At 40.2% G+C, this 51,930-nt stretch carries 35 protein-coding genes, 1 rRNA gene and 1 pseudogene; 11 read left to right on the forward strand and 26 right to left on the reverse strand.

The features are described 5' to 3' along the window. Positions 1–443: 443 nt before the first annotated feature. The 5 genes and pseudogenes from FXW07_RS18345 to FXW07_RS18360 form a co-directional block, all read right to left on the reverse strand. Entirely contained in the window at positions 444–6,299 is a 5,856-nt protein-coding gene (locus tag FXW07_RS18345) for a tetratricopeptide repeat protein (protein ID WP_229397057.1), read from the reverse strand. Between the two features lie 378 nt (positions 6,300–6,677). Continuing rightward, the gene (locus FXW07_RS19440) at positions 6,678–6,806 is read right to left on the reverse strand and encodes a hypothetical protein (protein ID WP_255679160.1); all 129 of its coding nucleotides are present in this window, start codon (positions 6,804–6,806) and stop codon (positions 6,678–6,680) included. A 211-nt stretch (positions 6,807–7,017) separates the two neighbouring features. Then, on the reverse strand, positions 7,018–7,548 hold the full coding sequence (locus FXW07_RS18350) for an O-acetyl-ADP-ribose deacetylase (RefSeq protein ID WP_229397058.1): 531 nt from the start codon (positions 7,546–7,548) through the stop codon (positions 7,018–7,020). A gap of 736 nt (positions 7,549–8,284) precedes the next feature. Continuing rightward, positions 8,285–8,528: pseudogene (locus FXW07_RS18355) on the reverse strand (DUF4277 domain-containing protein); the annotation flags it as partial. Between the two features lie 68 nt (positions 8,529–8,596). After that, the gene (locus tag FXW07_RS18360) at positions 8,597–9,094 is read right to left on the reverse strand and encodes a hypothetical protein (protein ID WP_229397059.1); all 498 of its coding nucleotides are present in this window, start codon (positions 9,092–9,094) and stop codon (positions 8,597–8,599) included. Positions 9,095–9,814: 720 nt separating this feature from the next. On the opposite strand from FXW07_RS18360, the gene FXW07_RS18365 reads away from it, so the two are divergent. Both FXW07_RS18365 and FXW07_RS18370 read left to right on the forward strand, forming a co-directional pair. Continuing rightward, positions 9,815–10,501 (forward strand): DUF169 domain-containing protein, encoded by a 687-nt coding sequence (locus tag FXW07_RS18365; RefSeq protein ID WP_229397060.1) that lies wholly within the window; start codon positions 9,815–9,817, stop codon positions 10,499–10,501. Positions 10,502–10,947: 446 nt separating this feature from the next. Continuing rightward, positions 10,948–11,340 carry a hypothetical protein gene (locus FXW07_RS18370; protein ID WP_156150985.1) on the forward strand — a complete coding sequence of 131 codons (393 nt, stop codon included), beginning with the start codon at positions 10,948–10,950 and terminating at the stop codon, positions 11,338–11,340. Between the two features lie 342 nt (positions 11,341–11,682). Here the strand turns inward: FXW07_RS18370 and FXW07_RS18375 are convergent, their stop codons facing one another. The 4 genes from FXW07_RS18375 to FXW07_RS18390 all read right to left on the reverse strand — a co-directional run bounded on the left by FXW07_RS18375 (position 11,683) and on the right by FXW07_RS18390 (position 15,078). Further along, positions 11,683–12,309 carry a LysE family translocator gene (locus FXW07_RS18375; RefSeq protein ID WP_229397061.1) on the reverse strand — a complete coding sequence of 209 codons (627 nt, stop codon included), beginning with the start codon at positions 12,307–12,309 and terminating at the stop codon, positions 11,683–11,685. Positions 12,310–12,537: 228 nt separating this feature from the next. After that, on the reverse strand, positions 12,538–13,290 hold the full coding sequence (locus FXW07_RS18380) for an ABC transporter permease (RefSeq protein WP_229397062.1): 753 nt from the start codon (positions 13,288–13,290) through the stop codon (positions 12,538–12,540). Beyond that, a complete protein-coding gene (locus tag FXW07_RS18385) occupies positions 13,287–14,087 on the reverse strand; it encodes an ATP-binding cassette domain-containing protein (RefSeq protein WP_229397063.1) in 801 nt (266 codons plus the stop codon). Before FXW07_RS18385 ends, FXW07_RS18380 begins: the two co-directional genes overlap by 4 nt. Before the next feature lie 253 nt (positions 14,088–14,340). Further along, positions 14,341–15,078, reverse strand: coding sequence for a SprT family zinc-dependent metalloprotease (locus tag FXW07_RS18390; RefSeq protein ID WP_229397064.1), 738 nt, complete (start codon positions 15,076–15,078; stop codon positions 14,341–14,343). Positions 15,079–15,847: 769 nt separating this feature from the next. On the opposite strand from FXW07_RS18390, the gene FXW07_RS18395 reads away from it, so the two are divergent. Next, entirely contained in the window at positions 15,848–17,365 is a 1,518-nt protein-coding gene (locus FXW07_RS18395) for a pentapeptide repeat-containing protein (RefSeq protein ID WP_229397065.1), read from the forward strand. Between the two features lie 808 nt (positions 17,366–18,173). Here FXW07_RS18395 and FXW07_RS18400 read toward each other — a convergent pair. From FXW07_RS18400 to cobD, 9 genes are all read right to left on the reverse strand, one after another. Next, positions 18,174–23,096: a PKD domain-containing protein gene (locus FXW07_RS18400; RefSeq protein ID WP_276573356.1), complete on the reverse strand. Its 4,923-nt coding sequence runs from the start codon at positions 23,094–23,096 to the stop codon at positions 18,174–18,176. Positions 23,097–23,700: 604 nt separating this feature from the next. Beyond that, complete coding sequence (locus FXW07_RS18405) at positions 23,701–24,075, reverse strand: hypothetical protein (RefSeq protein WP_346655680.1); 375 nt, start codon at positions 24,073–24,075, stop codon at positions 23,701–23,703. 178 nt (positions 24,076–24,253) lie between these two features. Beyond that, positions 24,254–25,216, reverse strand: coding sequence for a SufD family Fe-S cluster assembly protein (locus FXW07_RS18410; RefSeq protein ID WP_229397067.1), 963 nt, complete (start codon positions 25,214–25,216; stop codon positions 24,254–24,256). 3 nt (positions 25,217–25,219) lie between these two features. Then, positions 25,220–25,960: an ABC transporter ATP-binding protein gene (locus FXW07_RS18415; protein ID WP_229397068.1), complete on the reverse strand. Its 741-nt coding sequence runs from the start codon at positions 25,958–25,960 to the stop codon at positions 25,220–25,222. Positions 25,961–25,973: 13 nt separating this feature from the next. Then, positions 25,974–26,585: an NTP transferase domain-containing protein gene (locus FXW07_RS18420; RefSeq protein ID WP_229397069.1), complete on the reverse strand. Its 612-nt coding sequence runs from the start codon at positions 26,583–26,585 to the stop codon at positions 25,974–25,976. Beyond that, positions 26,570–27,412 (reverse strand): adenosylcobinamide-GDP ribazoletransferase, encoded by an 843-nt coding sequence (cobS, locus tag FXW07_RS18425; RefSeq protein WP_229397070.1) that lies wholly within the window; start codon positions 27,410–27,412, stop codon positions 26,570–26,572. The genes FXW07_RS18420 and cobS overlap by 16 nt, the downstream gene beginning before the upstream one ends. 34 nt (positions 27,413–27,446) lie before the next feature. Then, complete coding sequence (cobZ, locus tag FXW07_RS18430; RefSeq protein ID WP_229397071.1) at positions 27,447–27,989, reverse strand: alpha-ribazole phosphatase CobZ; 543 nt, start codon at positions 27,987–27,989, stop codon at positions 27,447–27,449. Between the two features lie 363 nt (positions 27,990–28,352). Further along, entirely contained in the window at positions 28,353–29,339 is a 987-nt protein-coding gene (locus tag FXW07_RS18435) for a cobalamin biosynthesis protein (protein WP_229397072.1), read from the reverse strand. After that, positions 29,336–30,826, reverse strand: a complete 1,491-nt coding sequence (gene cobD, locus FXW07_RS18440; protein WP_229397073.1) for a threonine-phosphate decarboxylase CobD — start codon at positions 30,824–30,826, stop codon at positions 29,336–29,338. The genes FXW07_RS18435 and cobD overlap by 4 nt, the downstream gene beginning before the upstream one ends. A gap of 352 nt (positions 30,827–31,178) precedes the next feature. On the opposite strand from cobD, the gene hisS reads away from it, so the two are divergent. The 3 genes from hisS (at position 31,179) to FXW07_RS18455 (ending at position 34,777) form a co-directional block, all read left to right on the forward strand. Next, positions 31,179–32,414, forward strand: a complete 1,236-nt coding sequence (hisS, locus tag FXW07_RS18445) for a histidine--tRNA ligase (RefSeq protein ID WP_229397074.1) — start codon at positions 31,179–31,181, stop codon at positions 32,412–32,414. Between the two features lie 1,174 nt (positions 32,415–33,588). Further along, a complete protein-coding gene (locus FXW07_RS18450; RefSeq protein ID WP_229397075.1) occupies positions 33,589–33,831 on the forward strand; it encodes a hypothetical protein in 243 nt (80 codons plus the stop codon). Between the two features lie 139 nt (positions 33,832–33,970). Then, on the forward strand, positions 33,971–34,777 hold the full coding sequence (locus FXW07_RS18455) for an HD domain-containing protein (protein ID WP_229397076.1): 807 nt from the start codon (positions 33,971–33,973) through the stop codon (positions 34,775–34,777). A gap of 118 nt (positions 34,778–34,895) precedes the next feature. On the opposite strand, the gene FXW07_RS18460 is transcribed toward FXW07_RS18455, so the two are convergent. The 3 genes from FXW07_RS18460 to FXW07_RS18470 all read right to left on the reverse strand — a co-directional run bounded on the left by FXW07_RS18460 (position 34,896) and on the right by FXW07_RS18470 (position 36,712). Then, positions 34,896–35,129, reverse strand: a complete 234-nt coding sequence (locus FXW07_RS18460; protein ID WP_229397077.1) for a hypothetical protein — start codon at positions 35,127–35,129, stop codon at positions 34,896–34,898. Beyond that, on the reverse strand, positions 35,101–35,307 hold the full coding sequence (locus tag FXW07_RS18465) for a hypothetical protein (protein WP_048119752.1): 207 nt from the start codon (positions 35,305–35,307) through the stop codon (positions 35,101–35,103). Before FXW07_RS18465 ends, FXW07_RS18460 begins: the two co-directional genes overlap by 29 nt. A 655-nt stretch (positions 35,308–35,962) precedes the next feature. Continuing rightward, positions 35,963–36,712 carry a Nif3-like dinuclear metal center hexameric protein gene (locus FXW07_RS18470; RefSeq protein ID WP_229397078.1) on the reverse strand — a complete coding sequence of 250 codons (750 nt, stop codon included), beginning with the start codon at positions 36,710–36,712 and terminating at the stop codon, positions 35,963–35,965. Between the two features lie 557 nt (positions 36,713–37,269). Here FXW07_RS18470 and FXW07_RS18475 point away from each other — a divergent pair. The 3 genes from FXW07_RS18475 to engB all read left to right on the forward strand — a co-directional run bounded on the left by FXW07_RS18475 (position 37,270) and on the right by engB (position 41,170). Next, a complete protein-coding gene (locus FXW07_RS18475; RefSeq protein WP_229397079.1) occupies positions 37,270–38,865 on the forward strand; it encodes a BatD family protein in 1,596 nt (531 codons plus the stop codon). 435 nt (positions 38,866–39,300) lie between these two features. After that, positions 39,301–40,278, forward strand: a complete 978-nt coding sequence (locus FXW07_RS18480) for a DHHA1 domain-containing protein (protein WP_229397080.1) — start codon at positions 39,301–39,303, stop codon at positions 40,276–40,278. A 262-nt stretch (positions 40,279–40,540) separates the two neighbouring features. Beyond that, positions 40,541–41,170 (forward strand): GTP-binding protein EngB, encoded by a 630-nt coding sequence (gene engB, locus FXW07_RS18485; protein WP_048154686.1) that lies wholly within the window; start codon positions 40,541–40,543, stop codon positions 41,168–41,170. Between the two features lie 418 nt (positions 41,171–41,588). Here the strand turns inward: engB and FXW07_RS18490 are convergent, their stop codons facing one another. The 3 genes from FXW07_RS18490 to glgP form a co-directional block, all read right to left on the reverse strand. After that, the gene (locus FXW07_RS18490; RefSeq protein WP_229397081.1) at positions 41,589–41,843 is read right to left on the reverse strand and encodes a KEOPS complex subunit Pcc1; all 255 of its coding nucleotides are present in this window, start codon (positions 41,841–41,843) and stop codon (positions 41,589–41,591) included. Positions 41,844–41,876: 33 nt separating this feature from the next. After that, the gene (locus FXW07_RS18495; protein ID WP_229397082.1) at positions 41,877–43,217 is read right to left on the reverse strand and encodes a DHH family phosphoesterase; all 1,341 of its coding nucleotides are present in this window, start codon (positions 43,215–43,217) and stop codon (positions 41,877–41,879) included. A gap of 573 nt (positions 43,218–43,790) precedes the next feature. Beyond that, positions 43,791–45,467, reverse strand: a complete 1,677-nt coding sequence (glgP, locus tag FXW07_RS18500) for an alpha-glucan family phosphorylase (RefSeq protein ID WP_229397083.1) — start codon at positions 45,465–45,467, stop codon at positions 43,791–43,793. An 828-nt stretch (positions 45,468–46,295) separates the two neighbouring features. Between glgP and mtaA the strand changes: the two genes are divergently transcribed. Then, a complete protein-coding gene (gene mtaA, locus FXW07_RS18505; RefSeq protein ID WP_048154692.1) occupies positions 46,296–47,315 on the forward strand; it encodes a methylcobamide:CoM methyltransferase MtaA in 1,020 nt (339 codons plus the stop codon). Positions 47,316–47,701: 386 nt separating this feature from the next. Here mtaA and mtaB read toward each other — a convergent pair whose 3' ends face one another. Continuing rightward, positions 47,702–49,087, reverse strand: coding sequence for a methanol--corrinoid protein co-methyltransferase MtaB (mtaB, locus tag FXW07_RS18510; RefSeq protein ID WP_229397084.1), 1,386 nt, complete (start codon positions 49,085–49,087; stop codon positions 47,702–47,704). 12 nt (positions 49,088–49,099) lie between these two features. After that, positions 49,100–49,867 carry a methanol--corrinoid protein MtaC gene (gene mtaC / locus FXW07_RS18515; protein ID WP_229397085.1) on the reverse strand — a complete coding sequence of 256 codons (768 nt, stop codon included), beginning with the start codon at positions 49,865–49,867 and terminating at the stop codon, positions 49,100–49,102. Between the two features lie 1,244 nt (positions 49,868–51,111). Between mtaC and FXW07_RS18520 the strand changes: the two genes are divergently transcribed. Further along, positions 51,112–51,930, forward strand: a 16S ribosomal RNA gene (locus FXW07_RS18520); the annotation flags it as partial.

The following is a 51,930-nucleotide window of genomic DNA, read 5'->3' on the forward strand; positions in this document are numbered from 1 at the left end:
CGAATTATTTCCGTGAACGTCAATACAAATTAAGTTTCCGGAAAGGACATTCCATTTGAAAAAAAAAAACTGCTGCCTGATACAGAAAAGGTTATAGAATGCTTGAGCCGTATGAAGGGAAACTTTCACGTACGGTTCTTAGAAGAGGGAGAGCGAGTAATCGCTCTTTCTTATTCAACGTCGACATTTCATTTTTGGTAATTTTTGTTGATGGCGATTTTAAAATGAGGAACCCTTATTGTGTGCAGTTGTGGTTTACATATGATCCAAACATAATCTCTCATACTAAACTTTGAAAAATGATTCGGTGTTTATATGTGTTGTGGGAGGTTAGCCACACGTTAACCGGTTTTAAATCTAATGTGTATTCTAAGAAAAAGAAGTAGGTAAAAGCCCTCTTCTACCTTTTCCAGACCCTCTCTCAAAAACCTATCCCAAAAACCTTAGTAGAGATCTTCACCGGAATCCTCTTTGTTTTCGATGCATTTTAAGGCTTCAAGTTTCCTTTTCGCATCTGCCATTTCGGGATAGAGACGAAGGATTTCACTGAAGGTGTTTATGGCTTCGGTATACCTTCCCAGTTTTCCAAGGATAACTCCCCTGTAATTCATAGCCTGCACATCGTGAGGTTTTATCCTGAGCAGCCTGTCAAAGGTTCTAAGGGCGTCTTCGTACTCTTCCATTTTTGCAAGAGAAATCCCTAGATATTTCAGGGACTGCTCGTGCCAGGGATTAATGGCAAGAGCTTCACCAAAAGCCCGGCAGGCAGTTTCATACAGTTTCTGTTTGAAACAGACAACACCTACACTATAAATTACCTGAATGTTTTCAGGGTCTTTTTCCAGAGCAAGGTCAAAGGCTTTCAGGGCTTCTCTGTACATTTCAAGCTTACAGAAAGCGATTCCTTTGTAGTTCAGGACGTCGATATTTTCAGGGGAAATGTCAAGGATGCGGTCAAAATATCCAATTGATTCCTGGGGCCGGTTAAGCTTGATAAGAGTTGTGGCTGCGTTATACAGAGCTTCTTCATTCTTCGGATTGAAAAGAGCGGCTTTTTCAAAGGCTTTCAGGGCCGCTTCCGGACTTTCGAGTTCCATCAGGCAGAGCCCGAGGTAGTTCAGGCTTTCAGGGTCTTCGGGCGAGGATTCCAGCAGAATTCCAAAGGCTTCGGCGGCAGCTTCGTACTCACCCAGGTTGAAAAGTACAAGCCCGCTATAATAGAGTGCTTCCCTATGCGCCGGGTCCTGCTGCAGAATTATATCAAAAGCTTCAAGGGCTTTTTCATACTCCTGAAGCTCCATTCTAGCAATCCCGAGCCTGTAACAGGCTTCAACAGAGTCCGGGAAATCAGGGGCAGACAGGAGCACCTTTTCGAGGTCCTGAGCTGCTTCTTCAAAGTGCTGTAGTTTGAAACTGGCTACTGATCGGCTGTAAAGAGCATTTACGTTGTCAGGTTTCAGGGTTAGAGCAGAACTGAAAGCCTGATCCGCTTCCTCATACATATTCAATCTTAGAAGGGAAAGCCCAAGCTGCTCCCAGGCAGCTTCCAGGGTTTGATCGATTTCCACGGCTTTTTCAAAAGCTTCAACGGCTTGCCCATCCTGATCAAGCCCCCTTAGAGCAAGCCCTGCTACATACCAGAGGTCGGCAGCATCAGGTTTTACTTCGAGGATTTTTTCAAAAATGTCAAGAGCAGCTTCATAGTCTTCCAGTTTGATCTGTGAGAGCCCCATTTTCGTCCAGGCATCTTCGGTTTCAGTGTCATTTAGTTTTTCTTCTAATCTGAATTTCTCATTTAACCCGGGGCTTTCGGTCTGATTTTCTCTCTGAATTTCATCCAGATTTAATTCGTCAATTTCTTCAGGAGTTTCCGTCTGATCTTCCAGAATTGCCTGTTCGAAGGACTCAAGGGCTTCAGCATAGTACTCATGAGAAAATAGAATGAGCCCTCTTCTGTACCAGGCTTTTTCAAAGCCAGGATCAAAGGATAAAAGTTCTGAAAATATCTCAAGGGCTTCCTCAGGCCTGCCGAGCTCCTGAAACACAACTCCCTTGCCGTAAAGGGCTTCTTTTGAAGCTGATTCGCCTGCTGTAAGTTTTCTAAGCGGCAGGAGGGCTTCTTCATACCTTCCAAGCTCTATAAGGGAGAATGCAAACTTTTCAAGGAGTTCTTCAAAAGCCTCTGTGTTCTCAAACGCCGGGAATTCTCCTGCGTTTTCCTCTCCTGCGCTTTCCTCATAGTTTTCTTCTTCAAACTCTCCAGTGTCTTTAGTATTAAAGTTCTCAGTTACAAGTTCGAGAAGATCATAAACTGTAGAAACCACTTCTTCTGTTTTTCCAAGTTCGAAAAGGGCCAGGGCTTTTCTGTACAGAATTTCGAGATCCTGTGCCCCGGAATTAAGGATCGCATTAAAGACTTCCACGGCTTTTTCATATTCTCTGTTTTCAAAGTAAGCGATTCCTGCGTAATAAGAAATTTCGGGTTGCTGGCAGCCGAGGGCAAGAGCGTTTTCAAAGGAGCTGACAGCTTCTTCAAAGTTTCCCAGCCTGAAAAAGGCAATACCCCTGTAGTAATGCAGATCTTCTTTTTTCTGGCAATATTCCAGCGCTGTCTTAAACGCTTCAACGGCCTCCGGATATTCCTCAAGCTCGAAGTGAGTATAAGCTTTTTGCTCAAGGGCATAAGTACAGTCAGGCTTCAATTTAAGGACAGAGTCAAACATAGTCGAAGCCCTCTTTATTTCTCCAAGGGCTTTTAAAGCAACTCCTTTTCTGAAAAGGACAGTTTTTCGCTCCGGATTAATCTCCAGAACCTGATCAAAGAGTCCAATGGCTTCTTCATAAAACCCCTGCTTGAAACAGGCCGTGCTCAGGTGTGCAAGAGCTTCAGTATTGAACGGATTTCTTTTGAAGACTTCCCGGAAACCTGAAGCCGATTCTTCATATCTCCCCGACCGCAGTAAAGCGAGACTTCTCATGTAAAGGGTCTCAAGGTTTTCAGGATCTATTTTCAGGGAAGCTTCAAAAACCCTTACAGCTTCCTCAAAGTCTCCAAGCTCGAAACAGGAAAGCCCCAACTGGTGACAGGTATCCTGATAAGCAGGGTCAAGCTCAAGGACTTTTTCAAAGTCTTTTGCCGCTTCCTCATGCTGCTTCAGTTTTGAATGGGATATTCCTTTCAAATACCAGGCCTCTACAAACATGGGGTTATTTTTTGTAAGCCTTGAAAAAACCTCAAGCGCTTTTTCGTAAGCTTCCAGCTTGATAAGCGCAAGCCCTTTCCAGTAGAACGAAGAGTACTTTTCTTCAGAATTATTTTGTTTAGAGTTATTTTGTTCAGAGATACTTTGTTCATTGAAGTCTTGTTTAGAGTTATTTTGTTCAGAGATACTTTGTTCAATGAAGTTTTGTTTAGAGTTATTTTGTTCAGAGTTGTTTCGTTCAGATGAGTTTTTTTCAGGGCAGTATACAAAAGAGCCTTTATCTGAGTCCTCACTTATTTCTTCAAATAGAGAAAGGGCTTTAGTGTACTCCCCGGATTCGAAACTGGCTAATCCTAACTCAAACTTTACTTCTTTGTTTCCAGGGTCAAGTTCCAGTATTCTGGAAAGGGTTTTAACTCCGGATTCGTACTTCCTTAACTGCAGGAAACAAATAGCTTTTTTATGGAGTGCGGAAAGGTTCTCTTGATTTCTTTCAAGTACAGCTTCAAGAGCCTCCAGGGCAGCTTTGTATTGTTCGGTTTCAAACAGACAGAGAGCTCTATACTCAAGGGCTTCTTTCATTTCAGAATTAAGGCGAATTGCAGACTCAAAGGCACATGCTGCTTCCTCTAACATGTTTATCCTATACAGGCTAAGGCCTCTGTAGTACCAGAGAATATCAGAATCCGGCTTTTCTTCGAGAGCGCTCTCAAAGGTTTCCAGGGCAGGGATGTACCTTTCAAGCTGCATTTGCGCAAGTCCTTTGTAAGTGCGGGCGTTCTCGTAATTTGGATTCTCGTCCTTGTAATCCGGATTTTTGTTTTTGTAATCCGAACTCTTGTCTTTGTAATCAGGACTCTTTATCTCATCACATGCCGATTTATCTATATCATTACTATCGAGATTTTTTAGCTCCTCATAATCAGAGTTATCTATCTCTTTATAACTTAGATTTTTTACAATTACTTCATCAAAAGCTCTTATAGCCTCTTCAAAGCGTTCAAGTTTTAGCAGGGCAATTCCTTTTCTATACCAGGCTTCCCTTGAGTCCGGATTTTCACTAAGCATCTGATCAAAAGCCTGAAGAGCAGTCTCATAATTTCCGATTTCCATTGCAAATTTTCCTTTCCTGCACTGGATTTCCGGGTCTTTGGGATCTTTAGCAGAGAGTTTTTCAAAGGTTTCCAGGGCTTCTTCCTGCTTTCCGAGCTTCGCCTGGGCAGTCGCAAGGCTGTATAAAAGTTCGGGATAATCGGGATTAAGGGACAGGATTTTTTCAAAGCATTTCAGAGCAGTTTCCGTTTTTCCGAGTTTTAGCAGGGCCGTTCCCCTATTGTAAATTGAATCCAGGTCTTCTGGACTTGTTTTAAGAACTTCGGCAAATGCTTCGATAGCTTTTTCATATTCATCGGCAGCCAGTAAAATCAGTCCTCGATTTCTCCAGGCATCTTCAAAATCAGGCCTGAGACTCACGGATTTTTCAAAAGCTTCAAGAGCTTCTTCTGTTCTTCCAAGCTTTCCGAGCACTATTCCTTTATTATTCCAGCCTTTCTCAAGATACGGGTTTAACCGCAGACCCTCTTCAAAGGCTTGAAGGGCTTCTTCATAGCGGTCCATGGAATAAAGAGCAAAACCTTTATTCATCCAGCATGCGTCGTTATCGGGTTTGAGTACCGCAACTTTCTCAAGAGCTTTCAGGGCAGGCTCGAATTTTCCGTTGTCAAGGAGAATTAATCCTTGCTGCAGCCAGAGTCCATAGTTTTCGGGTTCTTTTTCAAGGCTCTGTGCAAGAGAGTCAAGAGCCTCTTCGATACGGCCTAACTTGATCAGCATGGTACCCCTGAGCTTTTGGGCCTTAATAAATTCTTCATTTTGTTTAAGCATAGAATCGAAGGCTTTGAGAGCTTCTTCATACTTTCCTTCTCTGGCGAGCAAGCGTCCCTGCTGGTACAGGGCATCACCATATGCAGGATCCAGTTCGGCAGTTCTGGAAAAAGATTTTGCAGCCTCTCCAAAGCGCTGCAGTTTCACGAGAGCAAGAGCCCTGTTGTACCAGATTTCTTTAGTTTCCGGATAAACTTCAAGCACAGAGTCAAAAGCCTCAAGGGCTTCTTCATAGACCTCAAGCTTCATCAGGGCAAGGCATTTGTAATTCCAGGCTTCGAAATAAGTAGGGTCCAGCCTGATGGCTTCTTCAAAAGCTTTTATGGCATCATTGAGCCTTAGCAACTGGATCAAAGCAATACCTTTCTTGAGCCAGATTTCTTTATTTCCCGGGTTTATTTTTAAAATTTTAGAAAAAGTTTTCTCGGCATCCTCATAGCTGGAAAGTTCGTTTAAAAGTATGCCCTTCTGATAGAGGGCCGTCTCGCTGACAGGAAATTTCCTTAAAAATGAGTCAACACATTCCAGAGCTTCTTTGTTCTTCCCAAGCTTTATCAACGAAAAATATTTCTGTTTCCAGGAATCTTTATGCCTGGGGTTTTCTCGAATTAGGGAATCAAAGCATTCCAGCGCTTTTTCGTACTTCTCAAGCTGTACAAGAACCAGACCTTTTGAGTAGCAAGCGTCTGCGTTTTTTGGGTTGATCTTAAGTGCGTGCTCAAAGCACTCCAGAGCTTCTTCGTAGTTTCCGGCTTTTCCAGTTACGGTGCCCTGGGCATACCAGGCGCTTTCGCATTCCGGCTCAAGCTCAAGTGCTTTCTCAAAACAAAGAATTGAAGCCTCATTTTTTTCCATTTCGGCAAACGCCAGTCCTTTATGGTACCAGATTTTTGGATTTTCAGGATTTATCTCAAGTGCGTTGTCATAGGTTTCGAGAGCTGCTTCAAACTTTCCAAGGGTGGCCAGTGCGATTCCTTTTTTGTACAGGGCATCGAAATTTTCGGGCTCGAAGTGCAGTACCTGGTCAAAGGAGTCAAGGGCTTCTTCTGGTTTTTTGATTTTCAGTAGTGCGAGTCCTCTGTTAAATAGAGCTCCTGTGTGACCTGGATCTTTGTCTACAATCTTGTTGAAAACATTAATCGATTTTTCGTATTTTTTCTGTTTAATCAGGCCAAGTCCTCTTTGAAAAGCTTCATCGTGATTGATAACCAACTCCTCCGATCCTTTTTTCTAATTCTGTCCCTACACTTCCTACTTTTATTCCTGCACTCTTCGAATTCTGTTCCTGCACTTTTCTGATTATGTTCCTGGAAGCTCAAATATCTGAAACTTTAATACTAGTCTTTTTTATCAGACCTTTATAATATTTTGCTCTGTTTTCTCCTACTTATCAGTTTTGCGAGCTTTTGCCTCTCACTTGCCAATTTAAAATCTTTTTGAAAATGTTAACGATTTACCAGCGTTAACCTTTAAATTTAGGAGAAGCGAATGGTCAATTCCCGCAACTTTAGTTGTGGGATACAGCCTTCATCTGTACCAACTTTCGCGATCTTACAAGCTATTTGTTCTTACACGTTCTATACTCATTTGTCAAGTTTTGTCTTGGAAGCTGCAAATGCTACAAGAACCGCTTGTAGCGTCGGTTGAAATTCCATAGATGCCTGCGACTGAAGTCGCGGGAGCTGTCATCACTATATCCAGCCCGAAGTCTGTTGTCATTAAATTTTCGTTTAGAATTTAATTTCCTAACATTGTATATAAACGATCCTCAATAATTGATCGTGGGAGACTAATTTTCAGCCTATTTTTTAAGTATCTTTTTAAAGATATCCTTCTGATTTTGCAGGCAACTGTATTATAAATATACTGTTAATAAACATACTTAGAATGTCTAAAATAATATATAAAGTTAATTTGCCTAAAATTTAAATTAAACTTCAAAGATTCCTGAAAATGCTTCCTGAAGATTTCTGCATGTTTCTTTATTGAAACAAACAAGAAAAACCTTTTCAGGCAATCCATTTCCCTGAAGGAATTTAGCTATTTCGGAAACTGCAATTCCTGCAGCTCTCTCTGAAGGAAAGTTATATGCTCCTGTACTTATAGCTGGAAAGGCAATGGTTTTTATAGTATACTCTCTTGCAAGTTCAAGGCTTTTTCTGTAGCAGGAAGCCAGCAAGCTATCCTCTCCTTTCTGTCCCCCCTGCCATACCGGCCCGACAGTGTGTATTATCCATTTTGCAGGCAGAAAATATCCCTTTGTAATTTTTGCTTCTCCTGTAGCACAACCTTTTAATTCCTTACATTCTTCCAGCAGTCCTGGCCCTGCAGCTCTATGGATAGCGCCATCGACTCCTCCGCCCCCAAGAAGAGTTGAATTTGCGGCATTTACGACTGCATCTACTTCCAGTTTTACGATATCTCCCTGAATTACTGTTATCCTGTCTGAAATGCGTACCATAATCTGCCCTTCTGCTTCTGTTTATCTATTGTCCTATGTTTCCCACTAGCGTCAAGTCAATCATCATAGAGTCAATGGTTCTGAATTATTGCAATTGATTTTATAGGCTATTTGTCATTCCCTATGGATAAGCTGATTTTCAATTCGAAACCATTGGTTTTTATGAGAATATTATGAGGATATCCACAAAAACAACGAAGAGCCATTTTAACATTTTGCGGTTGACCCGACACTGGATTATTTATATTGTCTACAGCTTTCTGTTTCAACTATCTTTGGGCAATTTCTGGCTTTACTTTGAGAGCGTCGTAAAAGTCAATAACTGCCAAATTTATATTATTAAGTCCTACAATTTATTTCTGTTTTCTGTCACAAATCAAATAATTTAGGCTCTTCGCGATTCCGTATGGATAAGATGCTTTTCAACTCAAGACCGCATTGGTTTTTATGAAGACATTACGAGGATATCCACACAAAACAACGAAGAGCCATAATAGCAGGCTGTCTCAAAACTCGAATCATTTCTATAATTGGGTAATTTATGTTGTTGACTTTAAATGTGAGTCGGAAATTATTCTGGAATTCAGGTACATACTTGCTTTAAAATCTAATTTTTTAACCTTTTTGTAGAATCAAATGTTATTTTGAGACCGCCTGCTATAGAAATAGTCCTGAAATAAATAGTCCTGAAATAAATAGTCCTGAAATAAATAGTCCTGAAATAAGTCCTAAAATAAATAGTCTTGAAATAATCAGGAAAAAGGTACAGACGTTGCCCTATTAAACCAGGGTCATTGAGTACCATGGCAGGGATGCAGATGAAGTGATGAACCTTGTGATCTCGTTCTTGGAAGTTTCTCATCGATCAATTTGTCAACTTCAAGCTCCTGGAAAACTCCGGCAATGAGACCAGGGTGACCTCAGAAGCTTGTACGTTTTATTGAGGATTCAACTCTTCTATTATTGTTTTTATCTGCCATGGAAGGTCAAGAAAACAGATATGAAAATTAATTATATTAACTTATATGTTTACCTGTCGAAGCTGGGTTCAAGTATTCAAACCTGCTTTATAGCCTCTTGGGAAGCAGTCACTATAACCTCTTTCATAGCCTCTGGCATAATCGCTTTTCCTGGCTTCTTTCTTTATAAATGCACTGTAGGGCTTCCTGCTGTCGGCTTTACCTTCTCTAAATCCGTCTTTATAGCCGTCTCTACAGCCTTCTTTGTAGCCTCTATCATATTCTTTTTGATTTCCACCTGCCGATCCAGCTCTCAGACCTGCTTTATAGCCTCTTGGGAAGCAGTCGCTATAACCTCTTTCGTAACCTTTATCATAGTCGCTTTTCCGAGCTTCTTTCTTTATAAATGCACTGTAGGGTCTCTTACTGTCGGTTTTGCCTTCTTTAAAACCGTCTTTATAGCCGTCTCTGCAGCCGTCTTTGTAGCCTCTGTTATATTCTTGCTGGTTTGCGCTTACCGCCGCAACTGTCACTGATACTATAAAACAGACTACCAGCAAAATAGCCACTGTCTTTTTTATACCCATTTATTCACTCCTCAAATCTGTTTCAACTTTACCAATTGCCAACAAAGTCAATAGGACTTCAACAAAGTCAATAGGACTTACACACTTGAGGAACAAAATCAATTACAGCAAAGACTGCGAATTAAAGTTATGTTTTAGGTAGTTGATTTTTAGGTAGTTGACTGTCTGATGCTGTTGGTTTTTCAGTTCAATTGCATAAGTCCTAGTCAATTTCAAACATATGCAACATAACAGTCATTATTCATAGAATATAATATTAATAGAAATATAAATAAGAAATAAATATAAATCCACGCATCGAAAGAACCAGGTTGTACATAGGCACAAAAACTTGACTTTAAACAGGATGTCCGAATCACTGCTTATGATTTCCGGCAGTGTCTCGAATTTGCTATAAATTTGAAATCAAATTTTTGTGTAGATGATGGTAACCTTCTGATATGGAGTTTTCTATAATACAACTTTTTTGAGATTGTAAGTTTGCAGAAAAGGAACATGATACTTTTTGAATAACATGCACAACCAATGAAAGTGCTTGCAGATGGCAGTATTTTCATGCTAAGAAGGAGGTTTGAAACAGGCTTTTCAGGAGCACAGAGTGTATGTTCTGACGGCGTTTTGCAGGTTCATAAATGAAAAATTAAGAAACTTAAAATAAATTACGGTTCTAAGGTTATAAAAACTTTAAAATTAAAGTTAAAAATTTGGATGTGTTAAATTATGGATGTTAAAGAAGTAAATCGCCATGGACAGGAACTGATCAAACATTTGAAAATCATAACGTCTCCTGTAGCAGTAAAGCTGATTTCGAAAGGGTCAGAAATTCCGGAAAGTATCAAGAAAGCAGAAGAGTGTATGACTCACTGCCAATTTGTGGATAAAGTTAGAAGAACCCGAGAAGAGTTCTACACTTTAAATGAAAACCAAATGTGTAAAGTTGGAGCTGGTGCAATGGGACTTGGCTCAGTTCCTAAAGATCTGGTCACTGGGGAGCTTTATTACAAAGAATTCGAGCTATTCAGCACACTGGGCGCCTCAAGACGTACTATTGATATGATCTCAATCCTTCCGCCTAATTCAACAGAAGCTATTCTGTATTCTCCCCTGGAAGATACCTCATTTATTCCGGATGTCATTATGGTTGTCGGTAATCCTAAACAGATGATGTTGCTTACACAGGCAGCAATGTACGGAATAGGAGGAAGGCTTGAAACGAGCTTTTCAGGAGCACAGAGTGTATGTTCTGACGGTGTTGTGCAGGTTTATAAAGAAGGAACAGTAGGCGTTACACTTGGTTGCACTGGAAGCAGGGCTTACGCCACGCTTACAGATGATGAAATGATTATGGGAATCCCTATGGAGCTTCTTGCTGATGTGGTTTCGGGCCTCAAGCAAGTATGCCCTTAACTGAAACCTTATCTGAAATTACCAGTTTTACTGGTAGTCCTGGTCATGCATGTAGTGTTTTTAATACAGCAGATGTATCCTCTTCAAATTGTATGGGTAAAGGCGGTGGACCGTATAATGAAGGCTATATTGTTAATATTGCAGAGGGTGGCATATGTAAATCCCAGTACCTGTTTAATAGCGGGGGGTGGTATAACTTACCAGTAAAGGTTGTTGAGTCTTATAAAGTGTATTGAGACTAAAATTCAGGTTTGAGACTAAAATTCAGGTCACATTCTCACAGTAAATTCACAAATCGTCTACTGACTAATTATCTTCAAGTTTTAGGGGTTATGAAGGAGTCTACATCCCAGGCCGCCACATGTTCAAATTTATTTATATTTATTTATATTTATTTAAACCGTTTCTATAATTATATAATCAATGTTGTCTATTCATACGACCTGATGAAACGAACAACAAATTTCTTTATATTAGTATTATTGGTTTTGACGTTATGTACTGCTACTGCAGGCGCGTCAGCTAATGCTGCTTGTAATGTAAAAATTGTAAAGTTCACAGTAAACAATCCAACTGGAATAGCACCAGCTAAAGTAGGGTTTACAACTTATACGTCAGGCACTGTTAAAAGTGTTCAATACCAGGTATTGGATAAAAATGGAAAAGTAGTTGCATCCTGCAGATCTTACTGTACACACTGCACGGTAAAGCATATCTGCAATTGTTCACTTATTATAAAAAAGCCTGGTACCTATGACGCAAAAGTAACTGTATATGGTGCTGGAAATTGTCACGTACAGCAGATTAAAAAGTCAGCCATTAAAATAAAAGCTGCATGAAAATAACTGTAAAGCAATAAAGGTAAAGTAATAAAAGTAAATTAATAAAAGGGATAACTCCCTTTTTACTTTTTATTTTAACACTGGCAGATCTGCCTCTTGCATACTTTTGTTTCCAGGAGCAAGAACAGGTTTAATGCCTTTCTTACTCTAACTTCTCCTGCCTAATTTTCAGTGTTTTCAGTCTTTTCCATTCTTCCCTTCCCCGGCAGCCTCTTTAGTTTTTCTTTCTTTCTCTCTCTTTCTCTTCAATCCCTTTTATAACACGGTCCGTTCTTCTTGCTTTACTTTTTCGTGTCCCGTTCTTAATGCCACATTCTTTTCCGTCTGTGAACAGAACAATCATATAATATTTAGTGAACTCAATCCCATTTTAATAAAAGTCAATCCGAAGATAATCTGTGCAATCCCCAGGGCACGGATGATAGAAAAGTAGTGTTTACTATTTATAAAGGACTTTGACTTTTCTACAATTAATGTGATGGCTACCTTTGACCCGACAAGAAAGATATAAAACCCTAATATAAACAGAATCGTGGCTGAAACCTGAGTGTTCAGGCTCTTATAAATTATCGGCCCACCTATGGAAAACCAGAAGACATATGGATGTGGGTTTCCAAAATTCACAATAACTCCTTTTTTAAGGGCATCCTGTTTTTCTACATTTAATTCAAAGCTGTCTTTTTTGATTTTCAGTAATTCGATTCCTGAATATATTAGATATGAAGCCCCAAAAAACGCAATGATTCCGATAATAAAATCATAACTTTTCAGATGCGACAGCACATACAATACGGATAAAACGATTGGCAGGTCCGTAATCAGAGGCGACACTGCAACCTTTATTCCTTCCCACTTGCCGTACTGTAGAGTTTCAGAAATGGTTACAGCAAGCAGTGGGCCTGGAGATGTTCCTGCAGCAAGGCCGAGAAATGACCCCAGGGCTAAAAATTCAATAATATCTAGCACCTTTATGCCTCATTTTTTAATATGTCAATCCAGGGAACCTGCCTTAAATCCTGAGTAACCGTGAATTCCCAACTCAGTTAGTCAGATTCCTGATTTAAAGCTATAATAATTTTAAGGTATATAATAGTACAACACTGAAGCAGAATAACCATCAGTGATCTATATAATACCTCAACTTATATTGAACTTTGAACCTTGAATTTGTAGATTTTTAAAAAAAGGAGGCATTTATGCCTCTATTTTTGAAAACAAGAATGCTCCAACCATGCAGACAAGAACCGAGAGCAAACCTATTACTGCCAGGTCATTATAGATTCCAAACACGTTCATTCCGGCAATTGCTCCTCTTAAGCCATCTACCCCATAGGTAAGGGGATCGATCCTGCTTATAAAATAGATCGACGGCGGAAGGTTTTCGAGGGGGAAAAGGGCGCCGGATAGAAAGAAGATAGGCATGATCAGGAAGTTCATAATCAGCTGGAAACCCTGCATATCTTTCATCTTTGAGGCTATGGCAAGGCCCAGGCCTGTAAAGAAGATAGCTATTAGGGACATGAAGACCAGCCCGAAGGCAAGGTTTGCAAGGCCTGGAATTCTGAACCCGAGTAGATAGGTCAGGCTCAGCACGATCAGACCCTGGATCATGGCTATAGTTGCGCCTCCAAGGGTTTTTCCGATCATAATTTCTGTCCTTGAGATAGGAGCTACCATAGTCTCTTTGAGAAAGCCGAATTGCCTGTCCCAGATAACCTCAAGCCCCGAAAATACAGCAGTAAACAGGATGGACATTGAGACGATTCCTGGTGCAAGAAAATCCAGGTAATTTGCCCCTCCGCTTGCTCTTGTATACATTGGGCCGAACCCGAATCCAAATGTTATCAGAAAGAGTAGAGGCTGCCCGAGAGAACCAAGCAACCTCGCTTTTGAGCGCCAGTAGTGTTTTAGCTGCCTGAGCCAGAGGATATAGATTACCTCGATCAATGCCTGACCCTCCTTCTCATACCCCTTATAGCCCGTACTCTGTGCCCAGATTCGTTATCGTCCCTGATATCCCGGCCTGTTAATTTCAGAAAAGCCTCTTCTAAGGATTCGGTTTCCGTCCGTTTCTTTATTTCTTCAACAGTGCCGGACTCTATAATTTTTCCGTGGTCAATGATTGCAATCTGGTCTGCAATTGCTTCGGCTTCTTCCATGTAATGCGTGGTCAGAAAAATTGTCATTCCTTTTTCTTTGTTCAGGCTCTTGATATGGCTCCATATAGAATTTCGGGTCTGGGGATCAAGGCCTACTGTAGGCTCGTCAAGGAAAAGGATTTTCGGGTAGTGGACAAGCGCCCGCGCAATCTCAAGCCTGCGCTTCATGCCGCCGGAATAGCTTTTAACATAGTCTTCCCGCCTGTTCCAGAGCCCGACAATTTCCAGGGCTTTTTGGATTCTTTCGTCTCTTTCCTTTTTAGGTACCTTATAGATGACTGCATGGTAAACAATATTCTCGTAAGCAGTCAGTTCTTCATCAAGGCTGGAGTCCTGAAAGACTATTCCGAAAGATGCACGGGCGTTATCCTGCTCTTTAAGCGCATTGAAACCGTTAATGCTTATTTTTCCTGATGTGGGCTTCAAAACAGTTGTGAGCATTTTGATAGTTGTGGACTTTCCCGCCCCGTTTGGGCCAAGAAAAGCAAAGATCGAGCCGGTTTCAACGTTGAAACTGATATCTTTTACAGCTGTAAAATCATCAAATTTCTTCGTGAGGGACTGAACTGAGAGTATATTTTGCATGGGTGAACCTGAAATGTTTTTTTAAATAAGGAAAGGTTAAATAATTGAATTTCTTCTGTTAAATTCCTTCTGTTAAATTTCTTCTGTTAAATTTCTTCTGTTAAATTCCTTCTGTTGAATTTCTTCTGTTAAATTCCTTCTGTTAAATTCCTTCTGTTGAATTCCTTCTGTTGAATTCCTTCTGTTGAATTCCTTCTGTTTTCTTTATGGATAAAATGATTTTCAATTAAAGTTAGTGTTAGTTTTACTGGCTTCAAAGAACATATTTCCAGCCGTCTTTTTTCAGGCTATTTCTGTGTTTTTCATAATCAGGCATGAGTTCTCGAACAAATTTCCAGAACCGTGCCGAATGATTTTTCTCTTTTACGTGGCAGAGTTCGTGCACTACTACATACTCAAGCTGCTTCGGTGGTGCCATTATAAGCTGGAAATTTATCCTCAATACATTCTCTGCAGAACAGCTTCCCCAGCGCTTTTTCTGGTACTTTACCTTAAATATTGGAGTATCTACCCCGAGCTTTTTCGAATAAATCTTCAGAAGCTTCTCAACTTCCTCTTCGGCACGTTTGCTATAAAAATTCCAGACGGCTTCTTTCACCAGAAAGGGAAGCTGATCTTCAGAAGTACTCTCAGAAATCTCCACCTTAAGTTCGGAATCCTGGAAAAAAGCCCGAGGTTTTTTAATGTTATTCATGGATGTGATTCTCAGAGGACATTCTCTGCCCAGATAAAGATAAACTTCCCCGGCACAATACTGCTTTTTTTGATCAGGCAGTCTGTTTTCCTCGAACCATTCAAGCTTTTTAGATATCCACCAGGCTTTTCTTTCAACCATTCCTTGAATAGTATCTGCACTCAGACCCTGAGGTGCCCGAAACTCGACTTTCATGTCCGGGCGGACTAAAATAGCCGCACTCTTTCGCTTTTTACTGTATACGATCTCATAATTTATAGTCCTGCCACATACATTGATTCTATTGTTTTTTCTCATCCCGGTTTCCTCAGAATAAAAAGAGTTTTCAATTCAATTGTTCTTCTACTGGTATCCTCTTCAAATTCAATGGAGTTTTTTAACTCTAAAAATGTGCAAAAATTTTACCATACAGTTATAAAGTTTAATCCATCGTTTGAAGTTGTTTTTTAAACATAGATATATTTTTAAATATTCAGCAAATACATGAAATTTACTTTTACTCATGAAATTCCGAAAATAATTAAAATCACTTTATTAGTCATCGATTAAGGAGTTTTCTTGCCAAAAAACTATCGATTTTGCATTAGAAACCGGCTTTAAATTTTCGCCTCTTTGTATAAAATAGATGCTCTGTTCCAGCCCGCAACTATTAAACTATTTAACAAATATTGTGGAAATGGACGTAGTTTTCACAATCTTTTACTTAACCGAAGACGCATGAACCCAAATTAAGCTATTTTCATCCCAATTGAGTAAAAAACAAGGCATAGATAGCGCTTTTAGTACACTATAATAGAAGCCATAACTATTCTTCATTCAGTGAGTAGGTACCTGGTGACAACTACGCTGGGATTACCCCAAGGAAGAGTTTCTGAGTTGTTTGATAGGTTTAGGACTTACGCACTTGAGGACCAAAATCAATTATGGCAAAGACTGTGAATTAAAGTAACGTTTTAGACAGTTGACGGTCTAGTGCTGTTGATTCTTCAGTTCAACTGCGTAAGTCCTAAGGTTTAAAAAAAATAGATGATATTAAGTAAGTATTATGCAAAGGAGGTGAATATGATTGACTCAATGTAAGTTCCAAGAAGTTTATTTTGATCAGCAAATTAATTGGCCTTTTGAATGCCCTTTTGAGGCTGAGTCTGGAGGAGAGTACTGTTTTTGGCACGTAGAAAGAGATAGAAAGTATCCTCGTCCTAGTCAATTAGATGAATTAAGGGGAAAACAAATTTTTGGAGTATATTTAAAAAAATCAGTTATAGTACAAGGAGATTTAAGAGAAGCTGGACTACAATGGTCCAACTTTGAGGGTGCATTATTAATTATGTGTGATCTTCAAAAGTCAAATTTTCTGAATTCAAACCTTAGGGGGGCAGATTTAAGTGGAGCAAACTTAGGAAGAGCAATGTTAGAGGATGCTGATCTACAAGGGGCCATATTATCACAAACTAAGTTACAGAATGCAGATTTACGTGGTGCTAACCTTCATGCAGCATATTTAGGAGATTCTATATTAAATGGAACAGATTTAACGGGAGCTAATTTGCAGGATGCTTATTTAGAGGGCTCTTATTTTGATTCCAATTCTTGTTTATACAATACAAATTTAATTAGGGCTAATCTTTATCATTCTTATATAGACCAAACTAAGACTTTCAGAAATGCGAAAATATTTGAGACTTATCAACTATACGAAAGAGAAATTAATGAGTTTATTGCAGATAACTTGTATAACAAAAAATTACTTGATGTTTCCCAAATAACACATAATGGTTTAAGGTCGCCATACGGAAATAAAGAAAATAATTTTGATGAGCTTATAAATTACGGGAATTCATTTGACGATGATTTATTCAATAGTCTCTTATCAGCGGGATTGATAAGATATGGTTCAAGCTATAGTGACAAATTCATTTTTTATGAAGATTTGATAGAATGGTTAGAAAACAAAGAGAATTATAAAAAAATAAGTAACTTTTCTGATATTAAAAGCAAAATTGACAATCTCGATCTAGAAAATTGTTATAAAAATTTTTCATCTAGTAAAAAAGAAAGTTATTACGAAAGAGCTTACGAAGTTTATAATAAATTGTACAACTTTCATTCTGCAAATGGTAATTATCTATTAAAAAAACATATACATTATCGAATTGGCGAAACGTACAGAAAGCTGTTGCTTGCAAATGGTAGTTTGCGCAACAAACTTAGGGCAATATTTTTCGATTGGTTGATACTTAAGATATTGACAGGTTACGGAGAAAGAATTTTAAATCCAGTTATTATATCTTTATTGATTATTGGTCTATTTACGGGTTTTTTTTATTTAACCAATGGTATAATTGTCACAGGGCGAGATACTCACTGGTATGATTATATATATATGAGCTTAACTACATTTACAAGCCTTGGTTTTTCTAACGTACAACCTAATATCACATCTAATACAACGTACAATTCAACTCTTGTTGGAATAGCAGTTTCAGTTCCTTGGCCTCAAATTCTTGTTATGACTGAGTCTGTTCTCGGTGTCACGATGGTCGCACTTCTAATTTTCATTATTACTTATCAAATCTCCAGATAATATTATCACAGATGATATTATTTACTAAACTCCCAATTATAGTCACAAGGCTAAATAATGCAAATATTCAATGAGGTGCAATGACGGTTTTTGTTGCAACAATTACAGGCGTGACTATAACTCAAGGGTTCCACAACTACCTTAGAGGCTGTCTTAAAATTAAATACTACATGTAACCTATTGTTCGCTAGTGTTATAACAAACAAAACGAATTCCTTATCCTAGGGTCAAGTCAATCGCAAAATGTCATATAAAATCAATTACAATTATTTGGAATCAGTGAATCCTTGAAAATTGACGCGACGCTAGGTAGGATAAAAAACGTAAGAAAATAAGAGAAATATAATATTCATAGGACTTACGCACTTGAGCAACAGAATCAATTACGGCAAAGACTGTGGATTAAAGTCACGTTTTAAACAGTTGACGGTTGGCTGCTGTTGATTTTTCGGTTCAACTGCGTAAATTCTAATTCAGACAGCCTCTTAGAGTTATCTCTTTCTTTTCTTTCATTTTGTGAGAAAGCAACAAAACCCACTTTTGTTTGACTCCATCTAATCCACAAAAATCTTAAATGAATCCTTTAGGACTTACGCACTTGAGAAACAAAATCAATTACTTCAAAGATTTTGGAGTAAAGTCACGTTTTATACAGTTAACGGCCTGATGCTGTTGATTTTTCAGTTAAACTGCGTAAGTCCTATCCTTATTAATTTAAACTGGATGTCATTATATCTCCTTATCTATAATTATCCTCTTGAAGCTGGTATAGATGGGTTTCTACAAAGCCATTTTTTGAGTAAGATTTTTACTTACTAACTATGATATATCTGGATCTGGTTTCAGTACTGCTGCTTTCGGAGTTATCCACGGTTAAGCTAACAGTATATCCTCCTGTTTTGTTGTATGTGTGTACAGGATTCTTTTCGGTTGAAGTATTTCCATCTCCAAACGCCCATTTCCATGAAGCTGGTGATCCAGTGCTGTTGTCAGTAAAACTGACATTAAACGGTACGGGTCCTGAAGTTGGCGATGCAGAAAAAGCAGCGACAAGAGAGTTTGAAACTGCAATATATCCGGTTTTTACCAATGTATTATCGCCGTTTGCATTACTCGCTGTCAATGTAACAGAATATAGTCCTGATTTATTGTATGTGTGCACAGGATTCATTTCTGTAGAATTGTTCCCATCTCCAAAAACCCATTTCCATGATGTTGGCGATCCAGTGCTCTGGTCAGTAAAACTAACCTTAAAAGGCACTTTTCCTGAAGCAGGGGACGCAGAGAAATTAGCAACGGGAGCAGTTAAAACACCTGAAACAGCAATATAGTCGGTTTTTGTCAGGGCACTGCTGCCATTTGCATTAACTGCTGTCAATTTAACAGGGTATAGCCCTGATTTATTATATGTATGTACAGGATTCTTTTCTGTTGAATTGTCCCCGTCTCCGAAAACCCATTTCCATTTAGTTGGTGATCCTGTACTCTGATCAGTAAAACCAACAGTAAGTGGAGCTTTTCCTGAAATCGGAGATGCAGAGAAGCTGGCAACAGGAGGAGCTAAAACGCTTGATACAACAACATGGCTGGATTTTGTCAAGGCATTACTGCCATTTGCATTACTTGCTGTTAATGTAACAGTATATCGTCCTGATTTACTATACGTGTGTACCGGATTTTTCATTTCTGAAGTGTTTCCATCTCCAAACGCCCATCTCCATGCAGTTGGTGACCCTTTGCTCTGGTCAGTAAATATAACCTTAAGAGGCATACTTCCTGAAGCAGGAGACACAAAATAACCGGCAACAGGAGGAGCTAAAACGTTTGAGACATAAATATAGCTGGATTTTGTCAAAGTATTACTGCCGTTCGCGTTACTTGCTGTCAATGTAACTGCATATCTACCGGACTTAGTGTATGTGTGTACCGGATTTTTCTCTTTTGAAGTGTTCTTATCCCCAAAATTCCATGTCCATGCAGTTGGTGACCCTTTGCTCTGGTCAGTAAAACTAACAGTAAGAGGCATACTTCCTACAGTCGGAGTTGCCGAAAAAGCTGAGACAGGAACAATATATACTGGACTCGATACCACACTACCGTTCACAGAAACTACATTTATATATTTTGATTTTTGCAACTTATTACTGCCTTCCTCATTAGTCGTTGTTAAATCAACGGTATAATTTCCGGATTTATTGTATGTGTGTACCGGATTTCTTTCTGTTGAATTACTTCCATCTCCAAAATTCCATTTCCATGAGGCTGGTGACCCTGTGCTCTGGTCAGTAAAACTAACAGTAAGAGGTGTTTTTCCTGAAACAGGGGAGGCAGAAAATTTGGAAACAGGAGTGTTGTTTAAAACGTTTGAGACGACAGCAATATAACCTGTTTTTGTCAGAGCATTATTGCCGTTTGCATTACTCACTGTCAGTTTAACAGAGTATAGCCCTGCCTCATTGTATGTGTGTACCGGGTTCTTTTCTGTTGAATTACCTCCATCTCCAAAAGTCCATTTCCACGAGGCTGGCGACCCTGTGCTCTGGTCAGTAAAACTAACCGTAAAAGGCACTTTTCCTGAAGTAGAGGACGCAGAGAATTTGGAAACAGGAATATTTAAAGTGCTTGAGACAGCAATATAGCCGGTTTTTGTCAGGGCATTACTGCCTTTTTCATTACTTGCTGTTAATGTTACAGAATAAAGTCCTGATTTGTTGAATATGTGCACAGGATTCTTTTCTGTTGAAGTATTCCCGTCTCCGAAAACCCATTTCCATTTAGTTGGCGACCCTGTACCCTTGCCAGAAAAATCAACCGCTAGAGGTGCTTTTCCTGAAATAAGGGACGTAGAGAAACTGGTGACAGGCGGATTTAAAATGTTTGAAACAACAATATAGTCAGTTTTTGTTAATGTATTACTGCCATATGCATTATTTACTGCTAATGTCACAGAATACAATCCTGCTTTGCTGTATGTATGTGTAGGGTTCTTTCCGGTTGAGTACGTGCCGTCTCCAAAAGTCCATTTCCATGATGTTGGCGACCCTTTACTCTGGTCAGTAAAACTAACAGTAAGAGGTGATTTTCCTGAGGCTGAAGATGCAGAGAAAGCAGCAATAGGGGTTTCATACCCGTTTGAAACAGTTATATAGCTGGATTTTGTTACTGCAGTCCTGGTTCCCGTTTCGTTCAATGTCAGTGTAACAGAATATTTTCCTGATTTTTTATATACATGCACAGGGTTCTTTTCCGTTGAATAAGTTTTATCTCCAAAAGTCCAGTTCCATGAGGCTGGCGATCCGGTGCTCTGGTCAGTAAAACTAACTCTAAGTGGCGTTCTGCCTGAAGTTGGGGACGCAGAAAATCCTGGATGTGCTAAAACAGTTACTGTGGCAGATTTCGAGTCAGTACCGTTTTTATTGTTTACTTTAAATTTTACATTGTAAGTCCCTGCTCTGGAATAAGTGTGTACTGGATTCTTCTGTGTCGAAGTGGATTTGTCTCCAAAATCCCAGTTCCACCCATCTGCATTCTTCGAGAAATCCGTAAACTGGACTGAAAGAGGAGCGTAACCGGATGTGAAATTGCTGCTAAAGTTTGCAACAGGATAAATTGGTTGTGCTGGAAGAGGACTTATAAATTGACCGAAAGCAATAGGCCTGAAACCTGTGTTTACTGTGGCTGTAACCTTATCTGTAGCAGTGTCAATTACAGAGGCAGTGTTTCCGAGATGATCGCTATCGCCGGAGTTCGCTACATATACCTTTGTTCCGTCCGGAGTGGCTGCAATTCCGTAAGGGTTTTTTTTGACTTTTACAGTTGCTATAACAGTTTTTGTTGCGGTGTTAATTACCGATACATTGTTGCTGCCTTCATTTGCCACATACACCTTTTTTCCATCAGGAGTTACTGCAACCCCCATAGGCCATTGTCCCACAGGCACTGTGGCTGTAACAGTGTTTGAACTTAGTTCAATTATAGAAATAGTATTGCTTTCACAATTCATCACATATAGTTCTGTTCCCGCCTGGTTAATTGTAACTCCACAAGGGCCAGATCCAACTTTCACAGTCGTTATAATAGTGTTTGTGCTGGTATCAATTACAGAAACAGTGTTGCTGTAACGGTTCGTTACATATACTTTTTTTCCATCCGGTGTGATTGCAACTCCTAAAGGATTAACTCCTACAGGCACGGTGGCTGTAACAGTGTTTGTAGATGTATCAATTACAGAGACAGCTTTTATGTCACGGTCCGCTACATATAGTTTTTTTCCATCCGGTGTGACTGCAATTCCACAGGGACTATATTTATAGCCCACATCCACGATAGCTGTAACCTTGTTTGTTGCTGTATCAATTACAGAAACCGTACCCCTTTCGCCGTATTTGGTATTTGTTACATATACTTTTGTTCCATCCGGGCTAACTGCAGCCCCAAAAGGCTCGGTCCCTACAGACACCGTGGCTGTAAGGGTGTTGTTTCCTGTGTTAATTACAGAAACAGTGTTGCTGTCAAGATTTGTAATGAATGCATATGAAGGTGCAGGAGAACCTTTTGGTACAACATTTACTGTCGCAAGCTTTGAATCTGTACCTTTTGAATTGCTTACAGTCAGTCTAACAGTATAGATTCCTGTTGCAGGATAGGTATGCGTGGGGTTCTGCTTTGTCGAACCAGACCCGTCTCCAAAGTCCCAGACCCATTTAGTTGCATTTATTGAGAGATCTGTAAACTGCACGGGTACAGAAAGGAAAACGTAATCTGATGTGATATTGCTGCTGAAGTTTGCTAAAGGATAAACTGGTTGTACTGGAATAGAACCTATAAACTGGCCTGAAGCGTAAGGGCTTTTTCCTGCAAGCATCGTGGCTGTAACAGCGTTGGTTGCTGTGTCAATCACAGAGACAGTGTTATAAAAGTTAATTGCTACATAGATTTTCTTTCCATCCGGAGTGACTGCAATTCCCTTAGGATCGGGGCCTACGGGTATCGTGGCTATAATCTTGTTTGTTGCCGTGTCAATTACAGAAACAGTGCTGAAATATTCAGCGTTATTAGTCACATACACCTTTTTTCCATCTGGAGTAACTGCAACTCCAAAGGGAGTTCCTTCTGCCTTCATCGTGTTTGTAACGCTGTTTGTTGCCGTGTCAATTATGGAGATGCTCCCGCCATCTGAGTTCACCACGTACACCCTGTTTCCGCCTGGTGTGACCGCAATTTCTTTGGGGCCTCTTCCTACAGATACCGTGGTTATAACAGCTTTTGTGGCAGTATCAATTATAGAGACAGTATTGTCCCCATAATTTGTTACATATATCTTTTTTCCATCAGGACTTACCGCTACTCCCTCTGGATACTTTCCCGTATTCACTGTACTTACAACAGTATTTGCGGTGGTATCAATCACATAAACATTGTTGCTGTGACGGTTTGTTACATATACATTTTTTCCGTTAGGGCTGACTGCAACTCCCTGGGGAGAATTTCCTACACGCACTGCGGCTATAACATTATTTGTTGCCGTGTCGATTATAGATACATCATTGCTAAGAGCATTTCCGACGTAAACCTTTGTCCCATTTGGATTAATTGCAACTCCCAGAGGGTTGGATCCTACAGGTATTGTAGCTGTAACTTTATTTGTGGCTGTGTCAATTACAGAGACACTGTTACTTTGTGCATTTGTAATGTATGCAAATTGTGAGGCACCTGCGATGCTCACTAACATTAAAAAAGCAAGTACCGTTATTCCCAAAACTTTGGTTAAGGTCTGCCTCCTAAACATTCTATTAAAATTCTTTCCTTTCATTTTAGACCGCCAGTATATAGATCATTTTGAATTTCTTGAGATTTTGATTTATATTGAAACTTAACCGACTTTATGGAAGGATAGTATAGCAATTCACTGAATCCGGAGTTTTTGGGTTAAGTTGATTATTGCAACTAAGTGCGACTATACAGATGACAAGATAAAGAAGACTTTATAGAATTATATGGAATACTTGTAAATTAAAAGATAATAAGTTTTCTTTTATTAACTGATGGGATTGGTAAAAACTAAATTCATTCATTACTGTTTATATTTGAATTTTTATACTACTTTGAGTTTTTATATGCTCTAAAAATTTAAAAAACAGGGATCTTAAAAATTAGAATTCATTATTGGAATAAAAAACTATAGGATCTGAAAAAATTTCTATTAATAAACAGATTTTTCTATTTATAAATAAAATTTTTTATTCATAAACAAAAATGAACTTAGTAAAATTCAATATAAAATTAGTGACGAATAGAAGGTTATATTACAAAAATTTAAAAAACAGATAAAGCAATTAATCCCCTTCCGTGCCTGAGTTTTCTCCTACAGAAAGCATAAGCTCTCCATAGAGCAGTTTTTCCAGGGTTTCGGCTACGTACTTCCTTTGCTGGTATTTCTGGATATCTTCATGCATCCTGAGGTCAGAGTCTACCTGGACTCGCACAAGAGCAAAATGAAAGGCTTTTTCATTCTTTATCGGTGCGGTATAGAAAGCTTCCAGCATGTAAGGGAGTTTGAGGGGGTCTTCTATAACTTCACTTAAAAGCAGCATCTCTTCAGGAATATCCTGGTAATGCGAAGATATATCTTTTTTTCCGGTAATAAGTTGCAGGTTTTTTTCTGAATATTTTTTCTCAAAGATAGTAATTTCACCAATTATACTTCCCACCTCTTACTCAAACTAAATTTCGGGACCCTTTTATTAATTTCCGGGATCGACTTTGGATGTTTTTCAACTCTGCACATCTTTTAGTTTTCTACATTTTTTAACTCTGTACATCTTTTAGCTTTCTACATTTCATTACTGACACACTTAATTGATGCCCTGTAAAAGGGAATAAGAGGCTTCAAGCCAGCATTCCCTTTACAATAGTGTCAATAGCATCGTCTTCTTCAAGGCCGCGGGCCATAAGAGTTTCGACTTCTTTTTTGTCTACACACCCGATTGCTGCTTCGTGAGTTACCTTGGCCAGAGGGTTATCAACACGTATAATCGGGACAGCTTCGGCTTTTGCATTGCCCTGAAGAACCTCCAAACAGTCCACATGTCCTCTGGACCTTGGTGCATGACCTTCAGTAATTCCCTTAAACTCCGACTCCGCATCTTCGGTAATGGCCAGTCGACTTTTGATCACACTTCTGGCGTTTTCCCCATTAAGGGATACTTTTTCCATGATCCTGATTTTGTCGTCCTTTTTTCCGTAGACCTTGGTAACCATTTCACAGATAGAATCTTTTTCGGCATCCACGTCATAGTCGAATTCGAGAACTCCTACTCTTCCCGAGATCAGGGAGAAATTATTGAAATAACTGCCGCCTTCCTCTACCTTTACATGGGCCTTTGGAATTACCTGAGCTCCCCCATGTGGTCCGTGGAAGTGAGTTTCTGTGTACTTTAATGAAGCATTCTTCCCTATATGCATTTGAGCCTCCATTCTATGAATAATCTTTACAGCATTAGGGAATGTACAGTGAGCGATGAGTTCAACAGCCGAGTCTTCTTCGGCTACAAAATTCATATTTATTTCCTGGAGCCCATCTTCAGGAATAAGCCCGAAGCAAAGGTGGATAGGAAATGGAATTTTGTACCCTTTCTTAATAGTCAGTTTAACGTCCACTCCATGTTCGGTCTCCTGGGGTTCGAGCGCAATTCCTTCTATCCCATTCGCATTAAGAACCTTATTTCCGCTTATCACAAGGCTTGCAAGCTCATGGTTATGCAGGACTTCAGCATCTCCACCGGATGCCGAATAGGCTGCGTCCATATCTTTGATTTCGCTGGAAAGCGTATTAAGAGTTATCTGAGTCATTTTTCAGGCCGCCTTTGGTGGGGATACCCTGCTGTCACATGGTATACACCTGTTTTTGAAAAATTCACTGATTTCCAGGGGGTCTCCGCTCCTGAGGATAACCCCTTCGCACATCAGGGATGCTTTATCGGAAGCGGCTGCAATTTCCTTCCTGTGTGTGATTACAAGTACCGAGGAGCCGTTTTCTTTGAAAGTTTGGATCAGGTTTACGATTTCCTTTAAGGAAACAACATCAATTCCGGAGTCGGGCTCGTCGAGAATAGCAAGCTTCGGTTTCATTGTAATTATGGACGCAAGTTCTATGCGTTTTCTTTCACCTCCACTGAGCGCCTCTCCAACTTCCCTATCCAGGTATTTTTCAGGTTTAAGGTCAACCTTCCTCAGGGCCTCTTTCAGCTCTTCTTCAGTGGCGCCTCCATTGCCTTTTGCCCCGATTGCCAGATAATCCCTTACTTTCAGCCCTTCAAAGCGGGCAGGTTCCTGCCAGGCAAGGGTAATGCCTTTTTTTGCACGTTCGGTTATTGAAAGTTTTGAAATATCTTCCCCATTAAAGATGAGGCTGCCTTCCTCGTGTTCATAACCCTGGAGTCCCATCAGGGTATAGGCAAGGGTACTTTTTCCTGCACCATTTGCGCCGATAATGCTGTGAATTTCCCGGTCGCCTACCTCAAGATTGACCCCTCGCAGGATTTTCTTTCCATCACGGCTTAGCACCAGGTTTTTTACAGATAGAATCTCTGACACCTCTATAAGTTTTTTAGTCTTGGCCCTGCAGCAGATCCTTGCAGTGCTGCAAATCCTTAACGGTATTTACGTTTATTGCTAGTTTGGGATTATCAAGTATCAGATTAAAGTCTTCCTGTTCGTTTCGGATTTGAGAACTGTCCAGAATATTAATTCCGGAAGGTACTATCAGTTTCCCATCCTTGTTAAAGACCGTATCCGGCCTTATTCCTGCTCCTTTGCAGATATTTATAGGAACATATACAGAGAGCGCTGGCTTTCCTTCTTCCCTATATTTCTCGATTACAGAATCGATAAGTTCAGGGTTTATTAGAGGAAGGTCTGACATAATAATCATTACAGGCCCAACCGTTTCTGCGGTTTCTACCGCGTGGACCATATCCCCTACATAGTTTCCGCCAAAAGTCCTGATTACGCGAACTTCTCCTTTGTAGCGTTCCTGGATCATAATTTCTGTCCTTGGGGTAACAGGGGAGACCGCTACAAAAACTCTGTCTATATTATCTGAGGCCCTCAGGGTATCTATCACATAGGCTATAAGTGGTTTTCCAAGCAATTCAACACAAGGCTTTTCTCCCATTCCAAGCCTCTGTCCGAACCCCCCTGCCATTACAATAGCGTCCATTTTAAACCTCCCATGTATCCATTCAATGAAAAATTCAGGAGAACTGCGATAATAATGAGTGCAGTTATCCGACCAATTTCGTTAGCAGTGCCAATTCCATCACCGTTTAATCCCCCAAAATGGGCATAGCTTCGGTTAAGAATCACCAGAGCCGAGATACAGGCTCCCAGATAAGGCAGCAGCCCTATCCATCCAAAAGGCAGAAAGCAAACTATAGCTCCGAATATGAATCCAATCAGAAAATTCTTTCTGGTTGCTCCGCTTATAGTCATGGCTCCCAGGCCAGGATAAGCCTGTTTTTCCTGCGGAGGTATGGGCTTTCCAAAGGCAGCAATAGTTAGCATGGACTGTTTTGCACTGACCTCTGCAATAAACATTGATGCAAGCATTAAAGCCGGAAGGTTAGCTCCGAAAACAACGGAACCTCCTTGCTGTATTGCCCTTATCGAACTGTACAGAGTAAGTAATACGAGAATGCAAAAGGATACTCCTCCTGTCCCGATGGTCGTGTCTTTCAGGGCCTTGATTTTCTTCTCACGTGACCCATGGGCCATAAAGCCGTCCCCGATGTCCGTGACTCCATCGAGGTGATTAAAGCCTGTGATATAATATATGAATCCCATGATAAGGGCTGCAAGCACAGGCCCGGGAAATATTACCTGTCCTATGAATGCAACTGCACCTATGAGAAGCCCGAGTACGGCTCCCACAACGGGATAAAAGTAGATTTTCTTCATGAGTTCGTCGATTCCTTCCATGCTAATTCCCACAGGAATAGTGGACAGGAAACCAAACCCAGATTTAAAAGCAAGCAAATATGAATTCATCGCGCACCGCCTGTTTTTCAATCCTTTCCTTCTTTCAGTCCGTCCCTATAAATTCTGCCATACCTCTTGAATACATATTGGAAGACACGCCTCCTATAAGGCCCCCGATAACGTCATCCATGAAAGGCCCGAGCTTTGCAAGGATTCCAGGCTTCTGCTTGTCAAACCTGACAAACTCAAAAGCGCCCTTGGAACCGCTGATATAGGTTGCAATACTTGTGCCGAGCACTTCATCTGCAATTATAAAAGTAAGGTCTTTTTCATAAGAACTTTTGCTAAGGTTCGGAAGGGTTCCTGCCCTGCCTTCCCGCTCCAGCAAGACCCCGGAATAGATTAGAAGGCAGAGGTTTGGATCCGAAAGTGCGTACTTAAGTTCTCTCTTAAATAAAGCGTCGGCTTTCTCTCTGGTCTCAAGCCCTGGATGGGGAACGTACATTTCCAGAGCCGTATCAGCAAGGTCCTGAACACTGATGCCTTCTTCAGCAAGGACATCGAGGATGTTGACTGTAGCGTTTTCTTCTACTTTCTCAGGCTGCCCTTTTTTCAGGTCTTTTTCCTCAATATCGGATAACTTCATATGATCACTTCGGGGTTGTTAAAAAATGGTTTTATTAGCTTTTGAAAATCTTTAACGCTATTACACTGGCTTTTCTCATAACCCATATTTCCATGAAGGATTCAGATTATTTCAGAAGCTGTCTTAAAATTCAAATAATTTATACAATTGGATAATAGGCAACGTTCCGTTTAAATTCATATTTACACACTCGATGCATAAAATCAAACACAACAAACATCATGGTTTAAATTTTCGTTTTGGACATTAACAGTTTGACACTCCGTTTATCAATTTAAATGCATAAGTCCTATCCCAATTATAGAACCAAATTTAATTTTAAGACACGCTCTCAGGAATCAGGTTCTGGCAGCGAAGGAAGGGTCACGGATACAGGTATATCCCTGCTAAATGAATTACTGCCGCACAGGCAACAAGCGAGAAGCCTGAAGCAATTGCTATTAATTGGGATACCCTTTTTATATCCTTTACTTCGGTCGGGGGATATAAGGCCCCAAGTATATAAGTATCGGGTTTTTCAAGTTTGACTCCGAGCGCTCCTGCAGTAGCTGCCATGGGATAACCTGAATTGGGGGACGGGGTTTTCATTCCGTCTTCAAAAGCACTCTTTATACTGTTAAAGGGAGAAAATTTTCCCTGTTTTTTCGGGAGCAGACTCGCTATAAAGGCTGCTGCAAGAATGAATATCACGGAGATGCGGGCAGGGATCCAGTTCAATACGTCATCGGATTTCGCTGAGAAGTACCCAAGGTCCCTGTAGGGTTCGGTTTTATACCCAACCATTGAGTCCAGAGTACTTATGGCTTTAAATGCATATGCTGCAACAAGCCCGTATTTTCCGAAAAGGGTATAGTAAAAAATGGGGCTCAGGATGCCGTCAACATAGTTTTCGGATACGGATTCGATAACTGCGGAAGACATCTGGTTTCTGGTAAGTTTTGAAGTGTTCCGGCTTACATATATTGGGAGTAGTTCCCGGACTTTATCAAGCCTGTTTGCTTCGAGGTGCCCATAAATCTCCTTTGCAGGGCCGAGCAGGCAGTTAACAGCAAAGGTGGCTTTCAGGAAATATGCCTCTATAAGAAGGGCAAGCACCCTAGGAATTCCCGGAAGGGCTGCTATGTAAAGCACGGTGTAACCCAGCAAGGCTGCAGAAAATACACAGCAGAGAGCCATTGCAACTCCGTAGGCTTTCCTGTGAGTCTGAGGAGCCGCATTTATAAAAACATTGATTAGTTTTCCTATCCACACAACAGGGTGTACGGCAGCAGGCGGCTCCCCGAAAAATATGTCTATGGCGGCTGCAAGCAAAAGTACCAGGGCAAGATGCCCGCTGTCTGGTACAATCATAGGATAGGCTCCATCACTTTCTTCCAGGCAACTTTCACGAGTTCGTCCGTATCTCCTTCCTGCATAAGACAGTCAAGGATTTTCTGTGCAGTTTCCGTCTTGTGAACCAGATGACAGTCAACACAGCTCCAGATTTTTCCGCCTCTTGAGCTCTGGATCCATTTTCCTCCTGTGCGCTCGTTTTCACAGGGATAGAACGGACAGAAGCAGAAGGTACAGTTCTGGCCTTCAAAGTGGCAGGGATAGTATTCGCAGGTTTTCCTGCCTCCAATGCCTTCTTCAGAAGCCTTTTCGATCACATTCTGCAGTTCTTGTTTTGCCTGTTCTCTACCCCAGTCGGTGATTATATCCCCGATTGCAGCAATTATCCTGTCGTTTTCTTCGAAAGTCCGGACTGCAAGCCTTATGTAATCTTTTCCAAGGCCGTGGAGGGAAGAACAGTCTCTTATGAGGACTCCGTGAGCTGCCAGACGTGCAGTTAATTCCGTTGAATCAAGCATGAATTTACTGATATCAACCAGGATAAAGTTTACATTCACCTCTCCGGCTTTAAAACCCCTTATCCTATCGAGTTTAGCCTTAAAAACCTCTCCTTCTTCCCTGATCATATCTCTCGCTTTTTTCAGGTACGGGTTTTCAATCCCGCCTTCAATATTAAGAAGGGAAGTCGCTACAGCGTCTGCCAAGGTTCCAAGATTCCAGGAAAGTCTGGCAGTATCCAGAATTTCAGCTACCTCAGGGGAAGCTATTCCGAAGCCCATCCGGATTCCAGGGATTGCAAAGTCCTTTGTAAGGGAACGCATGACAAAAACGTAATTATTGTTTACTGCAAGATCTGCAACACTCTGTGAAGGATCTGAAAGCTCAATAAAAGCTTCGTCCACGAAAAGAAGTGTTTTGTGCTGTGTACAACGTTCCGCAAGAGCTTTGATTTCTTCTCGAGTACGGAGTTTCCCAGTCGGGTTATTGGGGTTACAGATGAACAGGATTTTTGCTTTTTCCAGAAGCTCGTCAGGAAGTTTTTCGACTTCGTCCTGGCTTGGGTACTGCAGTTCTGCTCCCATAATCCGGCACTGCATTTCGTATTCTCCGAAAGTGGGCCAGGGTAGAAGGACAGTATCTCCTTTTTCAACCACGCATTCCACTACAAGCCTTATAATTTCCGTTGAACCGTTACCCGGAATAATATTCTTTGGGCTTACTCCATGCCCTACGAACTTTGCAGCAGCTTCTCGAAACTCAGGATACCTGTTATCAGGATATTCGGTAAGTTTCTTAAAACCAGCATTAAGAATCTCATCAAAGTTCAATCCGCTTTCCGGATGCTCAAAAGGGTTTCCCAGAGGATTAAAGTTTGCACTGAAGTCAAGAATTTCACTTTCAGGAATCCCGTAAGTTTCAGATGTTTCCTGAACTAACCCTCCATGCCTGCAGGGCTTCAGGTCCAGTAGATGTTTCCTTAAAGGTACACTTCTTTGCTCGGACACGGTAATCGCAAATATTTAGTGTGAATCATGTATATTAATCTGCTTATTATATTATTCAACGTAAACTTGCCTTTATTTGCTTTACAATTGTTTGATTGCGAAAACTTCTGCTTCTGGAATCCATTCTACTTTATTTTACAGAACAAATATATTAATTCTGAATTTAAGCTGTCGTTTTTTGGCGGCTTCAGATAGGTATCGAAAAAGTAAAATAGCTTGCTTTTAACTAGTACAGTCCAGAAACGCTAAAAAGCTCCAAATTATATCTTAAAGTAAAAACTCTAAATTAAGCAAAACTCTAAATTATGCTTTAAAGTAATTGTTTTAATTTGATTATCAGGTGCATTTAAAAATGACAGTTAATAGACCAAGAGGGACCCGGGACTTTTTACCTGCCGATACTGCCCGGAGAAGATACGTGGAAAGTGTTATGCGAGACGTTGCCCGCAAATGGGGTTACAGTGAAATCATTACGCCCACGTTTGAACATCTTGATCTTTTCACCCTGAAGTCAGGAGAAGGGATCATAGGGGAGCTCTACAACTTTACGGACAAAGGCGGCAGGGAAATGACCCTCAGGCCTGAGCTTACTGCTCCTGTCATGCGTATGTATATAAATGAACTTCAGCCTTTTCCGAAGCCTTTAAAATTATTTTACTTTGAAAACTGTTTCCGCTATGAGCGCCCCCAGAAAGGACGTTTCAGGGAATTCTGGCAGTTCGGGGTTGAACTTATAGGAAGCGGAAAACCCGATGCCGATGCCGAGGTCATTGCCCTTGCCGATGCCATGTTAAAATCCGCCGGAGTGAAGGGCGACATGAAGCTCGGAAACCTTGCGGTCATACGTACACTCTTGAGCGGGCTTGAACCCGAAATTGTGAGCAAGGTTATGCGGCTTGTGGATAAAAAAGAGTATGCCGGCCTTGAAGCTCTGCTTGAAGAAATAGGAGCCGAAGAACAGCTCAAGTCCGACCTTTTCCACCTGATAAAACTGGAAGGCAAGCATATCCTCCCTGAAGTAATAAAGATCGTAGGAAATATCCCTGAACTTGTAAGCTTTGAAAAGACCCTCAAGCTTCTCGACGCATACGGAGTCGATTACTCCCTTGACTTCGGGATTGCACGCGGGCTTGATTACTATACAGGCATGGTTTTTGAGGTATATGCCGAGGGCCTCGGTGCCCAGAAACAGGTCTGCGGTGGAGGCTCTTACCAGCTTATCCAGCTTTTCGGAGGTGGAGACGTACCCTCAACAGGCTTCGGGATAGGTTTTGATAGGATTATGGAAATCTGCCCTCTTACCCCACCTGCTCCTAAAACTCTTATGCTGGTCTCAAAACCCGATCTTCATCTAAAAGCGATAAGTTTTGCAAATGAATTAAGGAAGTACGTGCCGGTCCATGTAGACCTCATGCAGCGTAATTTCAAAGCCCAGCTTTCTTATGCAAATACCATCAACGCTGATTACGTGGTTATAGTCGGGGAAAAAGAATTAGAAGCAGGAAAGCTTACGCTGAGAGATATGGTTTCAGGAGAACAGGAACTTCTGACGCTTGATGAGATTATTGAGAAAGTTTCACCTAGCTAAAGTTGAAAGATTTTTTCTTTTATTCTTTTTACCCTCATTATATTGTTGGAGAGCCTATTTAGGTTCAGGCAGCAGTACGCAATTTTATTTACTTGTACACTGGACCTTATTCCTCTTTTTTGGTTACATTTTCCTATATTACCAGTATCGATTTTCAGAGAGTCCAGGTGTACAGGGAAGTGTACAGGATTAGATCCTGACTTATAGCTGCAAGTATGGTCTTACGAAAACTTTCTCTGACAAGACCCAGGCAGAATTTGTAAAAGTACTCTGTGTAAAAGTACTCTGTGTAAAAGTACTCTGTGTAAAAGTACTCTGGCTTTCAGTTGTAAATTCAGCATAATTTCTGTGGCAGGCGTGGTTCGCATCTGAGGATTACCCATACGAGACGCACTGACAAAAATTAGCACATTGATTTGTTTCAATCACCGATTTTCATAAAGTTGACTAAAATGTTAATTGTTAGATACTTTGGTAATACAGATTATATAGGTGTTTAAAAATTATAATGTTTGGAATTCAATCAGAGGTGGCTCAACGATTGGAATCCAGAGACCAAAAGCTCAAACAGTAACTTACAAAGCAACCCACTTTCCGTATATGCACACAAAAATGCAATCAACTTTCCCAATAAGGCAGTAAATTAAAATTTGCCTGTCTTTAAATTAAATATTTTAGACAATTCGGCAAATTAATTCTACATTTGTGTTCAAATGCGGAAAGTGGGTAACAAGGTCTAGGAAATTAATTTGGGCTGATCTCACAACTCTTAAAAATTAAAGTTGCGCTGGCGCACCGCGCAGCAAGCTAGAGAGGTATTCGACTGAAATAAATCATATCTGAAAAACGAGAATCCATATTTGGAAAGAATGTGTTTATTCTATCGGGATCGCAAAGAGTTATGAATACCCTGACCTCCGCAGGCTGTCTCACAACCGTAGTTCGCGATAAAATTCCTCCTTTTTTGTTTTAAGGCTTTAAAAGCCTTATTTTTTTTACAGATTTCTGCCCTGAATTTGAATTGTCGGATAGCTTCCTGTTGGTCCTCATTCATATAATTCAACAGGATATGAGAGCTTTGATACTTTGAAATATTTTCTAGTACATCGATTCTCAAATATATATACTAAGAAAACAAATACAGTTTATGACGCAAATATTCTTTTAAAGTCACATGGAATTTTGTAACACGGAAAACGCAGCCTGTCGCATAGTGATTCGATCTGGATATTACAACCACGGAAAACACGGAAAGCACGGAAGAAACACGCCTTTACTACTGATTTCCGTGTCTTCCGTGCTTTCAGTGGTTTTCAAAAAATTCATTTTGGACATACTTTGGAATCGATGCACTGGTATACGACCTTTTCTTAATGGGACAGAAGATTATTGGCTCTTCGCCATTTCCTATAGATAAGATTATTTTCAATTCAATACCGCATTGGTTTTTATGAGGACATTATGAGGATATTCACATAAAACAAAGAAGAGCCTAAATCTCAAAGCCTCCGTAGATATACGAAAATGTTATACATTAAAACTACTATTGAAAAAGCATGCAGAAGGAAGACCTGGACTTTTTCAAAAAATGGTTTCTGGATTATGTAGACCAATTTTCCTCTCCTGAGGTCTTTATCCAGGAAAACGTTAAGCTAAAAATCGAGCATACGGCAAGAGTATGTGAAAATATCCTTTTACTTGCCAAAGCGGAAAATGTGGAAGAAAAAGACTGCAGGCTCGCTGAAGCAATAGCTTTATTTCATGACCTGGGCCGCTTTGAACAGTTTACTAAATACAGGACGTTCAAAGACTCAGAATCTGAAGATCATGCCCTGCTTGGCGTAAAAATTCTGGAAAATACCGGGGTTCTTTCCATTCTATCTCGGAAAGAGAAAGATATAATTCTGAAAGCTGTGGAATATCATAATCGCATGGAAATTCCCGAATGCACAGAAACTACAACAGAATTCCTTTTTTATTTGAAATTGATCCGGGATGCCGATAAACTGGATATCCTGAAGCTTGTGAGTGAAGATTGTGAGAAAGAAGAAGAGCTCAGGAATCCAGTTCTCGAATTCAATATTCCCGATACGCCCGGATGTTCGGAAAACATATTTGAGGATATCCTTAATAACAGGATGTCAAAGCTTGCAGATGCAAAAAACCGGAATGATATTAAACTTCTCCGCCTTAGCTGGATTTTTGACATTAGTTTTCCTGCAGCTTTTTCTCTTCTCAGAGAACGCGGTTATCTTGAGATAATTCTGTACTCAATGCCAGAAACTGAAGAAATGCAAATGGTACGCGAACATATTGAGAGCTATTTGAACGCAGTTGAAACCAGAGCAGAAATAAAGCTGTGAAAACGGATGTTAGCTAAGCCAATAAGCCTTAAAGAGCATAGATCAGGATAAAACTGAAACGTTAGTGAAGTGTAGATAAACTGAAGCAAAAGAGATAAGAAAACAATCTGTAAAAATTTTAAACTTGGGCTGTTAGAAAAGAGAAATCCACTACGAATTCATTCCATGCAAATTCATTCCATGCAAATTCATTCCATGCAAATTCATTCCATGCAAATTCATTCCATGCAAATTCATTCCATRCAAATTCATTCCATRCAAATTCATTCCATACAAATTCATTCCATACAAATTCATTCCATACAAATTCATTCCATGTAAATTCATTCCATGTATCTTCTACGATTTTCATTGCCCAGACTTCGCCGGTAATCCGAACGAATCTGACTTCTTGACTGTTCTATAAGCATTGATTCCAGAGAATCTTCTTTAAGTTCTTCCCCTATATTTTTATCTTTTTCCTTTGTTTCCGGTCTGTCTTGATCCTTTTTTCCTATATCCGGTCTACTTTGTTCCTTTTCCTCTGTCATATTAAAATTACTCCTACGTTTAACTGAGTTAAGGAATGATTCAAGTATCATATCAAAGTATTGTTGTCAAGAATCATTATTGAGATAATGAAATTATGTACAGATCAATTCCTGAACTGCAAATTTGAAGTTATATTTTTATCATTCCTAAAACATATTTTGTTGTAATCGACATTTTCACGTAAACTTATTTTGGCTCTTCTTTGTTTTGTGTGGATATCCTCATAATGTCTTCATAAAAACCAATGCGTTATTGAATTGAAAATCGTCTTATCCACAGGGAATGACGAAGAGCCCTTATTTTCAATTATTTTAACAGGATCTTTTTAGTTAGAATATTATTTTAATTTAATATATTATTTAGGACTTACGAACTTGAGGAACAAAATCAATTACAGCAAAGACTGTGGATTAAAGTCACGTTTTAGACAGTTAATAGTCTGATGCTGTTGATTTTTCAGTTCTACTGCGTAAGTCCTACTATTTTTATCAAGATTTACTTATTATTAAGATTTAATTATTATTAAGACTTTATTTTTATTAAGATATAATTATTATTTAACTTTTATTTTTATTAAGATTTTATTTTAGTTACCGTCTTATTTTAGTTTGAATTTTTCAGGATATTCCTCTGGGCCAGAATCCGGAAAGATGTTCAGGATTTATCAATTGCCTTGAGTCCGGATGGCTGTTCGATAAATTCCACCTCAAGACCGGAAATTTCACGCAGTCTGGAGCATAAAGCCTCCATGCCCGGATTTTCCGTGGCATAGTGAGTAGCGTCAATAAGGCAGAGATCCTCGTACTCGCGGAGAATATTATGCTTAAGTTCGGAAGATATGAAGGCATCAACTCTATTTGCCCTTGCAATTTCAAGGAACTCAGTCGCAAAGCCACTGCCACCGACGACCATTACCCGACTTATCCCCTCTTTTTCTCCTGCATATATGACAGGAGTTTGCAGGGTCTCCGAGACATTGGACGCCAGTTCAGCCGAAGCACAGGGTTCTATCTCTCCTATTCTACCGACTTCCACATTTTTGAGATTCTTTAACCCGAGCCTTGCAGCAAGCACGTCATTAATGCCTCCTTCGGCTCTATCATAATTCGTATGCATGCTGTAAAGGGAAATCCCGTTATCGAGGGCAAGCCTGAGAGATTCAGCCAGGGATTTTGAGATTTTGTTAATCGGATGGAAGATAAGGGTATGGTGGGTAATTAGAAGATTTGCTCTCATTTCTGCAGCTTTCTCAAGCGTATAAGAACTGGCATCGAGGGCAACTGCAATTTTTTCTATGTTATTTTCCAGGTTGAGAATTAGCCCGATCCTGCCTTCGTCAAAGTCTTCAGCAAGTTCAGGAGGCGCGATTTCTTCGAGAATTTCTACAACTTTCATAAGTTCCATGAAAAAGACCTCTGGTGTCCGGAAGGGACTGCTACTTCTTGATTAAATTTGGAAATTTCCGCGATTTCCTTTCCTGATTCTGTTAAATATACACGACCTTATAAAGAAAACGACTCTATATAAGAAGTTTATTCAAAATTGAAACAGTACAAAAAATTAAAATATCTTATGTTAAGATAACTTATAGAGTTTAGACAAATTTCTGATTAAAACGACCTTAATACTACCATATAGATCTGACCAGTTTAGACAAATAAATTACAAATTTTAAATGATCCTGGATTTTAATGAAGAAACCATGAAATTGGAGTTAATAAAGTAACATCGAGTTCGAAAATTGTAAATCATAGGGGAGTGCTGGGGCAAAATCAATGCATCGAATTGTAAAATACGGATGGTATCATATGACTGGTATCATTCGTGAATAAGCAGTTAGTAATTATATATAATTTAAAAAATACAAAAAAATGAAGAGCCGTAGCCATTACAGCAGCTCAAAATGCATGCTTCCAGTGCGAAAATCCAGTATAAAGAGATCAAATTCAAGGAAGGTAACTATGGCTAAGAAGCTTGCACTGATTGCATTACTTGCCGTTTTCTTCACTTCGGCTTTCTCAATAATCGCTCTTGCGGAAGAAGACATCGAGTGGGTAGAGAAACAGGATGGAACAACACTTTACTGGGGGGATACAGTAACAGTTAACGGCTATGTTATAAAGGCAGAAGATTTTAACGATAACAAACAGTTGTTTGTTTCAATCTCGAAGGATGGGGAAAAACTGAAGACGTCTCCACTTTCCGCAGGCCTGGAAGTCGTATATGACGACAAGATAAAGGTTTATGCCCAGGAAGTGGACCCGAATTATGAGATTATCAAGAAGGATGGAAAGGAGTTCAAGACCGGAAACTGGAACCCTTATGCTAAACTGGATATCCTTATAAAAGGAGAGCCAGAATTTGACATAGACATTGAAACCAAAAAGGACACATATGATTCAAAATCTACCGGAGACGGTTCAATTGATGTCTCGATAGAGATTAAAAACGATGGAGACGCAAAAGCTAAAAATGCCGTTCTAACTATCGACACAGCCGGGATGGAAGTCCTTAAAGGAAAAAAGAAATACACACTTGGAGAGGTTCTTAAAGAGGAAACTCTTGAACCTGTGAATATTACATTGAAAGCTCCCAAGCCGTGGGAAGACACTAATCTTAATATAAGTGCAAAAATTACATGCGAGGATGTCAGGAACAAGAAGTACGAAGACATAGGCTTCAAAGTCATAAAAATAGAAAAAAAATGGGGCCTTGTTATTTCAAAGTTTATTACAAGAGATAATCACATGGGAAAGCCTATCTACGTCTCGGTCAATGTCCGGAACGTAGGGCTTTGTGACATAGATGACATCGTACTTACTGATTCGATAGCTTCCGAAACGCACCTCAAGAAAGATGCGGTGCTCGAGAAGACCCTTTCTCTTAAATCCGGGGAATTAGCTGAAAAAGTTTTTGAATACACTCTGATTCCTGAAAAACCGGGAGAATTCACCTTCCCAAAAACAACGGCTAATTTTACCCTGCCTAATGGGCAGAATGGTGACGCGGGTTCCAATAACTCGGAAAAGGTAAAAATTTATGGGCCTGAAATCTCAGTTACAAAAACCATAAACAAACAGCAACTGAATGCCGGAGATGAACTGACCGTAACGATCACTGTAAAAAACACAGGAAACATTGATTCAAGTGTGACAGTAACCGACACCGTACCTCCTGAAGCTAAACTAATAAGCGGGGAAACCAGTTTCAAGCAGATTCTCGGAAGCGGCGGCGGTTCAAAAACAGTAACCTATATCCTTCAAATGCATAAAGAAGGGGAAATCCAGCTGCCTGCATGCAAAGCAAGTTTCCTCGACCTTGATGAATACTCAGGAGAGGTCGTTTCGGATACTCCTATTGTTTATGTAGGAGTACCTATTTCTCTTGAAGGAAGCAGCAAGCAGCCTGAGGGAAAAACTGACTCCAATCAAGAAAAAAATAAATCATCAGGTCTGGCGCAAAATGAAGATTCTGAAGATACTCCCGGGTTTGGCCCTGTCCTTGCTATAGCAGGACTTCTTGCAGTTACATGCATCATGGGAAGAAGACGTACCTGAAAAAACTTAAATTGGAAGTTTCGAACGCTCTGGACTTTCCAGGGCATTCATTTCTTGTATTTAATAGAATCTACTGAGAAAAAAGCCTTATTCCATTACGATTCACTTTTTTCATTACTTATTACAATTTTCATCACTTTTCACTTTTTTCATAACCATTTATACCACTTATGAATTATTTTATCTTGTTATTTTTACTGGTCTTCAAAAGTAATAGGTTGATAAGAGCTCTTTTTACCTTGAAACTCATTTGAATAAAAATAAAAATAAAAATTGAACAAAAGAAAAAATAAATATCTTTATTAATTTCCAAAATGAAAAAAAAGCATGTGAAGCAAAAAAAGAATTGAAAGTGAGTAAAACTCAACACTGCTGTTAGAAGAGGTATTGACATTAGAAAAAATAAATATTTTTTCGAGAAAAAGGAAGCAAAACATGAAAGAACTCGAGAACCGGATCAAAGCGAAAACTCTAGTCCTTACTCACGGAGATTCGGATGGGATATGCTCAGGTGCGATTGCAAAAACCGCTTATCCGGATGCGTATGTATATTTTACAAACCCGGCCAACCTTCTTGAAAAATTAAGGCTTATACAAGATGTGAAAACCCTTATTATTTGCGATATTGCAATCGATGAAAGGAACTGTTCTGAACTTCACACAGCACTCCGAGAATTTGCGGAGAAGTCCGACCTTTACTATATTGACCACCATCCTCTCCCTAAAAGCTGTGAAAAAGAGAGCTGGTTCTACCATGATATCGAAGCCTGTTCCTCAGAGTTGACCTACAGGGTCTTTGAGGACCGGCTGGACAGGGATATGCGGAGGGTAGCAATCTACGGAGCGATTGGGGATTTCTCTGACAACACTCCATGTTTAAAGAACTGGGTCAAAGATTGGGATAAAAGGAATCTTTATTTCCAGGCTGGAACCCTGACCCAGGCCATCCTATATAAAGGAAGGGATTACGAATTCAAGAGGAAACTTCTTGAACCCCTCTCAAAGGATATCATCCCTTCAAATATTCCAGAACTGCTTAAGCTTGCCAGAGAAGCAGCAATTAACGAGGAGAGATTAAGGCTTTTTGTTAAATATAATGTGGAAGTCCTGAGAAACAGCGCGTATATTGTAAATACAAATAACTCCATTTCAAAGGCAGCGATCTACGCAGCCTCTTACGGCAGGCGGGAAGTCGGGATTGCAGCCGAATACCGTGAAAGAAAGGTAGCTTATGACCTTAGTATCCGATCCCGGGGAGAGGTCGACGTAAACAATATTCTCCGTTCAGTCGCACCAAGATTCGGAGGAAGCGGCGGTGGACATCCACTTGCGGCAGGCGCTCAAATTCCCGAAGATTCCCTTAACGCATTCCTCAGGGCTTTTGATAAGGAACTAGGGGAAGCACATAGGTAAAGAACCGTAACATGGATAAAAACCGTAACATGGATAAAAACCGTAACATGGATAAAAACTGGAACATGGATAAAAACCGGGCATCGGTTGACCAAAACAGTTGATTCGCAATCGTCTAACCGGTTTATCACGCCGCGGCATGGGATTTTTGATCAATCCTATTTTGAAAAGGGTTGTGTCACAACCGTTGCGCCGTTTGATCACGCCGAGAACGACATTTTTGTTCAGGTCTTTTTTGAAAAAGGCTTGGAGGTAAAAAACAATGGAAACCAGTAAGACTGCAGCTGAAAGCGGAGTAAGCTTTGAGATAATCTTTGTAGGCCGTTCAAACGTGGGTAAATCCTCGTTGCTAAGGGAACTCTTCGGAGCGAAAGTAAGGGTTGGAAAACGCCCCGGGGTTACCTTACGCCCTGCACATGTCCATGTCTCGGACCTGCTTATTACGGATATGCCTGGCTTCGGCTTCATGAGTGGAGTAAAAGACCGAAAGCAAGACATCGTTAAAGACAAAACCGTGCACTATATCGAAGAAAATGCCGAAAGGATCAAGCTCGGAGTGCTTGTAATAGACAGCCCGTCTTTCCCGCAGATAGTAGACCGCTGGGACTCAAAGGACCAGATTCCGATAGACATTGAAATGTTTGATTTCCTCAGGGAAGTCGGGATTGACACCATTATTGCTGCAAACAAGATGGATAAGGTAAAAGAAAGCGATTACGATTCTCTTCTTGACGAGATTGCAATTCGACTCGGGCTTGAACCTCCCTGGCAGAACTGGAGGCATATAATAGCTCCTATCAGCGCCAAAAAAGGAGACCTGAAAGCTTTAAAAGGTCTGCTTCGGGAAAGGCTGCACGAAATGAAAAGGGATGACCTGTTTAAGTATGTTTGATTTGAAAAAACGCGTCATAGGGCTATCGTCATAAGGTGTTTTATCCCAAAATTATTTCTCTGTTTAAATTTATCTGTTTAAATTTCTTTTATTGCAGTTATATCTCGCGTACAAATGACTCACCATTTTACTTCAACTTCAAATTTGGTTCATTTTACATGATCATTCTATAGTATCAAAATTGAATTGTAATTTAATCAAGTTTAATTTTTTGAGTCGCTTGTTGTTGTATCGTATATTAACTTTCAAATAGTCTTGAATCTGCGAAATCATTTCAGGATACAACATGGAAAGAAAATAAAGGAAAGAAAATAAAGGAAAGAAAATAAAGGAAAGAAAATAAAGGAAAGAAAATAAAGGAAAGAAAATAAAGGAAAGAAAATAATATAAAATAAAAGAAAGAAAATTTGTAAGTAAATTAGCTTTCCTGGACTTTATCTCCTTTTTTCATAGCTTCTTCGATTCCTTCTCCAATTTTAACATTCATGAGAAAATCATCAACCGTTGCAAGAAGAGAGCCTATTTTTTCAGAGTGAAAATGGACAGCAACTTTATCATTACTGATTTCACTTTCCATGCTTCTAAGGTTATCCGGAGAAAGAGCTTGCAGAATTTTCGCAGCGGATTTTCTTGATTCAGGATCCGGAAATTCAATTGTACCTGTAATTTTCATAAGCACTCCCATCGCTTTTCCATCTTATTATCTTTATCTTTTTTGATTTTTTGCTCCGGTCTTCTGGAGCTGGTCACCTATTATTCGGTCTGCAATGCTAAGGAACTCCTCTACACTTCCAAGAGGGATTGAAGCCCCGGAAGCTACACTGTGCCCGCCTCCTCTTCCACCAACTGCACCTGCAGCTTCTCTAAGGGCAAAAGCAAGGTCAAGGCCCTTTGAGACAAGTTCACGGGTTCCTCTTGCCGAGACTTTCAGGATTCCTTCGGATTCATTTATGCAAATGAAAGGAAGTTCGGGATGAAGGTAACGGACGACCGTGCTTGCAAGGTTCCCGGTAGAAATGGCATCAGCAGTAACAACATACCAGAGATTCTCCCCTTTGCTAATTTTTTCTACGTTTTCTCTGGCATTCAGTGTAAGTTTCTTCTTATGTTCTTTATTTAGAGAGATGGCTTCATTAATACTTTCCTGATCTTTCAGGCAAAGAGAAATAGCCAGCCCGTAGATTTTCTGCTTTCCGCATGTGTCAAGGATGGAGATAAAATCGTAAACATTTCTTACAAGCTCCCGATTCAGAAGCAAAACTTCTCCTATAACAGCCTCAATAGCTTCCGGGCTTGCCTGCCTGACAAGTTTAAGGGCGACAGCATTGGCAAGCCTTGAGATTTCCTCTTCAGACAGGTTTTCAATTTTTCCTGAAAGACCGAGCTGGTTCAAAAATTCTGTAACTTTCTCAGGGTAACCGGTTATATCCAGAAAAGGTTCAGTACTGTATGCGAGCACGTCTACAAGGTCTCCATCTCCTACTTTGAGCCCCTTCCGAATAGAAACGACCCCTGCTTTTAAGGCTTCCTCCAGGATGAAGGCATTGGCCGTGTGAAAAAGTTGCTTATCTCCAATTGCACCTGCAAGGGCCAGCCCTGCAAGGTCAACGTTATCGGCTGCCAGTTCTCTGGCTACAAGATAGCAGGTGCCAGAAGCTGAGATATCAGTTGCCCCGTCGATTCCAACCATATGGGCATTTACAACGGCTTTTGCCGGAGATTGACCTACAGGCTGGTGGTGGTCAAGCACTATAACATCAGCTTCCACCTTATCAATAAGTTCAGGTTGCCCGCTGCCCATGTCGCAAAAAATGACAAGGTCATTCCTGGAGATGCTCTTGTTCACGTCTTCAATCACAGCTTCATCCAGCCTTCCAGCTATCGAAAGCTGGAAACAAATGCCTGCCCGCAGCAGAGCCTGTGCCATTATCCCGGCTGAGGTCAGCCCATCAGCATCATTATGTGAGACTACGCGCACAAATCTGTATTTCCGGATTTTTTCGGCTGCATTCTTTGCAAGATTTATCAGATTCTCAAGCTCGCTCAAAATCCATCACTCAAAAATTCAGTAATAAGGTCAAAGGATTATTAGAAAATTAATTAAGATATGTTACTAGTTCATAAAGGATACCAGTCTATACAGGCTTGATAGTATAAAACTTTGTACATTCAATAACTGAAGAGTTTTCGGACAACATATCCAAATTTTATTTAAATTTGTGCATAATCTTTGTTTTCAGAGTTCTTTGTAAGGACATAGGTTCGTTTTGAAAAAATTGCACACTACTGTAAAACTTGTAGAAACCAGAGAGCCAATTTGGCTCTTCGCTGTTTCTAGTGAGTAACTTACACCTATCTCTTAAATGCCACCTCTTAAATGCCGAAGTAACATATATAAAATTTAGAAATATTTGCGGTTGGAAATCACATTCCAGCTTGATGTTTCTCTTTTTGGCCTATTACTTTGTAACTGAATAATTATTTTCAACCCCCCACAAAACAACGAAGAGCCAATTTTGCGCTGAAATCTTTTCGATGGATAACCATTAGCTACTTTTACGACTATTATTAGTTAGTTTAAGTTTCTTCTAAATTGAGCCCAGTTAGATTTTAAAGATTTTTAAAGATAAGCTTCTGTGACATAATACCTCATCATCCTATGACTGTTAAAATAAGATGCTATCATACCTATTGAATTATTGATTAGCTTGAACCATTCATCTTGTTGTTCGTAGTACATAGGGACGACGATGTAGTAGAGTTTGTAATAGAGATCTTTGAGCTCAGCAAGTCTTGTTTCTTCTATAGAAATTTTTTCATCTGGTTTGGGCCCAATAGACCAACCTGTCACATCTTCAATCCACCCCTCAATCCACCAGCCATCAAGCACGCTAAGATTCACTACTCCATTATGAGCAGCTTTCATGCCACTTGTACCTGATGCTTCGTAGGGACAGTTAGGAGTATTAAGCCAGACATCAACTCCAGAAACCATTTTTGCAGCAAGATCCATATTGTAATTTTCCAGAAATGCAATTTTTATTTCGTTACGAAGTTTTTTCATCACTTTATAAATATCCCTTATAATTTGTTTTCCGGCTTCATCATTAGGATGAGCTTTACCTGCAAAAATAAGCTGAATTTTGCCTCTTTTATTTATATTCCTGAGCATCTCAAGATCAGAAAGAATTAAAGTTGGACGCTTATATGATGTCATACGCCGTGAAAAGCCTATTGTAAGAGTATCATAATCCATACCTATACCTGTTTTTTTGTTCACCTCGTCGATCAGATTTCTTTTTGCATTCCAATGTGCTTCCCAGAGCTCAGTGTCTGGAATTTCTCCGACTCTTATCAGAAGTTCGGGTTCATTCTCCCAATCCGGAAGATAGCGATCATAAAGCTTTCTGAAATAAGGGGAAGTCCATGTATAGGAATGAACACCATTTGTAATGGCATGAATTTTGTAGCCAGGGTAAAGTGCACTTGAGATCTGGCTGTGTCTTTTTGTAACGCCATTGATATAGTTCGACAAGTTCATAGCAAAAATGCTTGTATCAAAGTAGTTTTGCCCTCCATACTTGCGAAGGATCTCAACATCGTTTTTATCCTGGATTAGATCTTCTACAAGCCCATAATCAAATTTATCATGCCCTGCTTCCACTGGAGTATGGGTAGTAAAGATACAAAGTTCCTTTACTTTAGTCGGGTCTAAGCTGTTTTGCTTCAAAAGTTCTAGAGCAAGTAAGCTTGAATGCCCTTCATTCATATGGTACTTTCTGACTTTGAACCCAAGAGCATTAAGCATTCGTACTCCCCCGATTCCGAGTACTATCTCCTGCTTGAGTCTATAGCGTTGATCGCCTCCATATAGAAAATCCGTAATCTTGCGGTCTTCCGATTCATTTCCTTCAACATTTGTATCTAGAAAAATTATCGGCACGCAGCCTTCTATATGGCTCTTGTAAGTATAAGTCCAGGCTCTGAGTTTAACGTCTCTATTCTGAATTTTTACTTTTACCTCTTCTTCGCAAAGAGTCATAAAATGCGAAGGATCCCACTCATCAGCATGTTCTGTCTGATTTCCTTCAGGATCAAGAATCTGTCTAAAATAGCCTTTATTGCTTACCAGTGTTACTGCTACCAGTGGGATATTCAGATCCGCAGCTGAGCGGATAACATCACCTGCAAGACCCCCTAATCCCCCTGCATAGGTCGAAATTTCACTACGAAGACCTATCTCCATTGAAAAATAAGCAATATTTTGTCTCTCCAGTGCTCCGTGAAGATTCTCCATATCATCAAGTCCTTTATTTTTTTTAAATTATAACTTGTTTTTTATATTAAAAATCATCATATCTTAAAACATTAAATATACATTTTTGAAAATAAACACAATTTTCTTTCAATAATGTCAACAAATAAATGAAAACGCTTTTAACACTTAACAATATATCAAAATTTTTGTAAAATTTGTTTTATATTATTTAAACATAACTATTAAGCCTATCATCAAAGTTAATTGATATCGATTTTGATGAAAACAAAGAGTTTAATAACTGACTTGTAGACAACGAAAAAGTGCAATCAATTGCCAATAATCAATGAAAACTCATTTAAAGAAATCTGTAAGTTGAGTTTTAATGGCGATGGCTAACGATCTTGTTTTATCCGGATTTCTATATTTGTAACTAAATATTGTAACTAAATATTGTAACTAAATATTGCAACTAAATATTGCAACTAAATATGAAACAAACCCAACTTTCAAATAATATTTGATAAGCAAAATTATTTCATAACCAAACACGTTTTTCCTACGGATAGTGGGACAAAAACCTGCGGACTTCTTCTCTCAGGAGAAAAGAATGAAACAGGAAGAGGCAATCCGGGAAACCGGCTCAGATCATACCAGCTAATCTGGGAATCAGCTAATCTGGGCATGGGGATTTAAGTTTCCGAAGGTGATTACTTGCCTTTGACGGAAACTCTAAGAATTTTGATATGCCTCAAAGGGTTAGATGACTATAAATTATATCTGAAATATCAGTAGTATACGTGAATGTCGTAGAAAAGTCAAAAGATTAAAAGCTTACAAATTGAAACTTAACATGGGGAGATAATTATGAGTGAGATGACACTTAAGGAGAGACTTTTAAACGCGCTTGAAGGCAAAGAAGTTGACAAAGTACCGGTCTGTTCTGTAACTCAGACAGGAATTGTTGAATTAATGGATGAAGTTGGGGCTCCCTGGCCGGAGGCTCATTCTGATCCTGAAAAAATGGCGAAGCTTGCGATTGCAAACTATGAATTAAGCGGGCTTGAAGCTGTAAGAGTTCCATATTGCCTGACTGTGCTTGCCGAAGCTATGGGCTGTGAGGTTAATATGGGAACCAAAAACAGGCAGCCTTCAGTTACGGCACATCCCTATACCAAAGATCTTGAAGGCATGGAAATGCCTGAGAACCTGCTTGATATGGGAAGAATCAGGGCTGTACTTGATTCAATCAAACTTATAAGGGAAAAAGTAGGGCCAGATGTACCTATTATAGGAGGAATGGAAGGACCTATTACTCTTGCTTCCGATCTGGCGAGTGTAAAGTCCTTTATGAAATGGTCTATTAAAAAGCCTGATCTGTTACATCAGGTACTGGATTTCGCAACTGATGCCACAATAGCGTATGCAAATTCAATGGTTGTTGCAGGAGCAGACATCATCTCCGTTGCCGATCCTGTAGCCTCTCCTGACCTGCTGAGTCCAGAATCTTTTAAAAATGACCTCCAGTCAAGGTTACAGAAGTTTTCCTCAAACGTAAATTCGGTTACGGTACTGCATATCTGTGGAAGTGTGTCCCCTATCCTTAACTATATGGCAGATTGCGGTTTCGAAGGTTTGAGCGTTGAAGAAAAAGTTGGCAGTATTAAGAAGGCTAAGGAAGTGCTTGGGGATAGAGCAAGGCTCGTAGGAAACATCTCAAGTCCTTTTGTTCTGCTTCCTGGTCCTGTCGATAAGATAAAAGAAGAATCGAAAAAAGCGATTTCCGAAGGTGTAGATGTACTGGCGCCTGGCTGCGGAATTGCACCTATGACTCCGCTTTCCCACATTAAAGCGATGGTCGAGGCAAGAGACGAATACTACGCTTGAAGAGCTACAAAAAAGAATCTAACTAATTTTTTATTATTTGTCATGAAAGTGCTCTCAAACACTTTCATTTTTTGGACATGTTGTTCGAAGAATTTCATGTGCGTTTTTTTACGAATTTTTCATTACCTTTTATTACTACTTTTTTCGTGTCCTGCATAATTGTAGATCTTGAGTAAATTAAGTGTTAATTTGTACAATCACAACTATATGGTGTTCACTCAACTGTTGCTGCTTTACAGAAAAACCTTAAGTGCTAAATGAGTCGACCAGTACTAAAAATTTCTATATAAATTTATCAGGAAACCAGAAAACTACACTCTAAATTTATCCGGAAACCAGAAAACTACACTCGGGATGTTAAAAAAGGAAAAAGGAGAATTGCCTTATTAGAGGCCGTAGTTCTCCGGCTTGAATACTTTGACTTCCTGTTTATACTTTGTAAGGCAGTCACTCATGAACTTTTCTTTGTCGTCGGTGAGGGCCTCAAAAGCTGCTTTTGCGTCAGCAAGGGCTTTAGCTTCAAATCTGGAGAGCTCGAGTTTACCCCCTGCTCCTTCTTCGACAATGTTGATGCATTCGATAGCGGCGTTCTTGGCACGGAGGTAAATATCGTTTCCATCTTTTGCAATTGCCTGTCCTACTCTGTAGGCGTTCGGGTATGCGAGTACATATCCCTGTGCGTCTCTGTATATATCCGAAGCTACGAACATATCCCTGAGTATTTTTTCATTACCTGAATCAAGAGCAACATTCATTAGGGCACAGTCATAAGCTAAGGTTTCTCCCCAACACTGAACTGTGGTACCGCCGAATTCACCGTGATACTCAACAGATTCATTGGACCAGAGGTCACAGCACTGCATGACAATGTTACCCATCAGGTCGGAGTGAGCACAGGTTGAAGTCTTACCTTCCTGAGCTATCGGGACACCTGCAATGGCTTTTACAATGGTATTCTCGTAACCACAGTCCTTTCCAGGGCCGACTGCGCCGGCTTCGTAAGCAACGAGAGATCTTGCGGCAGAAATAGTCCTTGCAATGATTGCAAGTGTGTGGGCGAGGTTCTTGTCCAGCAGCCCGCCTGCAATGAACATCGCAGTGTTTGCCTGGGCACAGTCTGTGTCACCTGATGCTATTACATTATTCTTTTTTGCAACTGATGCGATGTCTTGCCAGATCATTTCCATATCTATGCTACCGAGAACACCGATTCCGTAAAGTACTCCGGCCATGTCGTTCCTGAGGATTGCATAGTCGAATACTTCTTTTCCACCCATTGACTCTACTGCAAGCATATCAGCACCGTTCTGGGCACACTGTTCGAATGCCTCCATAAAGACGCTGTACTTGTCTCCTCTGAGAGCGAGGAAGTCTCTGGTCTCGCGGATGTCACCAATGGTATGGCGGAGTGCGCACTTTATGCCATATTCATCATGGTAATCTTCCATGATAGTTTTCTGGGCGTGTGCAACGGCTGCTCCCCAATCAGGGTGATTGGACATCTGCTGAACATGTTCGGTTTCAAGCACAACAGCAGGAGCTCCGATTTGAACCATCCTTGCCATAATGTCGGTGGTGATCCTTTCGTATTCCTTTATGAGCTTTTCTTTGGATGCTCCTGCTTCAGGTCTTGGGGCATAGTTTACTTCGGGAGTTGTGTAACCGGCACCGATTTCAAGTCCCAGTCCGGTTTTAACTGGCGTGACAGCTTTTCCGAAAACCATGTCATCTGCGCTTGCGTAAGCCATTTTAGTACATCTTGTTACTGCCATTACTCCATCTCCTCAGTGTTTATGGAATTTCTCCCTCAGTTTCACAATGTTGTCCCCATGTTCCCTGATGAAATCTGCTATCTTAGGAGCATCGGCTGCTTCTTCGCCATATACCCCTAATTCATACTGGGAAACGAAGTCCTGGTTCACAGCACCTCCTCCACATGCGAACGGAATCCTGTAGCCTTTCTCCAGAAGCTTGTCATTAACTTCTTTGAATGCATACATGGTGGTGGTCATCAGGGCAGTACCTGTAAGCATGAGGGGACTTTCTTTCTCGACAGCCGCTATTACCTCATCTACAGGGACATCTCTTCCAAGATCCACTACTTCATATCCGTTAGCTCTAAGCAATGCAGCTACGATGTTCTTTCCAATATCGTGAACATCACCTTCTGCAACGTGGCAAACGACTTTCCCTTTAACTACAGGTGCTCTTCCTGCTTTCTGCTTAACGTATTCAATGCCCTCCAGCATGGCATCGGCAGACATCATAACGTTTGGCAGGAAAATTACTCCCTCGTCATAAAGCCTGGTGACCACTCCCATTCCAACCATCAGTGCGTCATCGATAAGAGAGATAGGTTCCTTCCCGGAGCCAATAGCTTTTTCCAACCCTTCAACAACGTCGTCCTCTTCGCCTTCAAAGATGGCCTTTGCAATCGGATAAATCATTGAATCCTTTGGGTAAAGTTCTTCTGCAGCCTCTTCTGGTGTCATTTCCTTTTCCATTTTTACGTTGTAACGAACCAGAATGCCACTGGGATCTATATCTATCAAATGTCTAACCTCCATTTTGGCATTTGAGGAGCAAATAATCCCTGAGTATTTACAGGGGTAAAAACCGGGTTAAAAACCAAACTTCTCCTGAGATTGATCTTGATCTTATATCTTGATCTTATTTTGGTATTTAACATTCTCCTTTTTTTCATAGATACAACTAAGCGAGATCCAAACAGGTATAAAATCCCAAATTCTTCCCAATTTCTTAGAGGGACTCCTAACTCCTCTTAATTTAATTGGAATCCTATATATATAAAACTCACTGAGCAAGTTTAAGGTTCTAATACTGAACTTCAGGCTATAATTTTCTTTATTGAGGGGCCTTGTTGCTCTTAATGCCAGTTTTTATGAATTTTCTTTTAACTCATATATAGTTTGAAAATCTGTACAATTGTTAATACTAAAAGAGTTTTTATAACAGTATGTGGCTCTTAATTTTTTGGCAGGTTAAGTTAATTTTCAGAAAATAATTTGTAATGAAAAGCAGTCACTAACTTTCAAAATAAAATCCTGCACTTTAATAATAAATATATTTTATCTTATCTTTTCTTTCTTAACTTAATCTCTTTTGGAAAAAATATATCTTTCAGCCTTTAGTTTCATTTGTCTGAAAGCATTTTCTCGAAAGATATATATATCAGTAATGCATTTAGAGGATCCCTGATCTAATAAGGTCAGTAATCCTTAAATCTATAGATTTTTGCAAAAATCAGTTTTTGCGGGAAAATCTATGGTCAAAAACCATTCAAACAAAACCTTTATATAGGAGAAATTCCTTCTATATATCCCTCACAAAAGGCAAAATTGTGAGCATTCGACTCTCTTACTATAATGTAAGATTATAATGGCAGTATCTCTATAGATTCAAGCAAATTTTCCATTTTGCTCCGGATCTCAGAGTAAAAAATTGCCTGAGAGAAAAGCTTTATATACAAGAAATGTCTTGTATACATCCCTCACACAAGCGATTGTGTCGAGGTGAATAACACAAAGCTTTATATACAAGAAATGCCTTGTATATGTCCCTGCGCAAACTGATTGCGTAGATACAAATCTCTTTCATCTTTTAATGGAGTCAGGAGTTGTTTCCTGACTGACGAGGATTTTGTCGGTTCGGTTAATTCTGGGCGGTGAGAGTTTTCATAACACATCATCGCGAAACTGAAATAACTGAATTGATAGTTGTTAGTGCAAGTTTCTGCGACCAAGACCTTTATTTTGAAGTGTGCGATACATTAACAATTCTGGTTGATCCTGCCAGAGGTTACTGCTATCGGTGTTCGCCTAAGCCATGCGAGTCATATGTTCTTCGTGAACATGGCGTACTGCTCAGTAACACGTGGATAACCTGCCCTTGGGTCCGGCATAACCCCGGGAAACTGGGGATAATTCCGGATAACGCACATATGCTGGAATGCTTTATGCGTAAAATGGATTCGTCTGCCCAAGGATGGGTCTGCGGCCTATCAGGTAGTAGTGGGTGTAATGTACCTACTAGCCTACAACGGGTACGGGTTGTGAGAGCAAGAGCCCGGAGATGGATTCTGAGACATGAATCCAGGCCCTACGGGGCGCAGCAGGCGCGAAAACTTTACAATGCGGGAAACCGTGATAAGGGGACACCGAGTGCTAGCATCATATGCTGGCTGTCCAGGTGTGTAAAATACACCTGTTAGCAAGGGCCGGGCAAGACCGGTGCCAGCCGCCGCGGTAACACCGGCGGCCCGAGTGGTGATCGTGATTATTGGGTCTAAAGGGTCCGTAGCCGGTTTGGTCAGTCCTCCGGGAAATCTGATAGCTCAACTATTAGGCTTTCGGGGGATACTGCCAGACTTGGAACCGGGAGAGGTAAGAGGTACTACAGGGGTAGGAGTGAAATCTTGTAATCCCTGTGGGACCACCTGTGGCGAAGGCGTCTTACCAGAACGGGTTCGACGGTGAGGGACGAAAGCTGGGGGCACGAACCGGATTAGATACCCGGGTAGTCCCAGCCGTAAACGATGCTCGCTAGGTGTCAGGCATGGCGCGACCGTGTCTGGTGCCGCAGGGAAGCCGTGAAG

Origin of the sequence: Methanosarcina sp. DH1, from assembly GCF_020804205.1 — an archaeon.
Lineage (GTDB): Archaea > Halobacteriota > Methanosarcinia > Methanosarcinales > Methanosarcinaceae > Methanosarcina > Methanosarcina vacuolata.

What these genes read in the sequence shown, in the direction of transcription:
- FXW07_RS18475 (WP_229397079.1), top strand. Translation starts at nt 37,270, where the DNA reads ATGGCTAAGAAGCTTGCACTGATTGCATTACTTGCCGTTTTCTTCACT.
- FXW07_RS18365 (WP_229397060.1), top strand. Translation starts at nt 9,815, where the DNA reads ATGGATGTTAAAGAAGTAAATCGCCATGGACAGGAACTGATCAAACAT.
- FXW07_RS18385 (WP_229397063.1), bottom strand. Translation starts at nt 14,087, where the DNA reads ATGCAAAATATACTCTCAGTTCAGTCCCTCACGAAGAAATTTGATGAT.
- engB (WP_048154686.1), top strand. Translation starts at nt 40,541, where the DNA reads ATGGAAACCAGTAAGACTGCAGCTGAAAGCGGAGTAAGCTTTGAGATA.
- mtaA (WP_048154692.1), top strand. Translation starts at nt 46,296, where the DNA reads ATGAGTGAGATGACACTTAAGGAGAGACTTTTAAACGCGCTTGAAGGC.
- FXW07_RS18390 (WP_229397064.1), bottom strand. Translation starts at nt 15,078, where the DNA reads ATGAGAAAAAACAATAGAATCAATGTATGTGGCAGGACTATAAATTAT.
- FXW07_RS18490 (WP_229397081.1), bottom strand. Translation starts at nt 41,843, where the DNA reads ATGAAAATTACAGGTACAATTGAATTTCCGGATCCTGAATCAAGAAAA.
- FXW07_RS18455 (WP_229397076.1), top strand. Translation starts at nt 33,971, where the DNA reads ATGCAGAAGGAAGACCTGGACTTTTTCAAAAAATGGTTTCTGGATTAT.
- FXW07_RS18400 (WP_276573356.1), bottom strand. Translation starts at nt 23,096, where the DNA reads ATGTTAGTGAGCATCGCAGGTGCCTCACAATTTGCATACATTACAAAT.
- FXW07_RS19440 (WP_255679160.1), bottom strand. Translation starts at nt 6,806, where the DNA reads ATGACAACAGACTTCGGGCTGGATATAGTGATGACAGCTCCCGCGACT.
- FXW07_RS18420 (WP_229397069.1), bottom strand. Translation starts at nt 26,585, where the DNA reads ATGGACGCTATTGTAATGGCAGGGGGGTTCGGACAGAGGCTTGGAATG.
- FXW07_RS18350 (WP_229397058.1), bottom strand. Translation starts at nt 7,548, where the DNA reads ATGGTACGCATTTCAGACAGGATAACAGTAATTCAGGGAGATATCGTA.
- FXW07_RS18470 (WP_229397078.1), bottom strand. Translation starts at nt 36,712, where the DNA reads ATGGAACTTATGAAAGTTGTAGAAATTCTCGAAGAAATCGCGCCTCCT.
- glgP (WP_229397083.1), bottom strand. Translation starts at nt 45,467, where the DNA reads ATGGAGAATCTTCACGGAGCACTGGAGAGACAAAATATTGCTTATTTT.
- mtaB (WP_229397084.1), bottom strand. Translation starts at nt 49,087, where the DNA reads ATGGCAGTAACAAGATGTACTAAAATGGCTTACGCAAGCGCAGATGAC.
- FXW07_RS18360 (WP_229397059.1), bottom strand. Translation starts at nt 9,094, where the DNA reads ATGGGTATAAAAAAGACAGTGGCTATTTTGCTGGTAGTCTGTTTTATA.
- hisS (WP_229397074.1), top strand. Translation starts at nt 31,179, where the DNA reads ATGACAGTTAATAGACCAAGAGGGACCCGGGACTTTTTACCTGCCGAT.
- FXW07_RS18410 (WP_229397067.1), bottom strand. Translation starts at nt 25,216, where the DNA reads ATGACTCAGATAACTCTTAATACGCTTTCCAGCGAAATCAAAGATATG.
- FXW07_RS18465 (WP_048119752.1), bottom strand. Translation starts at nt 35,307, where the DNA reads ATGACAGAGGAAAAGGAACAAAGTAGACCGGATATAGGAAAAAAGGAT.
- FXW07_RS18435 (WP_229397072.1), bottom strand. Translation starts at nt 29,339, where the DNA reads ATGATTGTACCAGACAGCGGGCATCTTGCCCTGGTACTTTTGCTTGCA.
- FXW07_RS18480 (WP_229397080.1), top strand. Translation starts at nt 39,301, where the DNA reads ATGAAAGAACTCGAGAACCGGATCAAAGCGAAAACTCTAGTCCTTACT.
- FXW07_RS18370 (WP_156150985.1), top strand. Translation starts at nt 10,948, where the DNA reads ATGAAACGAACAACAAATTTCTTTATATTAGTATTATTGGTTTTGACG.
- cobZ (WP_229397071.1), bottom strand. Translation starts at nt 27,989, where the DNA reads ATGAAGTTATCCGATATTGAGGAAAAAGACCTGAAAAAAGGGCAGCCT.
- cobS (WP_229397070.1), bottom strand. Translation starts at nt 27,412, where the DNA reads ATGAATTCATATTTGCTTGCTTTTAAATCTGGGTTTGGTTTCCTGTCC.
- FXW07_RS18450 (WP_229397075.1), top strand. Translation starts at nt 33,589, where the DNA reads ATGGAATTTTGTAACACGGAAAACGCAGCCTGTCGCATAGTGATTCGA.